This window comes from Streptomyces sp. 7N604 (assembly GCF_052245475.1).
Lineage (GTDB): Bacteria > Actinomycetota > Actinomycetes > Streptomycetales > Streptomycetaceae > Streptomyces.
Window position 1 is genome coordinate 1 of sequence record NZ_JBQQBX010000025.1, and the last position, 55,866, is coordinate 55,866.

50 protein-coding genes and 3 pseudogenes (1 of these 53 only partly in view) are annotated in these 55,866 nt (G+C 72.6%); 17 read left to right on the forward strand and 36 right to left on the reverse strand.

Features of this window, described 5'->3' with window-relative positions:
• Positions 1-461: 461 nt before the first annotated feature.
• Positions 462-588: pseudogene (locus ACTWP8_RS25855) on the forward strand (tryptophan--tRNA ligase); the annotation flags it as partial.
• Here the strand turns inward: ACTWP8_RS25855 and ACTWP8_RS25860 are convergent.
• Entirely contained in the window at positions 555-1,652 is a 1,098-nt protein-coding gene (locus ACTWP8_RS25860) for a GlxA family transcriptional regulator (protein ID WP_443324515.1), read from the reverse strand. The pseudogene ACTWP8_RS25855 and the gene ACTWP8_RS25860 overlap by 34 nt on opposite strands.
• Before the next feature lie 102 nt (positions 1,653-1,754).
• On the opposite strand from ACTWP8_RS25860, the gene ACTWP8_RS25865 reads away from it, so the two are divergent.
• Positions 1,755-2,414, forward strand: a complete 660-nt coding sequence (locus ACTWP8_RS25865) for a cysteine hydrolase family protein (protein WP_443324628.1) — start codon at positions 1,755-1,757, stop codon at positions 2,412-2,414.
• Positions 2,415-2,495: 81 nt separating this feature from the next.
• Here the strand turns inward: ACTWP8_RS25865 and proC are convergent, their stop codons facing one another.
• The 3 genes from proC to ACTWP8_RS25880 form a co-directional block, all read right to left on the reverse strand.
• Entirely contained in the window at positions 2,496-3,305 is an 810-nt protein-coding gene (gene proC, locus ACTWP8_RS25870; RefSeq protein ID WP_443324516.1) for a pyrroline-5-carboxylate reductase, read from the reverse strand.
• Positions 3,306-3,811: 506 nt separating this feature from the next.
• Positions 3,812-4,549, reverse strand: coding sequence for an ABC transporter permease (locus ACTWP8_RS25875; RefSeq protein WP_443324517.1), 738 nt, complete (start codon positions 4,547-4,549; stop codon positions 3,812-3,814).
• Positions 4,546-5,412: an ABC transporter ATP-binding protein gene (locus ACTWP8_RS25880; protein ID WP_443324629.1), complete on the reverse strand. Its 867-nt coding sequence runs from the start codon at positions 5,410-5,412 to the stop codon at positions 4,546-4,548. Before ACTWP8_RS25880 ends, ACTWP8_RS25875 begins: the two co-directional genes overlap by 4 nt.
• 174 nt (positions 5,413-5,586) lie before the next feature.
• Here ACTWP8_RS25880 and ACTWP8_RS25885 point away from each other — a divergent pair, with 174 nt between their 5' ends.
• Positions 5,587-7,041 (forward strand): M1 family metallopeptidase, encoded by a 1,455-nt coding sequence (locus tag ACTWP8_RS25885; RefSeq protein ID WP_443324518.1) that lies wholly within the window; start codon positions 5,587-5,589, stop codon positions 7,039-7,041.
• A 94-nt stretch (positions 7,042-7,135) separates the two neighbouring features.
• Here ACTWP8_RS25885 and ACTWP8_RS25890 read toward each other — a convergent pair whose 3' ends face one another.
• The 5 genes from ACTWP8_RS25890 to ACTWP8_RS25910 form a co-directional block, all read right to left on the reverse strand.
• A complete protein-coding gene (locus ACTWP8_RS25890; protein WP_443324519.1) occupies positions 7,136-8,266 on the reverse strand; it encodes an NAD(P)/FAD-dependent oxidoreductase in 1,131 nt (376 codons plus the stop codon).
• Positions 8,267-8,368: 102 nt separating this feature from the next.
• Positions 8,369-9,271, reverse strand: a complete 903-nt coding sequence (sigJ, locus tag ACTWP8_RS25895) for an RNA polymerase sigma factor SigJ (RefSeq protein WP_443324520.1) — start codon at positions 9,269-9,271, stop codon at positions 8,369-8,371.
• Positions 9,272-9,328: 57 nt separating this feature from the next.
• Entirely contained in the window at positions 9,329-10,162 is an 834-nt protein-coding gene (locus tag ACTWP8_RS25900) for a class I SAM-dependent methyltransferase (RefSeq protein WP_443324521.1), read from the reverse strand.
• Positions 10,163-10,434: 272 nt separating this feature from the next.
• Positions 10,435-10,971: a hypothetical protein gene (locus ACTWP8_RS25905; protein WP_443324522.1), complete on the reverse strand. Its 537-nt coding sequence runs from the start codon at positions 10,969-10,971 to the stop codon at positions 10,435-10,437.
• An 81-nt stretch (positions 10,972-11,052) separates the two neighbouring features.
• Positions 11,053-11,406, reverse strand: coding sequence for an SH3 domain-containing protein (locus ACTWP8_RS25910; RefSeq protein ID WP_443324523.1), 354 nt, complete (start codon positions 11,404-11,406; stop codon positions 11,053-11,055).
• A 129-nt stretch (positions 11,407-11,535) separates the two neighbouring features.
• On the opposite strand from ACTWP8_RS25910, the gene ACTWP8_RS25915 reads away from it, so the two are divergent.
• The 3 genes from ACTWP8_RS25915 (at position 11,536) to ACTWP8_RS25925 (ending at position 15,380) form a co-directional block, all read left to right on the forward strand.
• A complete protein-coding gene (locus ACTWP8_RS25915; protein ID WP_443324524.1) occupies positions 11,536-14,223 on the forward strand; it encodes a protein kinase domain-containing protein in 2,688 nt (895 codons plus the stop codon).
• Positions 14,224-14,361: 138 nt separating this feature from the next.
• Complete coding sequence (locus ACTWP8_RS25920) at positions 14,362-14,724, forward strand: DUF1304 domain-containing protein (RefSeq protein ID WP_443324525.1); 363 nt, start codon at positions 14,362-14,364, stop codon at positions 14,722-14,724.
• An 80-nt stretch (positions 14,725-14,804) separates the two neighbouring features.
• Entirely contained in the window at positions 14,805-15,380 is a 576-nt protein-coding gene (locus tag ACTWP8_RS25925) for a TetR/AcrR family transcriptional regulator (protein ID WP_443324526.1), read from the forward strand.
• Positions 15,381-15,554: 174 nt separating this feature from the next.
• Here the strand turns inward: ACTWP8_RS25925 and ilvD are convergent, their stop codons facing one another.
• From ilvD to ACTWP8_RS25945, 4 genes are all read right to left on the reverse strand, one after another.
• The gene (gene ilvD / locus ACTWP8_RS25930; RefSeq protein WP_443324527.1) at positions 15,555-17,396 is read right to left on the reverse strand and encodes a dihydroxy-acid dehydratase; all 1,842 of its coding nucleotides are present in this window, start codon (positions 17,394-17,396) and stop codon (positions 15,555-15,557) included.
• Between the two features lie 178 nt (positions 17,397-17,574).
• On the reverse strand, positions 17,575-18,186 hold the full coding sequence (locus tag ACTWP8_RS25935; RefSeq protein WP_443324528.1) for a TetR/AcrR family transcriptional regulator: 612 nt from the start codon (positions 18,184-18,186) through the stop codon (positions 17,575-17,577).
• Between the two features lie 122 nt (positions 18,187-18,308).
• Positions 18,309-19,133 (reverse strand): sugar phosphate isomerase/epimerase family protein, encoded by an 825-nt coding sequence (locus ACTWP8_RS25940; RefSeq protein ID WP_443324529.1) that lies wholly within the window; start codon positions 19,131-19,133, stop codon positions 18,309-18,311.
• Positions 19,134-19,203: 70 nt separating this feature from the next.
• On the reverse strand, positions 19,204-20,136 hold the full coding sequence (locus tag ACTWP8_RS25945; protein WP_443324530.1) for a Ppx/GppA phosphatase family protein: 933 nt from the start codon (positions 20,134-20,136) through the stop codon (positions 19,204-19,206).
• Between the two features lie 65 nt (positions 20,137-20,201).
• Between ACTWP8_RS25945 and ACTWP8_RS25950 the strand changes: the two genes are divergently transcribed.
• Positions 20,202-21,065, forward strand: a complete 864-nt coding sequence (locus ACTWP8_RS25950; RefSeq protein WP_443315745.1) for a hypothetical protein — start codon at positions 20,202-20,204, stop codon at positions 21,063-21,065.
• Between the two features lie 447 nt (positions 21,066-21,512).
• On the opposite strand, the gene ACTWP8_RS25955 is transcribed toward ACTWP8_RS25950, so the two are convergent.
• Positions 21,513-23,261 (reverse strand): BACON domain-containing protein, encoded by a 1,749-nt coding sequence (locus tag ACTWP8_RS25955; RefSeq protein WP_443324531.1) that lies wholly within the window; start codon positions 23,259-23,261, stop codon positions 21,513-21,515.
• Positions 23,262-23,540: 279 nt separating this feature from the next.
• Between ACTWP8_RS25955 and radA the strand changes: the two genes are divergently transcribed.
• Positions 23,541-24,956, forward strand: a complete 1,416-nt coding sequence (radA, locus tag ACTWP8_RS25960; RefSeq protein WP_443324532.1) for a DNA repair protein RadA — start codon at positions 23,541-23,543, stop codon at positions 24,954-24,956.
• A 141-nt stretch (positions 24,957-25,097) separates the two neighbouring features.
• Positions 25,098-26,156: a DNA integrity scanning diadenylate cyclase DisA gene (gene disA, locus ACTWP8_RS25965; protein WP_443315772.1), complete on the forward strand. Its 1,059-nt coding sequence runs from the start codon at positions 25,098-25,100 to the stop codon at positions 26,154-26,156.
• Between the two features lie 225 nt (positions 26,157-26,381).
• Here the strand turns inward: disA and ACTWP8_RS25970 are convergent, their stop codons facing one another.
• Positions 26,382-27,182 (reverse strand): hypothetical protein, encoded by an 801-nt coding sequence (locus ACTWP8_RS25970; RefSeq protein ID WP_443324533.1) that lies wholly within the window; start codon positions 27,180-27,182, stop codon positions 26,382-26,384.
• Between the two features lie 173 nt (positions 27,183-27,355).
• Here ACTWP8_RS25970 and ACTWP8_RS25975 point away from each other — a divergent pair, with 173 nt between their 5' ends.
• A complete protein-coding gene (locus ACTWP8_RS25975) occupies positions 27,356-27,946 on the forward strand; it encodes a phosphatase PAP2 family protein (protein ID WP_443324534.1) in 591 nt (196 codons plus the stop codon).
• A gap of 110 nt (positions 27,947-28,056) precedes the next feature.
• Here ACTWP8_RS25975 and ACTWP8_RS25980 read toward each other — a convergent pair whose 3' ends face one another.
• Positions 28,057-28,725, reverse strand: a complete 669-nt coding sequence (locus tag ACTWP8_RS25980) for a response regulator (protein WP_443324535.1) — start codon at positions 28,723-28,725, stop codon at positions 28,057-28,059.
• Complete coding sequence (locus ACTWP8_RS25985; RefSeq protein ID WP_443324536.1) at positions 28,722-30,590, reverse strand: sensor histidine kinase; 1,869 nt, start codon at positions 30,588-30,590, stop codon at positions 28,722-28,724. Before ACTWP8_RS25985 ends, ACTWP8_RS25980 begins: the two co-directional genes overlap by 4 nt.
• Positions 30,591-31,166: 576 nt before the next feature.
• Between ACTWP8_RS25985 and ACTWP8_RS25990 the strand changes: the two genes are divergently transcribed.
• From ACTWP8_RS25990 to cseC, 5 genes are all read left to right on the forward strand, one after another.
• Positions 31,167-32,093 (forward strand): A/G-specific adenine glycosylase, encoded by a 927-nt coding sequence (locus ACTWP8_RS25990; RefSeq protein WP_443324537.1) that lies wholly within the window; start codon positions 31,167-31,169, stop codon positions 32,091-32,093.
• Positions 32,094-32,409: 316 nt separating this feature from the next.
• Complete coding sequence (locus tag ACTWP8_RS25995; RefSeq protein ID WP_443324538.1) at positions 32,410-32,967, forward strand: SigE family RNA polymerase sigma factor; 558 nt, start codon at positions 32,410-32,412, stop codon at positions 32,965-32,967.
• Positions 32,955-33,656: a hypothetical protein gene (locus tag ACTWP8_RS26000; RefSeq protein WP_443324539.1), complete on the forward strand. Its 702-nt coding sequence runs from the start codon at positions 32,955-32,957 to the stop codon at positions 33,654-33,656. The genes ACTWP8_RS25995 and ACTWP8_RS26000 overlap by 13 nt, the downstream gene beginning before the upstream one ends.
• A 9-nt stretch (positions 33,657-33,665) precedes the next feature.
• Positions 33,666-34,376: a two-component system response regulator CseB gene (gene cseB / locus ACTWP8_RS26005; RefSeq protein ID WP_443324540.1), complete on the forward strand. Its 711-nt coding sequence runs from the start codon at positions 33,666-33,668 to the stop codon at positions 34,374-34,376.
• 18 nt (positions 34,377-34,394) lie between these two features.
• On the forward strand, positions 34,395-35,855 hold the full coding sequence (gene cseC, locus ACTWP8_RS26010) for a two-component system sensor histidine kinase CseC (RefSeq protein ID WP_443324541.1): 1,461 nt from the start codon (positions 34,395-34,397) through the stop codon (positions 35,853-35,855).
• A gap of 18 nt (positions 35,856-35,873) precedes the next feature.
• Here the strand turns inward: cseC and ACTWP8_RS26015 are convergent, their stop codons facing one another.
• The 4 genes from ACTWP8_RS26015 to ACTWP8_RS26030 all read right to left on the reverse strand — a co-directional run bounded on the left by ACTWP8_RS26015 (position 35,874) and on the right by ACTWP8_RS26030 (position 40,911).
• On the reverse strand, positions 35,874-36,317 hold the full coding sequence (locus ACTWP8_RS26015) for a VOC family protein (RefSeq protein ID WP_443324542.1): 444 nt from the start codon (positions 36,315-36,317) through the stop codon (positions 35,874-35,876).
• Between the two features lie 98 nt (positions 36,318-36,415).
• Positions 36,416-36,874 carry a helix-turn-helix transcriptional regulator gene (locus ACTWP8_RS26020; protein ID WP_443324630.1) on the reverse strand — a complete coding sequence of 153 codons (459 nt, stop codon included), beginning with the start codon at positions 36,872-36,874 and terminating at the stop codon, positions 36,416-36,418.
• Positions 36,875-37,058: 184 nt separating this feature from the next.
• The gene (locus ACTWP8_RS26025) at positions 37,059-37,814 is read right to left on the reverse strand and encodes a M23 family metallopeptidase (RefSeq protein ID WP_443324543.1); all 756 of its coding nucleotides are present in this window, start codon (positions 37,812-37,814) and stop codon (positions 37,059-37,061) included.
• 568 nt (positions 37,815-38,382) lie between these two features.
• Entirely contained in the window at positions 38,383-40,911 is a 2,529-nt protein-coding gene (locus ACTWP8_RS26030; protein WP_443324544.1) for an ATP-dependent Clp protease ATP-binding subunit, read from the reverse strand.
• 432 nt (positions 40,912-41,343) lie between these two features.
• Between ACTWP8_RS26030 and ACTWP8_RS26035 the strand changes: the two genes are divergently transcribed.
• Positions 41,344-41,964 carry an SCO3374 family protein gene (locus tag ACTWP8_RS26035; protein WP_443324545.1) on the forward strand — a complete coding sequence of 207 codons (621 nt, stop codon included), beginning with the start codon at positions 41,344-41,346 and terminating at the stop codon, positions 41,962-41,964.
• Here ACTWP8_RS26035 and ACTWP8_RS26040 read toward each other — a convergent pair.
• The 12 genes and pseudogenes from ACTWP8_RS26040 to ACTWP8_RS26095 form a co-directional block, all read right to left on the reverse strand.
• Entirely contained in the window at positions 41,895-42,230 is a 336-nt protein-coding gene (locus ACTWP8_RS26040; RefSeq protein WP_443315731.1) for a histone-like nucleoid-structuring protein Lsr2, read from the reverse strand. The genes ACTWP8_RS26035 and ACTWP8_RS26040 overlap by 70 nt on opposite strands.
• 240 nt (positions 42,231-42,470) lie before the next feature.
• Complete coding sequence (locus ACTWP8_RS26045) at positions 42,471-42,989, reverse strand: amino-acid N-acetyltransferase (protein ID WP_443324546.1); 519 nt, start codon at positions 42,987-42,989, stop codon at positions 42,471-42,473.
• 9 nt (positions 42,990-42,998) lie between these two features.
• Entirely contained in the window at positions 42,999-43,394 is a 396-nt protein-coding gene (locus tag ACTWP8_RS26050; RefSeq protein WP_443315769.1) for a BlaI/MecI/CopY family transcriptional regulator, read from the reverse strand.
• Between the two features lie 183 nt (positions 43,395-43,577).
• Positions 43,578-43,787 (reverse strand): hypothetical protein, encoded by a 210-nt coding sequence (locus tag ACTWP8_RS26055; RefSeq protein ID WP_443315729.1) that lies wholly within the window; start codon positions 43,785-43,787, stop codon positions 43,578-43,580.
• Between the two features lie 17 nt (positions 43,788-43,804).
• Positions 43,805-44,644, reverse strand: coding sequence for a hypothetical protein (locus tag ACTWP8_RS26060; RefSeq protein WP_443324547.1), 840 nt, complete (start codon positions 44,642-44,644; stop codon positions 43,805-43,807).
• 130 nt (positions 44,645-44,774) lie between these two features.
• Positions 44,775-46,373: a hypothetical protein gene (locus tag ACTWP8_RS26065; RefSeq protein WP_443324548.1), complete on the reverse strand. Its 1,599-nt coding sequence runs from the start codon at positions 46,371-46,373 to the stop codon at positions 44,775-44,777.
• Between the two features lie 72 nt (positions 46,374-46,445).
• Positions 46,446-47,243: a type III pantothenate kinase gene (locus tag ACTWP8_RS26070; RefSeq protein ID WP_443324549.1), complete on the reverse strand. Its 798-nt coding sequence runs from the start codon at positions 47,241-47,243 to the stop codon at positions 46,446-46,448.
• A complete protein-coding gene (gene nadC / locus ACTWP8_RS26075; protein ID WP_443324550.1) occupies positions 47,243-48,319 on the reverse strand; it encodes a carboxylating nicotinate-nucleotide diphosphorylase in 1,077 nt (358 codons plus the stop codon). The genes ACTWP8_RS26070 and nadC overlap by 1 nt, the downstream gene beginning before the upstream one ends.
• Positions 48,320-48,482: 163 nt before the next feature.
• Positions 48,483-50,264 (reverse strand): annotated as a pseudogene (locus tag ACTWP8_RS26080) (L-aspartate oxidase); the annotation flags it as partial.
• The gene (locus ACTWP8_RS26085; RefSeq protein ID WP_443324551.1) at positions 50,261-50,515 is read right to left on the reverse strand and encodes a hypothetical protein; all 255 of its coding nucleotides are present in this window, start codon (positions 50,513-50,515) and stop codon (positions 50,261-50,263) included. The pseudogene ACTWP8_RS26080 and the gene ACTWP8_RS26085, both read right to left, overlap by 4 nt.
• Entirely contained in the window at positions 50,512-51,495 is a 984-nt protein-coding gene (gene panC, locus ACTWP8_RS26090) for a pantoate--beta-alanine ligase (RefSeq protein WP_443324552.1), read from the reverse strand. Before panC ends, ACTWP8_RS26085 begins: the two co-directional genes overlap by 4 nt.
• Entirely contained in the window at positions 51,492-52,415 is a 924-nt protein-coding gene (locus tag ACTWP8_RS26095) for a Rossmann-like and DUF2520 domain-containing protein (protein WP_443324553.1), read from the reverse strand. The genes panC and ACTWP8_RS26095 overlap by 4 nt, the downstream gene beginning before the upstream one ends.
• Before the next feature lie 226 nt (positions 52,416-52,641).
• Here ACTWP8_RS26095 and ACTWP8_RS26100 point away from each other — a divergent pair.
• Positions 52,642-53,139 (forward strand): annotated as a pseudogene (locus ACTWP8_RS26100) (threonine aldolase); the annotation flags it as partial.
• Positions 53,140-53,277: 138 nt separating this feature from the next.
• On the opposite strand, the gene ACTWP8_RS26105 reads toward ACTWP8_RS26100, so the two are convergent.
• The 3 genes from ACTWP8_RS26105 to ACTWP8_RS26115 all read right to left on the reverse strand — a co-directional run.
• A complete protein-coding gene (locus tag ACTWP8_RS26105) occupies positions 53,278-54,000 on the reverse strand; it encodes a response regulator (protein ID WP_443324554.1) in 723 nt (240 codons plus the stop codon).
• A gap of 73 nt (positions 54,001-54,073) precedes the next feature.
• Entirely contained in the window at positions 54,074-54,775 is a 702-nt protein-coding gene (locus tag ACTWP8_RS26110; protein ID WP_443324555.1) for a DUF4232 domain-containing protein, read from the reverse strand.
• A 123-nt stretch (positions 54,776-54,898) separates the two neighbouring features.
• Positions 54,899-55,866, reverse strand: partial view of a sensor histidine kinase gene (locus tag ACTWP8_RS26115; protein WP_443324556.1) — the 3' portion only. It continues 232 nt past the right edge of the window; only the last 968 of its 1,200 coding nucleotides appear in the window; its start codon lies beyond the right edge, outside the window; it ends in the stop codon at positions 54,899-54,901.

Below are 55,866 nucleotides of genomic sequence, written 5' to 3' on the forward strand. Positions count from 1 at the left end.
GACCATCACGGCCCGGAGACGGGGTATCAACATATCTGGCGTTGACTTTTGGCACGCTGTTGAGTTCTCAAGGAACGGACGCTTCCTTCAAAACCGTTTCACCGGTTTCTCCGGGCGCTTCCCTTCGGTGTTTCCAACCGTACCAGATCCGTTTTCCGTTCCGTTCCCGGTTCGGATTCGAATTCCGGTCCCCGTTGGAGGGGGCTGCGCCTTCCGGCGCAGCCACCACGTTAGCGGATTCCCTCCGGTGCTCATAATCGAGCATTCGGCTCGGATTTCGGCATGCCGAAATCGTCCCCGAGGGGAGATCGTGCGTCAGTGGTTTGCCGCCGGTGCGGCGCGAGTAGTTGTCTGCGGGATCGTGGTGACTCCGTGACAACCCGAAGGACTGTACACGACTCTCCGCGGCGCTTCAAACGCATAGCCGGGGGCGCGTTGGAGCGAAAAGTCGGGTGCGTGACGAAGCATGCGCCGACCCAGGACTACGTGGACGGGGTGTTGAGGGCCGGGGCGGAGCGGGCGCGGGCGCTTGCGCGTCCTCGGGTGGACGCGGCCTACCGGGCGATCGGGCTGCTGCCCGCGGTGTGAGCTGTCGGCCCTGTCGCGGGCTCGGCGGCCTCGGCGTCCGCCGCAGTCGTTGCCGTCGTTGCCGTCGTTGCGACCGTCGCGGTCGTCGCGGTCGTTGCGGACGGCCTTGCGGAGAAAGCCGCGCGGTAGTCGCGCGGGCTCGTGCCGAGGCGGGTGGCGAAGTGCTGTCGCATCGTGACCTCGCTGCCGAAGCCCGCGCGGCGCGCGACCTCGGGCATCGGCAGATCGGTGCGTTCGAGGAGCTTCTGCGCCGCGGCCAGCCGCTGTACGAGGAGCCAGCGGAGCGGTGTGGTGCCGGTGGTGGACGCGAAGTGGCGGGCGAAGGAGCGCGGGGACATGCCCGCCCAGCCGGCGAGCAGAGCGACGGTCAGCGGCTCGTCGAGGTGGCGCAGGGCCCGCTCGCGTACGGCTGCCAGGGCGTCCGCGTCGCGATTCGCGGGCGGCGTCGGACGTTCGATGAACTGGGCCTGGCCACCCGTGCGGAAGGGGGCGGTGACCATGGACCGGGCGATGGTCGCCGCGACCTCAGCGCCATGGGCCATACGGACCAGGTGGAGGCAGAGGTCGATGCCAGCGGCGACTCCCGCGGAGGTCCAGATGCCGCCGTCTTCGGCGAAGAGGGCGTCCGGTTCGACGATGACGGCGGGGTGGCGTTCGCGGAGGAGGCCGGTGAGGTTCCAGTGGGTGATGGCGCGGCGGCCGTCGAGCAGGCCCGCCTCGGCGAGGGTGAAGGCGCCGCCGCACAGGGCGGCGACCGGAACGCCCGCGCCGTGGGCGCGGCGGAGCGCGGCCAGCACCGGTTCGGGGGTGCGGGCGGTGTGGTCCTCCAGGCCGGGGACGACGACGAGGTCCGCCGTACGGACCCAGCCCAGGCCGCGGTCGGGGCTGAGGGTGAGCCCGCCTGGCATGGCGACGGGTGCGCGGCCCTCCCCGCAGCGGCGCAGCTCGAAGGGCGGGACACCGCGGTCGGTGCGGTCGACGCCCCAGATCTCGGTGATCACGGCCACGTCGAACGCGCGGATGCCCGGGAAGGCGAGGAGGGCGATGCGCTGCATGGCTGCCATGGTGGCAGGGTGCCAGGGTTCGGCGGGGTTTGGCAGCTATCCATCGGTCCGGTGCTGTTCTGCCACTGGGCGGGAGTGGGCGAGCTCGGCAGGATCCTCGGCATGGAGAACAGCGAGACGGGGCACAGCAGAGTGCTCGACGTGACGGCGGCGCTGATCGTCGTGGATGTGCAGAAGGGCTTCGGCGACGCGGAGTTCTGGGGGGTGCGGAACAATCCGGCCGCCGAGGCGAACGTCGCCTCGCTGCTCGCGGCCTGGCAGGACAGCGGACGGCCGGTGGTGTTCGTACGGCATGACTCGGCGCAGCCGGACTCGCCGCTGTGGCCGGGGCAGCCGGGGAACGACTTCCAGGAGTTCGTGGCGGAGCGGCGGGGGAAGGGGAGCGGGCCGGAGCTGCTGGTGACGAAGTCGGTGAACTCGGCCTTCTACGGGGAGCCGGACCTCGACGCCTGGCTGAGGGGAACGGGCAGCCGCCAGATCGTCGTTGCGGGCATCCAGACGAATATGTGCGCGGAGACGACGGCGCGGATGGGCGGAAACCTGGGGTACGAGGTGCTGTTCGCGCTGGACGCGACGTACACCTTCGGCTTGGGCGGGCCGTACGGCTGGCGGCTGAGCGCGGATGAGCTGGCGCGGGCGACGGCGGTGTCGCTGCACGGTGGGGGCTTCGCGGAGGTGGTGGCGACGGAGGAGCTGGTGCGTGCGGCTCGGCCAACCAGGGGTGGGGGCGCGCCGCCGGCGGGGGGTGAGCGGCGGGGGTGAACGGGGGGCTTTGAACGGGGGCGGGTGAGGCTTACGGGGGCGGGGCGCGCGCCTACGGGGGCGGGCGCGCGCCCGGGTGCGTCAGCCCTTGCCGGTGGCCAGTTCGCGGCTGCGGTCGCGGGCCGCTTCGAGGGCGGCGAGGAGTGCGGCTCGTACGCCGTGGCGCTCGAGCTCACGGATGGCGTTGATCGTCGTACCCGCGGGGGAGGTCACGGCCTCGCGGAGCTTCACCGGGTGCTCGCCGCTGTCGCGGAGCATGACGGCGGCGCCGATGGCGGCCTGGACGATCAGGTCGTGGGCCTTGTCGCGGGGCAGGCCGAGGAGGATGCCGGCGTCGGTCATGGCCTCGACGAGGAAGTAGAAGTAGGCCGGGCCGGAGCCGGAGAGGGCGGTGGCCGCGTCCTGCTGGGCCTCCGGGACGCGCAGCGTCTTGCCGACGCCGCCGAAGATCTCCTCGGTGTGGGCGAGGTGCTCGGCGGTGGCGTGGCTGCCCGCGGAGATGACGGACATGGCCTCGTCGACGAGGGCGGGGGTGTTGGTCATGACGCGGACGACCGGGGTGCCGGCGGCGAGCCGCTGCTCGAAGTAGGCGGTGGGGATGCCGGCGGCGCCGCTGATGACCAGGCGGTCGGAGGGGACGTGGGGGGCGAGCTCGTCGAGCAGTGCGCCCATGTCCTGGGGCTTGACGGTGAGGATGAGGGTGTCGGCGATCTTGGCTGCTTCGGGGTTCGGGACGGCCTCGACGCCGTAGCGGGCGCGGAGCTCTTCGGCGCGTTCGGTGCGGCGGGCGGTGACGAGGAGGTCGGACGGGGACCAGCCGCCGCGGATCATGCCACTGAGCAGGGCTTCGCCGATCTTGCCGGTGCCGAGAACGGCGACCTTTTGCGTCATGGTGTCGCTCACCTCATCGGGGGTGCGGGGAGTGCGCGTGAGCGCACGTGGTGCGGGGGTGTGCGCGTGAGCGCGCGTCGTGCGGGGTCCATCCTGGCACCCGCGCGACCGCTGTGCCGGTGCCCCGCCTCCGGTGGGGCCGCGACCGCTGCGCCGGTGCCCCGCCTCCGGCGGGGCTTCTTCCCACCCACCCGCCCTTCAAAGGGGCTCCGCCCCTTGATCCCGGGCCCGGCTGGGCACGGCCTTGCCCTTCCGGGCACCCGGGTACCGCGGGCACCACGGGCACCGCCAGCATCCCCCTACGAGCACCGCCAGCACCGCGCCTTCGGCGCGGTCTTCCCACCCGCCCGCCCTTGAAAGGGCGGGGGAAGACCTGGAGCGAAGCGCCGCGCGGGGCTCGCGGTGCGGAGGTGACGCGCGCCTGGGGCACCGCGCTGACGCGTCGTGGCGTTGGGGCGTGGGGGCAGTGCCGCATCCGTGCGGCAGCGCGGTGGCGTGTGGCGGTGTTAGGGCGTGCGGCGACGGAGGGTGGCGGCGCCCAGGGTGAGGACCAGGAGGGCGCTCGCGGCGACGATGATGGCGTCGCGGATGAAGTCGTCGGAGACCGAGGTGTGCTGCAGCACCTCGTTCATGCCGTCGACCGCGTACGACATGGGCAGCACGTTCGAGATCGCCTCCAGCACCGGCTGCATCGTGTCGCGCGGCGCGAAGAGCCCGCACAGCAGGATCTGCGGGAAGATCACCGCCGGCATGAACTGCACCGCCTGGAACTCGGATGCCGCGAAGGCCGAGACGAAGAGCCCGAGTGCCGTGCCGAGCAGCGCGTCCAGTAGCGCGACGAGGAGCAGGAGCCACGGGGAGCCCGCGAAGTCGAGGTCCAGTGCCCAGAGCGCGAGGCCGGTGGCGAGGGCGGCCTGGGCGATGGCCAGCACGCCGAAGGCCAGGGCGTACCCGAGGATCAGGTCGGGCTTGCCCAGCGGCATCGAGAGCAGCCGTTCCAGCGTGCCGGAGGTGCGCTCGCGCAGCGTGGCGATCGAGGTGACCAGGAACATCGTCACCATCGGGAAGATGCCGAGCAGCGAGGCGCCAATGCTGTCGAAGGAGCTCGGGCTGGCGTCGAAGACGAAGTACAGCAGGACGAGCAGCAGGCACGGCACGAGCAGAAGCAGCGCGATCGTGCGTCGGTCGTGGCTGAGCTGGCGCAGCACGCGGCGGGCCGTGGCCAGAGTCCGGGTGGCGTTCATCGGGCCGCTCCCTCCTGCTTCGTAGCAGCTTTCTGATGCGCTGCGTCCCCCTGCTTCGCGGCGTCGACGAGGTGCAGGAAGGCGCCCTCGACGGTGTCGCTGGCCGTACGCTCGCGCAGCACCTCCGGTGTGTCGTCGGCGAGGATCCGGCCTGCCCGCATGAGCAGCAGCCGCTGGCAGCGCTCGGCCTCGTCCATGACGTGCGAGGAGACGAGGAGCGTGGTGCCGCGCTCTCCTGCGAGGCGGTGGAAGAGGTTCCACAGGTCACGGCGGAGTACGGGGTCGAGCCCGACCGTCGGCTCGTCGAGTACGAGCAGCTCCGGGGCGCCGAGCAGGGCCACCGCGAGGGAGACGCGGGAGCGCTGGCCCCCGGACAAGTTCCCGGCGAGGGCGTCGGCGTGGTCGGTGAGGTCGACCTCCCCGAGGGCGCGGTCGACCTGGGCGAGCCGGTCCGTGCGGCTGAGCCGGGGGTCGAGGATCGCGGCGTAGTAGTCGAGGTTCTGGCGGGCCGTCAGGTCGTCGTAGACGGACGGGTCCTGGGTGACGTAGCCGACGAGGGAGCGCAACGGGGGTGAACCGGCCGGGCGGCCGAGGACGTCGAGCGTGCCGGTGACCTTGGCCTGGGTTCCGACGAGTGCGCGCATGAGCGTCGACTTGCCGCAGCCGCTCGGCCCGAGGAGCCCGATGACCTGGCCATACGGGATGTCGAAGTCGAGGTTGTCGAGGACGGTGCGGCCACCGCGTACGACGCTGAGGCCGCGGGCCCGGACGGCGGACTCGGCACGTCCGGGGTCCCCCCGGAAGGCACGCCCGGCGGCACCCGTACCGGCGCGTCCGGCGACGCGCCCAGCGGATTTATTCATCATGCGTTGAATAATGCGCCCGCCGGGCCGGGCGAGTCAAGGGCGTTGCCCGGCGCGGAATGGCGGCACCCGGGAGTCCGTAGGCCCCGGACGTCCGTAGGCCCGGACGTCCGTAGGCCCGGACGTCCGTAAGCCGTAGGCCCCGGACGTCCGGAGGCCCGTAGGGTCTGCGCTGTGGCTCCTCCGCTCCCCCGCCCCCGTGCGCGCCCACGCCCCCGCGCCCGCGGCCTGCTGCCCGCCGCTCTCGCCGCCGTGCTGCTGTCGGCCCCAGGCGTGGCGTCGTGCACGGCCGGCGAAGAGGGTGGTGACGGCGGCAGGGCGGGGGCGCATGGGGCCGGGGATCCGCTGTTCCCACGGCTCGGGAACGGCGGGTACGACGTGGACCACTACGCGCTGCGGCTCGACTACGACGTGCACAGCCGCCGTCTCGACGCCACCGCCGTCGTCACCGCCCGAGCCACCCACGCGCTGCGCAGCTTCAGCCTCGACCTCGCAGGCCTGGCCGTCAGGAGCGTGTCCGTCGACGGGCGGAAGGCGGAGGCGCGGCGCGAAGGGAACGAGCTGATCCTCCGGCCGGACCGCACCGTCGGGAAGGGCGCCACGTTCCGTACGACCGTCGCGTACGGCGGCCGCCCCCGCACCCTCACCGACCCCGACGGCTCGACCGAGGGCTGGGTGCCGACGGACGACGGGGCGTACGTGGTCGGTGAGCCCGCAGGGGCCATGACCTGGTTCCCGGGCAACAACCACCCCGGCGACAAGGCCGCCTACGACGTCGAGATCACCGTCCCGCGGGGCTGGACCGCCCTCTCGAACGGCGAGCTGCGCGACGAGCGGACGCAGGACGGCCGCACCACCTTCAGCTGGCACAGCGCCGAGCCGCTGGCGAGTTATCTCGCCACCGCCACCATCGGGAAGTTCGAGGTGAGCCGGTCGGAGACGGCGAGCGGGCTGCCGCTGCTGGTCGCCGTGGACCCGCGCGAGACCGGGAAGAGCCGGAAGCCGCTGGCCGGGATCGGGGAGATCCTGGAGTGGGAAGCGGGTCTCTTCGGGCCGTACCCCTTCTCCTCCTCGGGCTCGATCGTCGACCACCGGCCGAAGGACGTCGACTACGCGCTGGAGGTCCAGACGAAGCCGTTGTTCCCGGGCGCGCCGGACCACTCGACGGTGCTGCACGAGCTGGCGCACCAGTGGTTCGGCAACTCCGTGACGCCGAGGACCTGGCGGGACATGTGGCTCAACGAGGGCTTCGCGTCGTACGCGGAGTGGCTGTGGGAGGAGCAGCACGGCGGGGACTCGGCGCAGACGACCTTCGACGACCTCTACGCGACGGACGAGGACGAGGAGTTGTGGGCCTTCCCGCCGGGCGACCCGGGCCGCGCCGAGAACCTCTCGGGCGACCCGGTCTACGACCGCGGCGCGATGGCGCTGCACCAGCTGCGGCGCGCGGTCGGGGACCGGGCCTTCTTCCGGATCCTCAAGGGGTGGCCCGCCGAGTACCGGCACCGCAATGCCGATACGGGCGACTTCATCGCCTACTGCGAGGAGCGGACGGGGCACGACCTGGACGAGCTGTTCGACACCTGGCTCTACAAGGACGGGCGGCCCAGCCGAGCGCCGCTCAATTAGCGCTCTCCTGCACGGCTTCGGGAGTCAGTCCGCGGCTTCGGGAGCCAGGCCAGGACACATCAGGGCAGGCCAGATCAGGCCCCGCCGCGTCAGGTCAGCCGATGCCGGGGACCAGGCGGAGGGCCGACGGGTGGCGGGCCGCCAGGTGGAGGAGGCGGATCGTCGAGCGGACCACCTGTTCCTTGACCCGGGCCGCCGGGCGGCCGGTGAGGGCCCGTTCGCGCGGCGAGTCGTCCGGCCGTACGAGCTGGATCAGCCCGTCTCTCCGGCCGAGGCTCACGCCCTGCGACACGAATCCGAAGCGCAGCGGCCGCGGCTCCTCGCCGCGCGCCTCCGCCGTGATCGCGGCGGCCGCGTGCGCGCCCGTGGGCATCGCGGTCGCACAGGCCATGCGCAGCGGACCGGCGGCGGGCGAGAAGGACGCGGCGGCGTCCCCGGCCGCGTAGACCTCGGGGTGCGAGACCGAGCGCAGCGCCGCGTCGACCAGCACCCGCCCGCTCCCGTCGACGGCCAGCCCGGCGCGGGCCGCCAGGTCGGTCGCGGCGGTCATGGAGGCGGCCCAGAGCACGGCGTCGGCGTCCACCTCGTCGGCGGAGCCGACCCGGTGACCCTCCTCGATCCGGACCCCGCGCGCGTGGAGGGCCCCGACGACATGGCCGCGGCCCTTCTCCGAGAGCCCGGCGCCCAGTTGGCCGGACGTCAGCAGCCGCACCTCCCAGTCCGCGCAGGACTCGGCGAGTTCGGCGGCCAGCTCGATGCCGGTCAGGCCGCCGCCGACGATCGTGAGCGAGCCGGGCCCGTCGAGCAGCCGCTTGCGCAGCGCCTCCGCGGACTCTGTGGTGTAGGCGCGGCTGCCGGTGCCGAGGACCCCGCCGCGGATGTCGGTGCGGCTGCCCAGCGCGTAGACGAGCCGGTCGTACGGAACGCTGCGGCCGTCGTCCGTACGGACGGAGCGGGCGGCGGTGTCGATGTCCGTGGCGCGCGCGGTGATGTGGGTGACACCGGTGCCGTCGAGAAATCCGGCGAGCGGGAGGGTCACATCGGGTCGCCCCGCGGCGAGTTCGTGCAGCCGTACGCGCTCGGTGAAGCGGTCGCTCGGGTCGATGAGCGTGACGTCGTGGTGGGCGGCCAGCCGGAGTGCGGCCATCAGGCCCGCGTAACCGGCGCCGAGGACCACGACCTGCTGCTGATGACGGGTGTGCCGGGTGTGCCTGCGCCTCGCCATGTCTCCTCCTCGGATGAGCGGTTGTCACCACGGGGACGACGCGGCGGCTCAGGGTGTGACGATGACCTCGGTCACAGCGACCTCGGCCCACAGCGACCTCCGTCACAGCGCGTCCAGGTCGAGGTGGCGGAGCTTGTCCGGGTTGAGGACCGCGTCGATCCCGGCGATCAGCCCGTTCTCGGCGACGGTGAAGGCGAAGACCGCCGCCTGCTCGCCCACCGGGTCGACGAAGACGAGTCCCGGCGCGCCGTTGACGTCCCGTACGAGCACGGCCATCCGGGCCGGGTCGAAGCCGCGCGCCAGGCGCTGTACGAAGCGGGCCACCTTCTCGTCGCCGACCACCGGCACGCGGGCCGCGGTGACCTTGCCACCGCCGTCGGAGCGCCAGACGACCCCGGGGTCGAGGATCTTCAACAGCCCGTCGAACTCCCCGCCCGCCACGGCCGCGAGGAACGCCTCGACCGCCCTCCGGTGCTCAGTGCGGTCCACCGCCCGGCGCGGGACCCCGGCCCGTACGTGCTTGCGGGCGCGCGAGGCCAGCTGCCGTACGGACTCGGGGGTGCGGCCGACGACTTCGGCGATCTCGGGGAACGGCACGGCGAAGACGTCGTGCAGGACGAAGGCCGTGCGCTCGGCGGGGGTGAGCCGCTCCAGGACCGTGAGCAGGGCCATGCTGACGGACTCGTCGAGCGTCACCCGGTCCTGCGGGTCGAGCGCGAGCGCCTCGGCGTCGTCGGCGGAGGCGGCAACGACGGGCTCGGGGAGCCAGGGCCCGACGTAGGTCTCGCGCCGGGAGCGGGCCGAGCCGAGCTGGTCGTAGCAGATGCGGCTGACGACGGTGGTGAGGTACGCGCGGGGGTCGGCGGCCTCGCCGTCGGGCAGCGCCTGCCAGCGCAGCCAGGCTTCCTGGACGGCGTCGTCTGCGTCGGCGACGGACCCGGTGATCCGGTAGGCGACGCCCCACAGGCGGCCTCGGTGCTCCTCGAACGCGCTCAGCTCCGCCATGGGCGCCGCCTGCCTCTCCTCGTATGTCCTCGTGGGGCCTGTCAGGGCCTATCAGGCCTACGAGAAGGACGAAGCAGCCGGGCGGAGTGTGACAGTGACGTCGACCGCGTACGCCTCCTCGACGATGCCGTCGGGGAAGAGGCGGAGCAGCTCCGCCCGCTCGTCCTGGAGGACGGGGCCGGCGTTCTCGGGGCCGATGACGATGAGGTGCGAGCGGCTGCCGAGCATCGCGAGGTGGGTGTCGAGGGAGACCTTGCGCGTCCAGTGCAGGCGGGTGCGGACCGGGCGGATGCCGGGGCCGAGGCCGAGACCTTCGATGATCGCGTCGGCGTGCGGGGCCACGTCCTTCGCGTGGTAGCCGGGCAGCCGGCGGGCGAGCCGGGCCTCCTGCTCGGCGGCCCACGGCACGTCCGGGTCGGGCACGTTCCACCACACGACGAGGGCCCCGCCGGGGCGGAGCACGCGCAGCGCCTCGGGCACGGAGCGGGCGGGGTCGGTCCAGTGCCAGGACTGGGCGTACGTGACGAGATCGGCGCTCTCGTCCGTGAGCGGCAGGTCGTTGCCGTCCCCGCGGATGAGCGGGACCTCGGGCAGGGCGGCGTGCAGCTGCGCGGCCATGGCGGCTCCGGGCTCGACGGCGGTCACACGGGCGCCGCGCCCACGCAGCAGCCGGGTGGCGATCCCGGTGCCCGCCCCGACGTCGACCACGTCGGCCCCGGCGAGGGGCCGCCCGGCCAACAGCTCGACGGTGTCGAAGAGACGCGGTGGGTAACCGGGGCGGGCGGCGGCGTACTGGACGGCGACGGCGTCGAAGGAGAGCGCGTGGAGGGGGTGGGTGTTCTGCGGACTCCCGGGCAGACTGCGGGCTGGTGGCTCCGGCGGGGAGGTCATGCGGACATCCTGCCGGGGCGGCGAGCCCGGTCAAGACCGCGTCCGGTGCGGTGCGTTGCCGACCGGCGCGCGGTCCGGACCGGCGCGTCGTGCGCCCGCGGTCCCCCGCCCGCCGTCCCCGCCCGCGCGGCCGCGCCCGCCGTCCCCGCCCGCGCGGCCGCGCCTGGCCGTCAGCGCAGCAGTGACCTGGCCGTTGGGGTGAGACGCAGCAGCTCGGGAGTGCGGCTGAACCACTTACGAGCGGGTCGGCGTACGGGTCGGCGTGCGAGCGGTCAGCGGCGCTTGCGCCTCTTCGTCGAAGGGCTGCTCGAAGGGCTGTTGGTGGCCGCCGCACGGGCGGCCGGGTTGCCTGCGCGCGTGGCGCGGCGGCGCTCGTAGAGGGTGCGCTCGCGCTCGTACTCGGCGCGGTGGAGCTTCTCGCCCGGGGCCTCGACCAGGCTGCGCAGGAACCAGGCGAGCAGCACGCCGATGAAGCCGACCATCCGGAGGCTCTGCATCGACCGCTCAACGGAGGCGTCCCCCGGTTCCGCCCGCCGCGTGAAGCCCTCCCACGTGCGGCGGAAGGCGAGCGCGCTGCACGCCGCGAACATCACGATCACCAGCACGCTGACGAAGCCGCTGACGGCGGCGATGGCCAGACCCTGGTAGCCGAAGCGCAGCAGAAACGCCCCCGCCGCGGCCGCGAGCAGCGAGCCCGCGGCGACTCCGGCGCGCCGCAGCCCGTAGTTCCCGTCGTGGTTCACCCATGTCGTGCCGAAGAACCGGAGCGGTTCCGGCCGGGGTCCTGCGGGCTGCTGCGCGTCACTCATGCCGACGATTATCGCCCGGACGCTGGGAAAGCCTCCGGGCCGGGGCACAGGCAGCGCCCCCCGCCCCGGGACGTAGGCAAATCAGGAGCAGCGCGGGGCGACGTAACCGTCGCTGCCCGTTTTCACGTAGGCGTCCGATACGTACTCCCCGCGGCCGATCTTGTCCCAGATCCGCGTCGTGCCGTACGGGCCGCTGACCGTCTCGCCAGGGCGCTGGCAGTGGATCGGCACGCGCGCGCCGTACGGCAGCACCCTCACCAGGCGGCTGCTGGTGCTGGGTCCGCTGCGGACGTTCAGGCGGTAGCCGGGCGCGACCGGGTACGTGACCTGGTCGGGCGCGGCGGTCACCTCGACGGCCGTCGTGGTGGGTCTCTCCGCCGTCTCCGCCGGCTCCCCGATCCCCACCGTCTTCGCCAGAACCTCTTCCGTGGCCATAACGGCCCCTCCCCCGTTTTTTGAAGTTTTGGACGACATGCGGAGGCTAGCAAGCCCTGCCTGTCCCGTACGCGTCATCGACTAGGCTCCTGAAAGTCGCAACTGCGGCCGAATACACGGGGGTGGGCGATGCCGCCGCTGCGCAGTGCCGGGAGGGGCCCGGAAGCGGAGGATCCGGAATACGCCGGGCAGTACCGGCTCGAGGCACGCCTGGGCTCCGGCGGCATGGGCGTCGTCCACCTCGCCCGCTCCGCGTCCGGGCTGCGGCTCGCGGTGAAGGTGATCCACGCGGACTTCGCCGCGGACGACGAGTTCCGCGCGCGCTTCCGGCAGGAGGTGGCCGCGGCCCGGCGGGTGAGCGGGGCCTTCACCGCGCCGGTCGTCGACGCGGACCCCGACGCCGTACGGCCCTGGATGGCCACCCTCTTCATCCCCGGCCCCACGCTCGCCGACCACGTGAAGCGGAACGGCCCGCTGGCGTCGCCGGAGGTGCGGCGGCTCGCGGCCGGGCTCGCGGAGGCGCTGCGCGACATCCACCGGGCCGGTGTCGTGCACCGCGATCTGAAGCCGGGCAACGTGCTGCTGGCCGAAGACGGCCCGAAAGTCATCGACTTCGGGATCTCCCGGCCGTCGGACAGCAATCTCCGGACGGAGACGGGGAAGCTGATCGGCACACCGCCCTTCATGGCGCCGGAGCAGTTCCAGCGGCCGCGCTCGGTGGGACCCGCGGCGGACATCTTCGCGCTGGGTTCTGTGCTGGTGCACGCGGCGACGGGACGGGGGCCCTTCGACTCGGAGAGCCCGTACATCGTGGCGTACCAAGTCGTCCACGACGAGGCGGACTTGGCGGACGTCGCCGAAGACCTGGTTCCGATGATCCGCGCCTGCCTGGCCAAGGACCCGGCGGACCGGCCGACGCCGGACGCGCTCATGGCCATGCTGCGGGCGATGGCGGAGGACGGTGACGCCGCGGGGGGCGGCCCGGGCGCGGCCGACACCGCGGTGGGCGGCACAGGCTCGGTCGGCGGCCGGGGGTCGGCTGCCACCGCGCGCGGGCACGCGCGCGTGCCCGCGCAGCGGCGATACTCGCCTCCCGGGGCCGATGGGGTCACCGCCGATGCCGTCGGCCATCCGGCCCCAATGAGCCCGGAGTGGCCCGAGGTTCATGAGCAGGGATCGCCCTTCGCTGCTGAGGCCGCGTGGGAGCCGGACAACAGCACCGCGGCTCATCAGTCCTTGCGGGCTACGCCGGACGAAGCCGCGCTGCCGGAGTTCGCCCGCGGCACGGGCGCCCACCGGGACGAGGCGGAAGAGCCGGAAGAGCCGGAAGGGTCCGCGCCTCGCACAACGGCCCGGTCCGGCGGCCGAGCCACCACAGCGACCCCGAAGAACGCCAGCGACCTTGCCCCGGCCGCAGGAGCCACGGACGGGCCGGCCGTGCACAAGCCGATCCTGTCCGACCCGGGCCAGGCCACCGCAATAGCTGCCCGGCGACGGCGGCGGGTTCGGTGGGTGGCCCTGGGGGCGGCTGCTGCCGTGCTGCTCGGAGCTGGTGTGGCCGTCGCCGTACGGCAGACGGACGGGGAGCGGCCCATGGCCGCCACGACGCGCAGCAACGCGGCCGCGCCCACCTCCCCGTCCCACCCGTGGCGGACCACCGTGGCCGTGGCGGGCGCTGCGCGGTCCGGTCTCACCGCGCCCGTCTGCTCGTACGCGCCGTACGCGGGCGGGTCGCTGTACTGCACCGCCCGCGGTGTGAAGGCCGCCCGGCTCGATCCCGCGACCGGCCGGGAGGTCTGGTCGCGGGACGCCGCCGCCAAGGCGTCCGCGGAGGAGTCCGCGGAGGAAGCCGCCGCGGAGGAAGCCGCCCCCGAGGCGCCGGTGTTCTGCGGCGGACTGCTCCACGTCATGTCCGTCTCGTCCGGCGGCGGCGCCCGCCTCGAGGCCCTGGACCCGGCGAGCGGCGCAACCCGCTGGAGCAAGGACGTCTCGGCGTACGAAGGCCGCGTCTATCACGCGGGCGACACGGTGCTGCTGGTCTCCGGTGACGGCACGGTCCGCGCGCTGCGCGGCGCGACGGGCGAGGAGCGCTGGCGGCGGCCGTACGCAGGGCGGGGCCTGCCGGTGTTCACCGCGTACAGGAAGGGCGGCGGCGGCAGCGACGGTGACGGAAACGGGAAGGTGCAGACCGCGTACGGCACGGCGACGTCGGACGACGGCTCGCACACCTTCGTGACCGCCATCGACCCGGCCACGGGCGACACCCGCTGGCAGCGCACGCTGACCGGCTACCTCACGCCGGTGGGGACCGCGGCCAACGGCAAGTCGCTCCTGCTCACCTCCTCCGACCTCCAGCAGCGCACCGACGCCGTCGTCCGCTACGACCCGGGCAGCCGCCGCGAGCGGCGCGTACCGCTGGCGGTGCCGCTGGACTCGGCGACGACGGGCGTGCACGGCGACACGGTCCATCTGCTCGCCCACGGCGGCACGTTGATGGCCGTCGACACCCTCCGCAGCGCCCCGGCCGCGGACCCCGAGCGAGCCGAGCTCTGGCGGATGGAGACCTCGGTCAGCAACGCCTCGCAGCTCGCGGCGACGGCCGACCGGCTCTACTTCACCGCCGCCGACGGCCGGTTGCTGGCCATCGACGCCCGCCGCGGCGTGCTCGCCGGGCAGACGCCGCCCCGCATGAACCCGGAGAACCGCGGTTACGCGGCCGCGGTGCCCGCGCCGGTCGTGGCGGGCGGAAGGGTCTTCGGCGCGGCGCCGGACGGCACGGTCTTCGCGGTAGACGGCAGCAGGCCCGGCCACTGGTGACGGCGGGCCGCGCCCCGGCCGCGTACCCAGGGTCAGTGTGGAGACCTGGCGACCTGAGCGTCCCCCGACTTCCTGTACAGTTGTCCAGGAAGTCAGAGGACGTCACGTCACGTCAGGTCATTCAAGGGGATCCGAACCATGCAAACGGTCGCGCAGGTCCTGGTCGGCGTCGTGGCCGCACTCCACGCGTACTTCCTGGTGCTGGAGATGTTCCTGTGGCAGCGCGCGCCGGGGCTGCGGCTCTCCGGGATGGACGCAGGGACGGCCAGGGCCACCGCGCCGCTGGCGGCCAACCAGGGGCTCTACAACGGGTTTCTGGCCGCGGGCCTCGTCTGGGGGCTCGCCGCCGGTGATCCGACCGGCTTCCGCGCGCAGGTCTTCTTCCTGGGCTGCGTGGTGATCGCGGGCATCTACGGAGCGGCCACCGCAAACCGCCGCATCCTGATCGCCCAGGCCCTGCCCGGCGCACTCGCGCTCGCCGCCGTCCTGCTCGCCGGCTGACGGCCGGCGCCCGCCGACCGCCCGTTGACCGCCCGTTGACCGCCCGTTGACCGCCTGATGACTGCCTGTTGACCGCCGCCATGTCCGCAGAGGATCCACGCACCGTCCGCACCAGGGCACGCCTACGAGAAGCCCTGCTGGCCGAATGCGCCACCCGCCCGCTGGAGAAGGTCAGCGTCTCCGCCCTGGCCCGCCGGGCGGGTATCGGCCGGGCCACCTTCTACCTGCACTACGACGACATGCAGGCCCTTGCGACGGACGCCTGCGCCGAGGTCGTACGCAACGCCGTGGACGCGCTCCACGCCTGGCAACGCGGCGCCACCGTCCCGGCGGCGGTCCCGGCGCGGCCGCCCCGGGCACTCACCGAGTTCTTCGCCACCGCGGCCGACCGCCGCGACCTCTACCGCACCCTGCTGCGGCCCGGCGGCAGCGGCCCGCTCGGCGAACTGCTCCATCAGGAGCTGCGCGAGCGGTCCTTGAGAGAACGGGAACGGACGGGCGCGCCCCATGCCGCCCTCGCCGCTTCCGCCGTGGCCACGGCCTTCACCGGCGTCCTCGCCGACTGGCTGCACGGCTTGATCGACGCGGACCCGCAGGCCATCGCCCGCCAGGTCTGGCAGCTCCTGCTCGCCATCCACCAGGCCTGGACCCGGTAGAGGGCAACGAAGTCGCAGTCGTACGGGACTTCCGGACGGGCCGGCGCGCTACGCCCCAGCAGCGCGCCACACACAGGACAGCGATCGGGTGGCGGCCCGCAGGCCCGCCACCCGATCGCTCACTCGCTCACTCGCTCACTGGCTCACTGGCTCACTGGCTCAATCGCCGGAGCATCAGCCCAGTTTGCTGACGTCCCGCACCGCGCCCTTGTCCGCGCTGGTCGCCATCGCCGCGTACGCCCGCAGCGCCTGCGAGACCTTGCGGTCGCGGTTCTTCGGCGCGTACACGCCGCCCAGCGCCTCGCGCCGCGCCGCCAGTTCCTCGTCGGAGACCTTCAGCTCGATCGCGCGGTTCGGGATGTCGATCCGGATCGTGTCGCCGTCCTCGACGAGCGCGATCGTGCCGCCGGACGCCGCCTCGGGCGAGGCGTGGCCCAGGGACAGGCCGGACGTGCCGCCCGAGAAGCGGCCATCGGTGATCAGGGCGCACTTCTTGCCCAGGCCGCGGCCCTTGAGGAAGGAGGTCGGGTAGAGCATCTCCTGCATGCCGGGGCCGCCCTTGGGGCCCTCGTAGCGGACGACGACCACGTCGCCCTCCTTGACCCGCTTGGAGAGGATCGCCTCGACGGCCTCCTCCTGTGACTCGACGACGACGGCCGGGCCCTCGAAGGTCCAGATCGACTCGTCCACGCCCGCCGTCTTCACCACGCAGCCGTCCTCGGCCAGGTTGCCGTAGAGGATGGCGAGGCCGCCCTCCTTGGAGTACGCGTGCTCGACGTCGCGGATGCAGCCGCCCGCGGCGTCGGTGTCGAGGGACTCCCAGCGCTCGGACTGGGAGAAGGCCTCGGCCGAGCGGCGGCATCCGGGCGCGGCGTGGAAGAGTTCGACGGCCTCGGCCGAGGGGGAGCCGCCGCGGATGTCCCACTGCTTCAGCCAGTCGGCGAGCGTGGGGCTGTGAACGGTGTGCACGTCCTCGCGGAGCAGGCCCGCGCGGTAGAGCTCGCCGAGGATGGCGGGGATGCCGCCGGCCCGGTGCACGTCCTCCATGTGGTAAGTGCCGTTGGGCGCGACCTTGGACAGGCAGGGCAGGCGCCGGGACAGGGCGTCGATGTCCTGCATGGTGAAGTCGAGCCCGGCCTCCTGGGCGGCCGCGAGCAGGTGCAGGATCGTGTTGGTGGAGCCGCCCATCGCGATATCGAGGGCCATGGCGTTCTCGAAGGCGGCGCGGGTGCCGACGGAGCGCGGCAGGACGGTCTCGTCGTCCTGCTCGTAGTAGCGCCGGGTGATCTCGACGACGGTGCGGCCCGCGGCCTCGTACAGCTCCTTGCGCGCGGTGTGCGTGGCGAGGACCGAGCCGTTGCCGGGGAGGGAGAGGCCGATCGCCTCGGTGAGGCAGTTCATCGAGTTGGCGGTGAACATGCCGGAGCAGGAGCCGCAGGTCGGGCAGGCGGCCTCTTCGATACGGGCCAGGTCCTCGTCGGAGACGGACTCGCTGACCGCGTCGGACATGGCGCTGATCAGGTCGAGGCCGGTGCGGACCGTGCCATTGACGAGGGTCGCCTTGCCGGCCTCCATCGGGCCGCCGGAGACGAAGACGGCCGGGATGTTGAGGCGCATGGCGGCCATCAGCATGCCCGGGGTGATCTTGTCGCAGTTGGAGATGCAGATCAGGGCGTCGGCGCAGTGCGCCTCGGTCATGTACTCGACGGAGTCCGCGATCAGATCGCGGGAGGGCAGCGAGTAGAGCATCCCGCCGTGGCCCATGGCGATGCCGTCGTCGACCGCGATGGTGTTGAACTCGCGCGGGATGCCGCCTGCGGCCTTGATCGCGTCGGAGACGATCCGGCCGACCGGCTGGAGGTGGGTGTGGCCCGGCACGAACTCGGTGAAGCTGTTGGCCACCGCGATGATCGGCTTGCCGAAGTCCTCGCGCTCTACGCCAGCGGCCCTGAGCAGGGCGCGAGCCCCCGCCATGTTGCGGCCATGGGTAACGGTGCGGGACCTCAGCTCGGGCATTGGGCTCCACTCCCTCGTGATGTGGATGGTTTTTCGAGCCTACGCCTCAGCTCCAAGATCTGGACAGTCTGTCCGAATTCCGGAATCGGCCGGGGCGCCCTTCGGGCGGGCTCCGTCGAGGCGGCTTCCGCCCTCTTTGAGCCTCTTCCCTTCAAGTCTCTCAGGCCTCTCAGGACTCTCAGGCCTCGGTCAGGTACCGCTGCAGCGTGGGCGCCACCATCGCGACGATGTCCTCCATGTCCGCCGTCGCGAGCGGCTCGACCTTGACCACGTACCGCAGCATCGCGATCCCGACCAACTGCGAGGCGGCGAGCTCGGCCCGGAACTTCGGGTCCGGCACCTTCAGCTCCCCCGCCACCCGCCCCAGCAGCCTGCGCAGCACGAAGCTCCGCAGCGCGCCCGCGGCCGCCTCGTGCGTCACCGCGGAGCGGATGACCGCCAGCAGCGGGGCCCGGGTCACCGGGTTCTCCCAGATGCCGAAGAAGTGGCGGGCCAGCCGCTCGCCGATCCCCTCGGGGCCCTGCGCCAGCACGTCGGGCACGCTCAGCGCGGGCTCGAAGGAGACCTCGATGGCCGCCGCGAAGACCTGCTCCTTCGTGCCGAAGTAGTGGTGGACGAGGGCCGGGTCGACCTCCGCGGCCTTGGCGATGCCCCGGATCGACGTCTTGTCGTAACCGCGGGCGGCGAACTCTGCGCGGGCGGCGGAGAGGATGCGGTCCCGCGCGACGGGTCCCGCCGCGGCGTCCGTACGGGCCGGGCGGCCGCGTCTGCGCGGAGGGTGGGTGGTCACGGCGTCACGGCCTTCCCTGTCACGGCCTTCCCCTCACGGCCTTCCCTGTCACGGCCTTCCCTGGCGTTCCCCATCACGACCGTCCCTGGCCTTCCCCGTCACGGCCTTCCCCGGCCCTCCCGTCACGGCCTTCCCGCGCCCGTCGGGGACGCGAGATGCAGCCGGGTGAAGGCCAGCGCCTCCGCCAGGTCGGCCTCGCGCTCGGCGGCCGACATCGCACGCCGGGTGTTGACCTCGACGACCACATGGCCGCGGAACCCGCCGACCGCCAGCCGCTCCAGCAGCTCGGCGCAGGGCTGGACGCCGCGCCCGGGCACCAGGTGCTCGTCCTTGCCCGAGCCGCTGCCGTCGGCGAGGTGGATGTGAGCGAGCCGGTCGCCCATCCGGTCGGCCATGGACAGCGCGTCGCAGCGGGCCGTCGCCGTGTGCGACAGGTCGATCGTGAAGTGCCGGTAGTCGTCCTTGGTGACGTCCCAGTCGGGCGCGTACGCGAGCATCTCGCGGTCCCGGTAACGCCACGGGTACATGTTCTCGACCGCGAACCGCACATCGGTCTCACCGGCCATCCGCCAGATTCCGCGTACGAAGTCCCTGGCGTAATTGCGCTGCCACCGAAAGGGCGGGTGTACGACGACCGCGGAGGCGCCCAGCTTCTCCGCGGCCGACTTCGCCCGCTGCAGCTTCGTCCACGGGTCGGTGGACCACACCCGCTGCGTGACCAGCAGACAGGGCGCGTGCACGGCCAGGATCGGCACCCCGTGGTAGTCGGAGAGGCGGCGCAGCGCGACGATGTCCTGGCTCACCGGGTCGGTCCACACCATGACCTCGACGCCGTCGTAGCCCAGGCGCCCGGCGACCTCGAAGGCCGCCGCCGTCGACTCCGGGTACACGGAGGCGGTGGACAACGCGACCTTCGCGTCCGGGATGCGCACCACTGGTTGAGCCACGGGAGACAGGGTACGGCGTGCCGCGCGGGGCAAAAGAGGGCCAAGCCCGCCATCTGCCCCCGGCCGCCGGTCAGGACGACGGCAGGTGGTCCAGGCGGCGGAGGATGACGCCCTCGCGCAGCGCCCAGGGGCAGATCTCCAGCTCCTCCACCCCGAACAGGTCCATCGCGGCCTCCGCGACCAGCGCTCCCGCGACCAGCTGCGGCGCCCGCCCCTCGGAGACTCCTGGCAGCTCAGCGCGCTTGTCGGCGGGCATCGTGGCCAGCTTCGGCACCCACTCCTCCAGCGCCTTGCGGGTCAGGGTCCGCTGCACGTACAGACCCTCGGCCGAACGGGCCGCGCCCGCGATCCTGGCCAGCTGCCGGAAGGTCTTCGAGGTGGCGACCACGTGGTCCGGCTCGCCGAGCCGTGTGAACTCGCCCACAATCCGCGCGATCTCCGTCCGCACATGGCGGCGCAGCGCCCGTACGTCCGCCGGGTCCGGCGGGTCGCCGGGCAGCCAGCCGGTGGTCAGCCGGCCCGCGCCGAGCGGCAGCGACACCGCCTTGTCCGGGTCCTCGTCGAGCCCGTACGCGATCTCCAGCGAGCCGCCGCCGATGTCCACGACGAGCAGCCGCCCCGCCGACCAGCCGAACCAGCGGCGGGCCGCGAGGAAGGTCAGCCGGGCTTCCTCCTCGCCCTCCAGCACGGTCAGGTCGACGCCGGTCTCCTCGGCGACCTGGGCCAGTACGGCGTCGGCGTTGGAGGCTTCGCGGACCGCGGAGGTCGCGAACGGGAGCACTTCCTCGACGCCCTTGTCCTCGGCCGCCTGGAGAGCGTCGTGAAGGGTGGCGATCAGCGTCGCGATCCCGTCCGGGCCGATCGCACCGTCCCCCTCGAGGAGTTCGGCGAGCCGCAGCTCCGCCTTGTGGGAGTGGGCGGGCAGCGGGCGCGCACCGGGGTGCGCATCCACGACCAGCAGATGAACCGTATTCGAACCCACGTCGAGGACACCGAGTCTCATACGGTGCACGCTACTGCGGCGGGTGAGCGCCCTTGTACGCGGCCGGACCCGCTTACCCTGGGGGCGTGGCAAAGACCAAAAAGGCCAAGCAGGGCAAAGCAGCCCAGAAGCGGCGTGTGCCTCAGCCTCCTCAGCCCCCTCAGCCCGTGCAGTCCCCGCTCTCCCCGGAATCCGAGCCGGACGAGGTGGGGCTCGACTACGCGCGGGCCTGGGTCGAGTTCCCCGACCCCGCGGACGAGGAACAGGTCTTCCGCTGCGACCTGACCTGGCTGACCTCCCGCTGGACGTGCATCTTCGGCAGCGGCTGCCAGGGCATCCAGGCGGGCCGCGCCGACGACGGCTGCTGCACGCTCGGCGCGCACTTCTCCGACGAGGACGACGAGCGGCGGGTCGCCGAGCACGCGGCGCGGCTCACGCCCGAGATCTGGCAGCACCACGGTGTGGGGACCAGGACGGGGTGGGTCGAGGTCGACGACGACGGCGAGCGGCAGACCCGGCGCTGGAAGGGCTCCTGCATCTTCCAGAACCGCCCCGGCTTCGAGGGCGGCGCGGGCTGCGCGCTGCACATCCTCGCGCTGCGGGAGGGGCGCGAGCCGCTGGAGACGAAGCCGGACGTGTGCTGGCAGCTGCCGATCCGGCGGACGTACGAGTGGGTGGACCGGCCGGACGACAGCCGGGCGCTCGTCATCTCGATCGGCGAGTACGACCGGCGGGGGTGGGGGCCGGGCGGGCACGACCTGCACTGGTGGTGCACGAGTGCGCGCTCCGCGCACGGGGGCGGGGAGCCGGTGTACGTCTCGTACCGGGCGGAGCTCACGGAGCTCATGGGCAAGGCGGCCTATCACCGCCTCGCGGATCTGTGCGAGGAGCGGATGGCGTCGCTGCTGCCGATGGCTCCGCATCCGGCGGATCCGGACCCGGCGCGGTAGACGGGGCCCGGCGCGGTAGATAGGGCCCGGCGGCTGGAGGGGCTGTGTGTTCTGGTGCCGGGGACGGGGTGGGGCGGCCCCCTCCCGGCGGCATGATTTACGGGCCGGCACGGGTCGTCGTACATCTGCGGCCCGGCTGCAGGCCGGCCCACAAATCACGCTTTAGTGCCTGGAGGGGGCCGCCCCACCCCGTCCCCTCCCACCGGTGGCCCGCCGCGGCTCAGCAGCGGGGCTTGGCGGCTGTGGACGCGAACGTCGTCGTCCCACCGCGTCCCGTCCCGCAGGTGGCTGCCGCAGCTCGGCAGATGCTTGACCGCTGCGTCCCGTCCCCTCCCGCCGGTGGCCCGCCGCGGGTCGGCGGCGCCGCCTGGCGGCTGTGGGTGCCGCAACCTTGGGCAGTATCCGCGCGGGTGGAAGACGAACCCCCCGGCCAGGGCCTGGGGCGTGTCAGTTCGTCGGGCTGGGGGAGTCGGAGCCGCTCGGCGGCAGGGAGCTCGTGGTACCCGACGGGGTTGGCGTCGGCTCCGGGTCCGTGGGGCTCGGGGTGGGTTCCGGGGTCGCGCCGCGGCCCTGGATCGTGACCACCGTCCGCGCCGGATCGATCGCGACCCGCGCCGTCCACGCCCCCTCCGGCTCCCGCGCCTCGTCCACCGACACCGTGATCGTCACCGACTCCCCCGGCCGCAGCTCCCCCGCCGTACGGCTCAGTTGCAGCCACGGCGCGTCCGCGTACGCCCTCCACCGCACCGGCGCTCCGCCCGACGCTCGCAGCGTGATGAGCGTCGTGTCGCCGCTCGGCTGCGCCTCGACGGTCAGCCGCCCCGGCGAGTGGGTCGGGGTCGGCCGGCCGGGCCAGGACGAGCCGCCGCCCGGCGGGGAGGAGGGGCCGGGCGGCGTCGTCCGGCCCGCGCCGTCGCGATCGCGGTGACGGCCGCGGTCACCGTCGTGCCGGCGCCGGTCGCCGTCCCCGTCTCCGTAGACGACCTCGACCGACACGTCAGGGGAGTGGCTGCTGCCCGGCGTGAAGCGCGGGTGGGGCCCGGTCTGCGCGTTGCCCGCCTTCTCGTACGGGTGCCCGGCGAGGCCGTCGGGGGTCTCGGCCCCTGCGGCGGTCACCGGGCTGCTGGCCTGCGCCTCGCCGAGCAGCGGCGCCCCCCGGTATGCCCCCCAGAGTGCGAGCAACGGCGCGGCCACCACGGTCGCGACCACGGTGGTCGTCATGGCCCGGCTGCGCATCCGCCGACGGCGCGCCACCCGGTCCTTGGGGTCGACCGGGAACCCGCTGCGGTCGTAGCGCGGCCCGCTCCGCGCAGCGGCGCCGCGCGCCCGGCCACGCGCGCGTAGGGCACGGGTCATCGCCGCGTAGAGGGCGGGCCGCGGTGCCTCGAGCACCGGCAGCGTGCCGGGCAGTGCCGTACTGCCGGGCCACGGCCCGCCCGCCGTGGCGCGCTCGGCGGTCCTGCGGCACTCGGGACAGTCGTCGACGTGCCGTACGAGCTCGCGGCGCAGCGCGGTGCCCAGCAGCACCTGGCTGTCACCGGTGAGCCGGGCGACGACCGGACAGCTGCCGCGCTCGACGACGACGAGCGCGGCACGGGTCCGTTCCACCTCGCAGGCGGCGGTGGAGAGCAGCGCGCAGGCCGCGTCGTGCTCCATGCCGAGGACGGCGGCGACCTCGTCGGCCACCAGCCGGTGCCGGACCGCGAGTTCGAGGGCTTCGCGCTGCTCGGGTGTGATGCCCGCGGCCTCCGGCCAGGCGAGCGCGCCGAGTTCGCGGCGGCGCTGGACGGCCGCGGCCTCGGAGAGGCCGGGCTCCGCGGGCCGCGCGGCGGGCTGGGCGTCGTGGGCGCGGTGATTCTCGGCCAGCTGCTGGAGGCAGGCCCAGCGGGCCAGGGCGTAGAGCCAGGACCGGCGCTGTGCCTCGTCGGCGGGGCGGCGGCCGTACTGCCGCTCGGCGATGGCGAGGACCTCGCCGAGCACCGAGGTGGCGGCGTCGTGCTCGCAGAGGACGGACAAGCAGTACGTGAACAGGCCGTCCAGATACGGCTCGTAGCGCGCGCCCCGCCGCTCCTGTTCTGTGCGCGGGGAGGCGGACCGGGACGCGGACTTGGCGGCGCTCCGGGCGGAGCCCTGCGCACTGCGGTGCGCCCGGTGTGCGCCGGTGGTGTGCGTTGGATGCTCCTGCCTGCTGCTCATCTGGCCGAAGGTAGGCGGATGATGCCGTGCCTCTCGCCCTACTTGCGCAGGTTTAACCCTTACGGGTGACCATCACCCTCAAAAGAGGACACGCGTTCCTCTTCTCAGCGGAGCGTTCTGCTATGGAGCCGTCGCGCGCGTGCGCGGCGTACTCCGGCGCGTGACAGCGCAAGCCGACACCGCCCGCCCCTCCCGGGGACCGCGCCCGCCCCCGGGTCGCTCCCCCCGAGGGCCCGGCCCGCCCCGGCGCTGTCAGAGCCCACCGCTACGGTGACCCGCATGGCTGCTGCCCGTACGTCCCGCTCGTCCGCCAAAGACCGTCCCTCCTACCGCTGCACGGAGTGCGGCTGGACCACGGCCAAGTGGCTCGGCCGCTGCCCCGAGTGCCACGCGTGGGGCACCGTCGAGGAGTTCGGCGCGCCCGCGGTCCGTACGACGGCGCCGGGCCGGGTCACCTCGGCGGCGCTGCCCATCGGCCAGGTGGACGGGCGGCGGGCAACCGCCCGTTCGACGGGCGTCGCCGAGCTGGACCGGGTGCTCGGCGGGGGCGTCGTACCGGGCGCCGTCGTGCTGCTCGCCGGGGAGCCGGGCGTCGGCAAGTCCACGCTCCTGCTCGACGTCGCGGCGAAGGCGTCGTCCGACCAGGAGCGGACCCTCTACGTCACGGGTGAGGAGTCGGCGGGCCAGGTCAGGCTGCGCGCCGACCGCATCGGCGCGCTCTCCGAGCACCTCTATCTGGCCGCCGAGACCGACCTGTCCGCGGTCCTCGGCCACCTCGACACGGTCAAGCCGTCGCTGCTGGTCCTGGACTCCGTGCAGACCGTCGCCTCGCCCGAGATCGACGGCGCACCGGGCGGCATGGCCCAGGTCCGCGAGGTCGCCGGAGCCCTCATCCGCGCGTCCAAGGAGCGCGGGATGTCCACGCTCCTCGTCGGCCATGTCACGAAGGACGGCGCCATCGCAGGCCCCCGCCTGCTGGAGCACCTCGTGGACGTCGTCCTGCACTTCGAGGGCGACCGGCACGCCCGCCTCCGCCTCGTCCGCGGCGTGAAGAACCGCTATGGCGCGACGGACGAGGTCGGCTGCTTCGAGCTGCACGACGAAGGCATCACGGGACTGGCCGACCCCTCAGGGCTGTTCCTCACCCGCCGCGACGAGCCCGTCCCCGGCACCTGCCTGACCGTCACCCTGGAGGGCCGCCGTCCGCTCGTGGCCGAGGTCCAGGCGCTGACCGTCGACTCGCAGATCCCCTCCCCGCGCCGTACGACCTCGGGCCTGGAGACCTCCCGGGTGTCGATGATGCTGGCGGTGCTGGAGCAGCGCGGGAAGATCTCGCAGCTCGGCAAGCGGGACATCTACAGCGCCACGGTCGGCGGCGTGAAGTTGTCCGAGCCCGCCGCCGACCTGGCCGTGGCCCTCGCCCTGGCCAGCGCCGCGAGCGACACCCCGCTGCCGAAGAACCTGGTCGCCATAGGCGAGGTGGGCCTGGCGGGCGAGGTGCGCCGGGTCACGGGCGTGCAGCGGCGCCTTGCGGAGGCGGCCCGGCTCGGCTTCACGCACGCGCTCGTGCCCGTGGACCCCGGCAAGGTGCCGTCCGGCATGAAGGTCACCGAGGTCGCCGACATAGGAGACGCGCTGCGGGTACTGCCCCGGCGTGCGGGCCGTGAAGCGTCGCAATCCGGACGCCCCACATAAGGAGTCCGGCCGCCGGTAGACTTTGCCCTGGTCTCGCCCGTACGTACGCACCCGGGCCCCCACATCAGCGACCGGAGGAGTGCAGTGGCAGCCAGCGATCGGACGGCAGGTCCCGGCAAGTCCGGGAGCTCCGATGGCCTGATGCGTGCCTCGCTGAGCGCGGTCGCGCCGGGTACGGCCCTCCGTGACGGCCTCGAGAGGGTGCTGCGGGGCAACACCGGCGGTCTCATCGTCCTCGGCATGGACAAGACGGTCGAAACGATGTGTACCGGCGGATTCGTGCTCGACGTCGAGTTCACCGCGACCCGGCTGCGCGAGCTGTGCAAGCTCGACGGCGCGCTGATCCTCGACAAGGACATCACCAAGATCGTACGGGCGGGCGTGCAGCTTGTGCCCGACGCGGCGATCCCCACCGAGGAGACCGGCACCCGGCACCGCACCGCCCAGCGTGTCTCCATCCAGGCGGGCTTCCCCGTCGTCTCCGTCAGCCAGTCCATGCGGCTGATCGCTCTCTACGTGGACGGGCAGCGGCGCGTCCTGGAGGACTCCGCGGCGATCCTCTCCCGCGCCAACCAGGCCCTTGCGACCCTGGAGCGCTACAAGCTGCGGCTCGACGAGGTCGCGGGCACCCTCTCCGCCCTGGAGATCGAGGACCTGGTGACCGTCCGCGACGTGTCCGCCGTGGCCCAGCGCCTGGAGATGGTCCGCCGCATCGCCACCGAGATCGCCGAGTACGTGGTCGAGCTGGGCACCGACGGACGGCTGCTCTCGCTGCAGCTGGACGAGCTGATCGCGGGTGTCGAGCCGGAGCGCGAGCTGGTGGCCCGGGACTACGTTCCGGAGCCCACCGCCAAGCGGTCGCGTACGGTCCCGGACGCGCTCGCGGAACTCGACTCGCTCAGCCACGCCGAGCTGCTCGAACTGCCCACCGTGGCGCGCGCGCTGGGCTACAGCGGCTCGCCCGAGGCCCTCGACTCGGCGGTCTCCCCGCGGGGTTACCGGCTGCTCGCCAAGGTTCCGCGGCTGCCGAACACCGTCATCGAGCGGCTGGTCGACTACTTCGGCGGCCTGCAGAAGCTGCTCGCGGCGAGCGTGGACGACCTGCAGACGGTCGAGGGCGTGGGCGAGGCCCGGGCCCGGTCCGTACGCGAGGGCCTGTCGCGGCTGGCGGAGTCCTCGATCCTCGAGCGGTACGTGTAGCTCGCCGCTGAAGCCGCTCCGCGCCGACGGCGCGCGCCCTCTTCGCGGTCACCCACCGGCAGTTCACCGGTCCTCAGCGATACGAGCAGCTCGTCGGCCTGCCACTCGCACCGGCGGTACGCAGCCCACCTCGCGGTCACCCACCGGCAGATCTCCTGCCGTAGCGCCTGCCGCACCGTCGCGCGCGGGCTGCCCGCACCCGGCGGCGGCACCACGCCGCTCGGCTCAGTCCTTCCGCAGTGAGAACGACACCCGCGCCGTCGACAGGCCCGTGGCCTGCACCTCGACCAGATACGTGCCCGGCTTCGCCGAACCCGCGGACGGCGTCGCGCACTTCGGCTCACTCGGCTTCCGGTCCCACACCACACTGCGGCTCGTCTCGCCGCCCGCCGGAACCTGGAGCAGGACCCTGCCGTCGTCCGCCGGGCAGTCGTCCGAGGCCCAGAACGGGTCGTCGTCGTCCGCGAAGGTGATGGTCATGACGGCAGACTTCGCCCCGAAGTCCACCTTGCAGGCCTTGCCGGAGGAGTTCTTCGCGACGATCTCGAACTTCGGCTTCTCGCTGGGGCCGTAGGAGTTCTTGACGCTGCGCACGCTCAACTGCACCGATCCGGCCCTGCAGTCGGGCAGGCTCGCACCGGCCGGGATGCCCGCCCCACCCCCGCTTCCCGAGCCGCCTCCCGCGCCGGACGCGCCGTCGCCTCCGGCGCTGTCGCCGCCGCCCGCGCCGTCGTCACCGGCGCCGCCGGTGCCGCTTCCGCCGCCGTCCCCGCCCTCCGACTCGTCGCGGCCGCCCGGCCGTTGGCTGATGGCGGGACCCGAAGAGGACGGCCCGGGCGTGATGGACTCGGCGGGCCCCGTTCCGTCCGCGCCGTTGCCGCGGCCGCCGTCACCGCCGGAGCCGGTGGAGTTGAGCGCCCAGACGCCCAGCAGGGCTAGCAGCGCAACCACGGACAGCACAACTGCCCTCCGACGCCAGTAGATGGAGGAGGGAAGCGGCCCGACCGGATTGCGCAGAGATCCCACGCGCAAACTGTACGAGAGAACGACCGCGGTTCAGGCCAGTACCCGCCGCCATCCTGGGCATCTTTTGACGATCATCATCACGCGGCGTGCGGCGGGCACTCACTTTCGTCGGGCCCGCGTCCTGACGATCGCTCACTGTGACCGGACGGGCCTGATTCATACAGTCCGTGACCATGGACGACACAGAGCTCTATCGCGACATCACCGACTTCGCCCAGGACACGCCCAGTTGGTTCCACTCCTTGACCGAATTCGGCACGGAGGCGGGGCTGTTGCTCCTGGCGGCTGTCTCCGTCGCCGTGTGGTGGCGGTCCCGTCGCGGGCACGCGCGCGAGGTGGCGCTCGCACTCCTCGGCCCACTCGCCTCTGCCGTCGCGTACGTCTGCAGCGAGCTCGCGAAGGCCGCCTTCGCGGAGGAGCGCCCGTGCCGGGCCGTCGCGGGGGCGGCCCGCCCGCTGGCCGCGTGCCCGCCGCCCGGCGACTGGTCCTTCCCGAGCAACCACGCCACCATCGCCGCGGCGCTCGCGGTCGGTGCGGTCATCGCGTACCGCCGCGCCTGGCTTCTCGTCGTCCCGGCGGCCGTCCTCACGGCCTGCTCCCGGGTGGTCCTGGGCGTGCACTATCCCCACGACGTGGCGGCGGGCTTCGCGCTGGGCGCGCTGGTCGTGACGGTGACGGCGCGGCTGCTCGTACGGCCCGCGACCGGGGCGGTGGTGCGGCTGCGCACGGGCCCGTTGCGGCCGCTCTTCGCCCGCGATGCGTAAGGCGCATGTCCCAGCGGATCATGGCCGCGGTGGCGGAAGATCCGCCGGACAGACCCCGAGGCAAGGCCACTTCAGCTCTACGGGTGGTGGGGCCTGCGGGTTGTGGGGGCCTACGGGCCTTGGGGCCCGGCCTCGACGAGGCCCGCCTCGTGGGCGACGATCGCCGCCTGGACGCGGTTCCTGACCTCCAACCGGTCGAGGATGGCGCTCACATAGGCCTTGACCGTGCCCTCCACCAGATGCAGCCGCCGGGCGATCTCCGCGTTGGACAGGCCGGCCCCGACCAGGCCGAGAACCTCCCTCTCCCGCGCGGTCAGCGCCTCCGTACGGGTGCGGGCGGACGCGCCGCGCGCCAGCCGCTCCCCGCCCAGCTCGTCGATGACGTGCCGGGCGATGCGCGGCGACAGGAACGCGCCGCCGTCCGCCACCGCCCGTACCCCCGCGATGAGTTCGTACGGATCGCCGGACTTCAGCAGGAATCCGGTCGCACCGCCGCCCAGTGCCCGCGCTACGTACGCGTCCTCGGAGAAGGTCGTCAGGATGGCGACGGCCGTCTCCGGCACGGCCCTTCTGCTCTCCTCGCAGGCGGCGAGCCCGTCGAGCTTCGGCATCCGGATGTCCAGGAGGGCGACGTCGGGGCGGTGGGCGCGGACGAGCTCGACCGCCTCGCGCCCGTCCCCGGCCTCGGCGACGACCTCGATGTCCGGCGCGGCGGCGAGGATGGCGCGTACACCCGCGCGGATCATCGCCTCGTCGTCGGCCAGCAGCACGCGAATCAACGCACCGTCTCCTCTCCGGTCGGCTCGGGCACCAGGGTCTTGGCCACGAGGCGGCCGTCCCGGAAGCAGAGCCGGTAGTCGTCCACGCTGTGGAAGAGCCGGTCGCTGGACCGGTAGTAGTGGCAGTCGGCGCCGGGGGGCGCCGCGGGGGCGCGCTCGGTCGGCGTGTCGGTGACCTCGCGGTCGGGCAGCAGCCGCGCCACGTCCGCGTAGCTGTCGCCGACCGCCAGCCGGTCGTAGGCGGCGGGCGGCAGGACCGAGTGCGTCATGACATACGCGTACCAGCCGAACACTCCGCCCACGAGGACCACCGCAGCGCCCCCCGCGGCAGCAAAGCCGACCAGCACCCTGCGCCGCGCACCCCGCCGCACCAGCACGAACTGCCGTGCTCCGGCGGTCATTCCGGGACGGCTGGGGGAGGGGTTTGCGGCGGGAAGGGAGCGGGCTCGGCCCGCCGGGGTGGGACGGGCTCCGCCGCCGGGTCCGAGGGCGGTCCCGCATGCGGGCTCTGACGTGGTCCGTGGTTCGGGCCCGGGCGGGGGCCCCGCCGCGGGCCCCGACGCGGGCGCTTCCCCGTCTGTTCCCGCAGTTCCCGGAGGACATGGGACGCGCGCCACGAGGCGGAAGCCGCGCTCGTACGGCCCCGCCGAGAGCTCACCGCCCACGAGCCGCACGCGCTCGGCGAGCGCGGCGAGGCCGGTTCCGCTGGAGGCGGGCCCGGCCAGACGCCGGGCGCTCACGGGGAGTCGGGGGCCGGACTCCCCGGGGTCCACACCGTCGGAACCGCTGCGCGCGAGCCGGTCACCGGAGCCCCGGGTGCCGGGTGTGCTGCCCGGTGTACCGGCCGGGTCCGGACGACCGGCACTGCCACCGTCCGCGGACGCATTGCGTACGGTCAACAGGACGCCGGCCCGCGACCGTTCGAGCTCCACGGTCACGGAGGCGCCGGGAGCGTGTTTGGCCGCGTTCGTCAGCGACTCCTGAACCACGCGGTGCACCGTCTGCTCCCCCATACCCGTCAGTTCGCCGTCCCCGGCGACCGACAGCCGTACGTCGAGGCCCGAGTCCCTCGCCCGCTCGACGAGGGCCTCGACGGCCTCCGCCGGGGGCACGAGCGGGGCCTCCCGCCGGCCTTCCCCTTCGCGGAGGACGCCGATGATCTCGTGCAGTCGGTCGGTCGCGTCGGCCGCGGCCTCGCGCAGCTCGCCCGCCGCGGCCCGGTGCTCGGCGGCCAGCCCGGGCGCCACCTGCAACGCGCCCGCGCGCAAGGCGATCAGGCTCAGCTCGTGGCCGAGCGAGTCGTGCATGTCCTGTGCGATACGGGCCCGCTCCCGCAGCCGCGTACGGTCCGCGACGATCTCCTGCTCGCGCTCCAGCTGCTCGGCGCGGCTCCACCCGGCGGCGACGAGTGCACGGTCCTGGCGCCGGTAACGGCCCGTCAGCCAGGGGAAGACCGCGCCGAAGAGCAGCGTCGCGAACATCACGAGCCAGACGACGACGGGGTCGGGCGGCGCCTCCACGACGATCAGGGCGGTGGCCGTCAGGCCCACGGCGGCGAAGGCGGACAGCGCGGGGCGCGCCGCGTCGGCCCGGCGGCCGAGGAGATAGGCGACGGCCGAGAGCGCGGGACCGTAGCTGACCGTGAACAGGCCGGGCGTGGCGGCGAGTCCGAGGGCCGCGACGACGAGCAGGGCGAGGGCGGGCCGCGTACGGGCGAGGGCTACGGCCACCGCGAGCAGGAGGACGCCGACGATGGTCTGCCACCACGGGAGGGGCTGGTTCCGCCCGAGCGAGTCGCCGAACGCGACGGGCACGGCGAGGGCTACCCACAACACGGCGTCGGCCAGAACTTCCCGATGTCTCACCCGCCCGACGCTACAAGCGCCAGTCCCCCCATACCCCTGCCGAAAGTCATGCCTCCGGCCGGGTGTTCGCGGCGTGCGGATGGGACGATCGCGACCGGGCAGACGCTCCCACCCCGAGCCGACAACCCCACCCGTCCCCCACCACCGGGCGGGGCCGACGCACAAACCCCCGCCGAAGGCCGCGGAGACGCCCCCGGGAGCCCGACACACACTGCCACCACCGCAGCAGCGACCTCGCACAAACAGCCGACACCACAACCCCCAAACCACTGCACGTGCCCCACCCCCAGCAACGTGCAGGTGGACACACAAACCCCGGCCTGAATCCGGGCAGCCAGCGACCCCGCAGCCCGCCCCACACGCCACCAGAGCAGCGGCCCGCACAATCAGCCCACGCCGCAAGCGCCGAACCGCTGCATGTGCCCCAGCCCTGGGCACCCCCAGCAACGGGTGGGTGGGCACAACCAACCCCGGCCGAAGGCCGGGCAGACAGCCGCCCCCCGGGCCGACACCAATCCGCCCCATCGCGGCAGCGGCCCCCGCGGCGAGCGGACTCGTGCCAGGATCGGTTCTGCCATGACTACGACGACCACAACCCGCACACCGGACGAGGCCCTGCCCGAGTCCGCCCCCGCCGCGCTCCACACCCCGGTCATCGACTGGTTCCGGACGCACGCCCGCGACCTCCCCTGGCGCCGCCCCGAGGCCGGCGCCTGGGGCGTGATGGTCAGCGAGTTCATGCTTCAGCAGACGCCGGTCAGCCGCGTCCTGCCCGTCTACGAGCAGTGGCTCGCGCGCTGGCCGCGGCCCGCCGATCTCGCCGCCGAGGCGCCGGGCGAGGCGGTCCGCGCCTGGGGCCGCCTGGGCTACCCCCGCCGCGCGCTGCGCCTGCACGCCGCCGCGGCCGCGATAACGGAGCGGCACGGCGGCGAGGTTCCGCGCGACCACGCGAAGCTCCTCGCGCTCCCCGGCATCGGCGAGTACACCGCGGCGGCCGTCGCCTCCTTCGCGTACGGCCGGCGCCACGCCGTACTGGACACCAACGTCCGCCGGGTCCTCGCCCGCGCGGTCACCGGCACCCAGTACCCGCCGACCGCGACCACCGCGGCCGAGCGCCGCCTCGCCCGCGCCCTCCTCCCGGAGGACGAGCCGACGGCCGCCGTCTGGGCCGCGGCCACGATGGAGCTCGGCGCGCTGGTGTGCACCGCGCGCACGCCCGGCTGCGGGCGCTGCCCGATCGCCACGCAGTGCGCCTGGCGGCTCGCGGGCTCGCCCGCGCACGACGGGCCACCGCGCCGCGGCCAGACGTACGCGGGTACGGACCGCCAGGTGCGCGGCAGGCTGCTGGCCGTGCTGCGCGAGGCGGTCGAGCCGGTGCCGCAGGCGGTTCTGGACGCGGTGTGGGACGAGCCGGTGCAGCGCGCCCGCGCGCTGGACGGCCTGGTGGCCGACGGCCTCGTCGAGCCGCTCGACGGCGGTGTGTACCGGCTCCCGCTGACCTGACGACGCCCACACGACACACCACACCGATCGATGTGCCAGCCTTCCGCGCCACCGCACCAACAAGCGTCACAGCAGCCGCCATTCGTCACACACTCCGCGTGACCCTACGCCCCATACATCCCGATTCGCCCCACCAAACCAGCCCACCACCCGACCGCTGTTACACAACCGACGGATAGCCGTGCGCCGCCCGAGCATCGGAGCGGACCGCTCCGTTACAGCTCCTCCGTAGCTTCATGTCCGTGCCGGGGACACCGGCGACCAACGGGGTCCCCGGCGACCCACGGGGCGGAAGAGCGGAACGGAGGCGGTCGAGATGGCGAGCAGCGAGGTCGGCGAGGTCCTGGAGTTCGAGGAGTACGTGAGGACCCGGCAGGAGGCACTGCTGCGTAGCGCCCGGCGGCTGGTCCCGGACCCGGTCGAGGCCCAGGATCTGCTCCAGACCGCTCTCGCCAGGACCTACGGCCGCTGGGACGGCATCGCCGACAAGTCCCTCGCGGACGCCTACCTCCGGCGGGTCATGATCAACACCCGCACCGAGTGGTGGCGGGCCAGGAAGCTGGACGAGGTACCCACCGAGCAACTGCCCGAAGCCGCCGTCGACGACGGCACGGAGCAGCGCGCCGACCGCGCCCTGCTGATCGACATACTCGGTGTTCTCGCCCCCAAGCAGCGCAGCGTCGTCATCCTGCGACACTGGGAGCAGATGAGCACGGAGGAGACGGCGGCGGCCCTGGGCATGTCCACCGGCACCGTGAAGAGCACGCTGCACCGGGCGCTCGCCCGGCTGCGCCAGGAGCTGGAGAGGCGTGAGCTGGGCGCCCGGGAGCTGGAACGTGACGAGGAACGGGGGCCTCAGCAGTGCGCGGCCTGACGCGGGCTGATTTCCGGGGGGCAGGTTCACCCCTCACCAAGACCGGCCGGGCGCTCACGAGGCGCCCGGCCCTCACAAGAGCCGGTACGGCGGCCGCGGGCGCGGCCGCCGCCGGCCTGTTTCTCTCCGGGTGCGCCGCAGGCGCCGAGGGCGTGCGGATCGAGGGTCCCGCCCGGACGGGCACGGCGGCCGGAACAGCCACCTCCGCCCCCTCCTCCCCGACCGCGCCCACCAAGGTCGACGCGGTCGCCCTCCTGAAGAAGGACCGGAACGTCAGCGCCGCGATCCGCAGGGACCTCGAGCCGTGCGTGGGCGACGAGTACCCGGTCGACGTCTCGTACGGCAACCTCACCGGCAGCACCGCGCCCGACGTCGTCATCAATGTCCTGACCTGCGGCGACGCCATCGGCATCGGGACGTATGTCTACCGGGAGGAGGCGGCCGCCAAGAGATACGAGAATGTGTTCGTGAACGAGCAGCCGCCCGTCTACGCCGAGATATCCAGAGGCGACCTGGAGGTCACCCGGCAGGTCTACGGGCCCGGGGACCCGGTGAGCTTCCCGTCCGGCGAGGACGTCATCACGTACCGCTGGGCCGACGGCAGGTTCACCGAGCACGAGCGGACGCACAGCGACTACAGCAAGACTGTGGAGGGCGCCGACCCGTCGCCGGCACCGGAGGGGGGCTGAGAGAGGCAGATGGCCGACACCCATGTGCTCTTCGTCGAGGACGACGATGTCATCCGCGAGGCGACCCAACTGGCCCTGGAGCGGGACGGATTCGCCGTCACGGCCGTGCCGGACGGGCTGACCGGGCTCGAGAGGTTCCGCACCGACCCGCCGGACATCGCCCTGCTGGACGTCATGGTGCCCGGCATGGACGGCGTGAGCCTGTGCCGCAGGATCCGTGACGAGTCGACCGTGCCCGTGATCATGCTGTCGGCGCGCGCCGACTCGATCGACGTCGTGCTGGGCCTGGAGGCCGGCGCGGACGACTACGTGACCAAGCCCTTCGACGGAGCCGTGCTGATGGCCCGGATCCGGGCCGTGCTGCGCCGCTTCGGGAACGCAGGCGGGGCGTACGGGGCGCACCCCGGCGACGGGGGCGACGCGCGCGGCGACGGCGAGCCGCTGCGCTTCGGCGACCTCGAGGTCGACACGGAGGGGATGGAGGTCCGCAAGGGCGGCGAACCGGTCGCGCTGACCCCGACGGAGATGCGGCTGCTGCTGGAGTTCTCGGCCGCGCCCGGCACCGTACTGTCCAGGGACCGGCTGCTGGAGCGGGTGTGGGACTACGGCTGGGGCGGCGACACCCGGGTCGTGGACGTCCATGTGCAGCGGCTGCGCGCGAAGATCGGCCAGGACCGGCTCGAGACGGTCCGCGGCTTCGGCTACAAGCTCAAGAGCTGAGCGGATCCGGGGCCTTCGTTGAGAAAACTCGTGCTGCGCACCGGCATCCGGTGGAAGCTCAGCATCGCCATCGCCGCCGTGAGCACGTTCGTCGCGATCGTGCTCAGCCTGGTGGTGCACAACGCCGCCCGCGTCTCGATGCTCGACAGCAGCCGGGACGTCCAGGACGAGCGGATCAAGTACGCGCAGCGGATCTTCGAGTCCACCGGGCGGCCGCCCTTCGACTCCAAGATCGACGACCGGGGCCTGCCGCCGTCGCTCAAGGCCGTGGTGCTGAGCGGGCAGCGTGCCACCTACCTCGATGACGACGGCGACGGCGCGCCCGAGGTCTGGGCCGCCGTCCCGCTCTCGAACGGCAAGGTGCTCTCGCTGCACTCCCGCTTCGAGGACCGGTACGCCGTCCTCACCGACCTCGACCGGACGCTGGTCATGGGCTCGGCCTCGGTCGTCTTCGGGGGCTGCGCACTGGGTGTGCTCATCGGCGTGCAGCTGTCGCGCCGGCTGCGGAAGGCGGCCACCGCGGCCGGCAAGATCACCGAGGGCGACACGGGCGTCCGCATCCGGGACGCGATCGGCGGCCGGGTCCGGGACGAGACGGACGACCTGGCGCGGGCCGTGGACGCCATGGCGGACGCGCTGCAGCGGCGGCTCGAGGCGGAGCGGCGGGTGACGGCCGACATCGCCCACGAGCTCCGCACCCCGGTGACCGGGCTGCTCACGGCTGCCGAGCTGCTGCCGCCCGGCCGCCCGACCGAACTCGTACGGGACCGGGCACAGGCCATGCGCACGCTCGTCGAGGACGTGCTGGAGGTGGCCCGGCTCGACAGCGCGGCCGAGCGGGCGGAGCTGCAGGAGATCGCGCTCGGCGAGTTCGTCGCCCGCCGGGTGAAGGTCCTGGCGCCGGACGCCGCCGTGCGGGTCGTACGGGACGCGCACGCGCACACCGACCCGCGGCGGCTCGAGCGGATACTCGGCAACCTGCTCGCGAACGCCGCCCGGCACGGCAGGCCGCCGGTGGAGGTCACGGTCGACGGCCGCGTGCTGCGCGTCCGCGACCACGGGCCCGGCTTCCCGGCCGAGCTGCTGGCCGACGGGCCGAGCAGGTTCCGCACGGGCAGCGACGACCGGGCCGGGATCGGCCACGGCCTGGGGCTGACCATCGCCGCGGGGCAGGCGCGGGTGCTGGGGGCGCGGCTGACCTTCCACAACGGAACGGCGGAGGGCGAAGGGGACACCGGAGCCGAGGAGCCCGGTTCCTGTACGGATACGGGTGCGGCAGGCACGGGCCAGGCGGAGGCGGGACCGGCGGGTGCGGGCGAGGCGGGCTCAGGCGCGGGCACGGCGGGCTCGTGCGCGGGCACGGACCAGGCGGGCACGGGCGCCATCGCCGTGCTGTGGCTGCCGGAGTCCGCACCGACCGACACCGGCAGCATCCCGATCATCACCGAGCCTCACCCGACCGAAGCGGCCGGGGCCTGAGCGGGTCCCGACCGGGTCCTAACAGGCCCAGTCCTGGTCGAGGTCGAGCTGCTCGCGGCGCTGGGTGAACGAGAACCAGTTGCCCGAGTCGTCACGGAAGATCGCCTCCGTGCCGTACGGGCGCTCCTGCGGTCCCTGAAGGAACTCCACGCCGCGCGCCTTCAGCGCCTCGTAGTCGGCGTGGATGTCGTCGGTCGCGAGCACGCCCGCGCCCAGAACGCCCTTGGAGATCAACGTCTTCATGGCCTCGGCGGACTCCGGGTCGAGTCCGGGCGGTCCCGGCACCATCAGCGTGATCTCGACGTCCGGCTGGTCCTTGGCGCCGACCGTGAGCCAGCGCATACCGCCCTCGCCCATGGTCATGTCGGTGCGGACCTCGAAGCCCAGCTTCTCGGTGTAGAACTCCTTGGCCCGGTCCTGGTCGAGGACCCAGACCGTGGTGATGGCGATTCCCTTGATCATGGCGCGCTCCACGTGCTGTCGAGGTGTCCGTCGGGGCTGTCCCGCCGTGCTGCGGGGCTTTCCCGCCGTGCGTCCCGCCAACGTAGGCAGTACGGGCCTCAGGGCGCTTCTCCAGAATTGCGGTCCTGCCCGCCACGCTTTCCGGGGCCCCCGCCGCCCGTCGGGCCTCCGCCGCTCCCTGAGCCCCTGCCGGCCCCGGGGTCCTCGAGCCCTTTGAAGCCGCCCGACCACAGCAGTGCGTAGCACCCCGGTATGAGCGCCGCCCCGCGCCCCACATGCTTGGCGCGGTACTCGCTCGGGGTCAGCCCGGTCTGCTTCTTGAAGCTCGCCGAGAACGTGCCGAGGCTGGTGAAGCCGACCAGCGTGCAGATCTCCGTGACCGACAGGTCGGCGGTGCGCAGCAGCTCCTCGGCGCGCTCTGTCCGGCGACGGCTGAGGTACTGCCCCGGCGTCTGCCCGTACACCGCCTTGAAGGCGCGGACGAAGTGATAGCGCGAGTACCCCGCGTGCGCGGCGACCGCGTCCAGGTCGAGCGGCTCGGCCCAGTCGCGGTCCATGGCGTCCTTGGCACGGCGCAGCTGCCGCAGATGGGCGAGGTGCGCCGTGCCCGGAGGCGTACTGCCTGAAGGCGTGGTCACGTAGCGATGCTGGCACCCCCCACTGACACGAGGCCCCTCCGGTGCACACACCGGAGGGGCCTCACGTCAGCGCATCACCCGTGAGCGCCGGGCGCCATTCGCGTCAGAGCGCGACGCCCTTGTCCCGCATGAACTTCATGGGCTCGATCGCGTGGCCGTAGACCGGGGCGGTACGGGTCTCGAAGTGCAGGTGGGGACCGGTCGAGTTGCCGGTGCTGCCGGACTTGCCTATCTCCTGGCCGGTCGTCACGGCCTGGCCGACGTGAACATTGAGCTTCGAGAGGTGCGCGTACTGGGTGTACGTACGGTCGGCGTGCTTGATCACGACGTTGTTGCCGTACGCCCCGCCCCAGCCGGCGTCGACCACGGTGCCGGTGTGGACGGCCTTGACGGAGGTGCCCGTCGGCACGACCAGGTCCTGGCCGGAGTGCTTGTTGGACCACATGTTGCCGCCGAGGCCGAACGTCGAGCCCTTGACGTACTTGTCGACCGGCTTCACCCAGGAGGCCGGGGTGACGACCGGCTTGAGCGCGGCGCGCTTCTTGCGGTCGGCGGCGGCCTTGTCGGCGGCGCGCTTCGCCGCGGCGGCCTTCGCGGCTGCGGCCTTCTTCGCGACGGCGGCCTTGGTGTCGGCGGCCTTCTTCTGACCCTCGGCCTGGGCCTTCACGACGTGGGAGAGGGAAGTGGCGGTGTTCAGGGCGAACACCTCGCCGCCCTGAGGAGCCGAGCCACCCGCCGCGGCGAGCGCAACCCCGGTCCCCAGCACGACCGAAGCTCCCATACCCACGGCCAGGACTCCGGCGCGGCGGCGAAGGACGTTCTTGCTCGGGGTGCTGGTCTTCTGGGCGTGCTTCGTCATACGGGCTTTCCTCCAAGAAGTGAATGGATCCCGGGGTGCGTCCGGGATCGCTCATCCTTGGTAACCCGCGATTTCCGAGGGGCCAAGCGGCCTTTCTACTAGCTGATACCGTAGGAAGTCGGGCTATTCGCCAGCCCTGACCGAGCCCCCACAACGGGTGGAAAACCCTCGAAAACGTTCACTCCGGAAAGGCATCACCTTGTTCCCACAAGCTGAGGGGCCTGATCCCTGGGAAAGGGTGAACGGCGGGGGGCATAGGCGGCCACCTCGGAGCTATGAGGTGCATATCGGGCATTCCGGGACAGCTATCCCCTATTGCACCTAGTAAGTGAAGTGGGCCACGTGCGGCAAGTCACTGACGCATAAGATCAAAAGGGATTTTGCGGTGTCCTTCGGATGTCCCTTTCGGGACTTGGATCAGACGGCAGCCGCGGCCGCATTCGCCCGCGCCGGCATCCCTGAGCCGCGCGGCAGCCAACCGCAGACAGCGAAAAGCCTGGCCCGGAACCGCATTACGGTTCCGGGCCAGGCCGGGTTCAGAGGAGCGATCCGTCGACGACGAGGCCGATCAGACGTCCTTGGTCAGGTTCGGACCCGAACCGCCGCCCGCCGCGGACTCGATCGGGGGGACGTCGGGCAGCGCCGACTTCTCCTCGCCGCGGAAGGAGAAGGTCTTCTCCTCGCCCTCGCCCTCGGTGTCGACGACCACGATGTGACCGGGGCGCAGCTCACCGAAGAGGATCTTCTCCGAGAGCATGTCCTCGATCTCCCGCTGGATCGTCCGGCGCAGCGGCCGGGCGCCCAGGATCGGGTCGTAACCCTTCTTCGCGAGCAGCTTCTTGGCCTCGCCGCTGAGCTCGATGCCCATGTCGCGGTCCTTCAGCCGCTCGTCCACCTTGGCCAGCATCAGGTCGACGATCTGGATGATGTCGTCCTGCGACAGCTGGTGGAAGACCACGGTGTCGTCGACACGGTTCAGGAACTCGGGCCGGAAGTGCTGCTTCAGCTCTTCGTTGACCTTGGCCTTCATCCGCTCGTAGCCGGTCCGGACGTCGCCCCCGGCGGCGAAGCCGAGGTTGAAGCCCTTGGAGATGTCCCGGGTGCCGAGGTTGGTGGTCATGATGATGACCGTGTTCTTGAAGTCCACGACCCGGCCCTGGGAGTCGGTCAGGCGACCGTCCTCCAGGATCTGCAGCAGCGAGTTGAAGATATCCGGGTGGGCCTTCTCGACCTCGTCGAAGAGGACCACGGAGAACGGCTTGCGGCGCACCTTCTCGGTGAGCTGGCCGCCTTCCTCGTAGCCGACGTATCCGGGCGGGGAGCCGAAGAGCCGCGAGACGGTGTGCTTCTCGCTGAACTCGGACATGTCGAGCTGGATCAGCGCGTCCTCGTCGCCGAAGAGGAACTCCGCCAGCGTCTTGGACAGCTCGGTCTTACCGACGCCGGACGGGCCGGCGAAGATGAACGAGCCACCCGGGCGCTTCGGGTCCTTCAGGCCCGCACGCGTACGGCGGATCGCCTGCGACAGGGCCTTGATGGCGTCCTTCTGGCCGATGACGCGCTTGTGGAGCTCGTCCTCCATGCGCAGCAGCCTCGAGGACTCCTCCTCGGTGAGCTTGAAGACCGGGATGCCGGTGGCCGTGGCCAGGACCTCGGCGATCAGCTCCTCGTCGACCTCGGCGACGACGTCCATGTCGCCGGCCTTCCACTCCTTCTCCCGCTTGGTCTTCGCCGCCAGCAGCTGCTTCTCCTTGTCGCGGAGAGAGGCCGCCTTCTCGAAGTCCTGGGAGTCGATGGCCGACTCCTTGTCCCGGCGCACGCCCGCGATCTTCTCGTCGAACTCGCGCAGGTCCGGCGGAGCGGTCATCCGGCGGATACGCATCCGGGAGCCGGCCTCGTCGATCAGGTCGATCGCCTTGTCCGGCAGGAAGCGGTCGGAGATGTAGCGGTCGGCCAGGGTGGCGGCCGCCACGAGAGCAGAGTCCGTGATCGAGACGCGGTGGTGCGCCTCGTAGCGGTCCCGGAGGCCCTTGAGGATCTCGATGGTGTGCGGCAGCGACGGCTCCGCCACCTGGATGGGCTGGAAGCGGCGCTCCAGGGCCGCGTCCTTCTCCAGGTGCTTGCGGTACTCGTCGAGCGTCGTCGCACCGATGGTCTGCAGCTCACCGCGCGCCAGCATGGGCTTGAGGATGCTGGCGGCGTCGATCGCGCCCTCGGCGGCACCCGCACCCACCAGGGTGTGGAGCTCGTCGATGAACAGGATGATGTCGCCGCGGGTGCGGATCTCCTTGAGCACCTTCTTCAGGCGCTCCTCGAAGTCACCGCGGTAGCGGGAGCCGGCGACCAGGGCACCCAGGTCGAGGGTGTAGAGGTGCTTGTCCTTGAGGGTCTCGGGCACCTCGCCCTTGACGATCGCCTGGGCCAGGCCCTCGACGACCGCGGTCTTGCCGACGCCGGGCTCGCCGATGAGCACCGGGTTGTTCTTCGTACGGCGCGACAGCACCTGCATGACCCGCTCGATCTCCTTCTCGCGCCCGATGACCGGGTCGAGCTTGGATTCGCGGGCGGCCTGCGTGAGGTTGCGGCCGAACTGGTCCAGGACGAGGGAGGTCGAGGGCGTGCCCTCGGCCGGGCCGCCTGCGGTGGCGGCCTCCTTGCCCTGGTAGCCGGAGAGCAGCTGGATGACCTGCTGCCGCACCCGGTTCAGATCGGCGCCCAGCTTCACGAGGACCTGGGCGGCGACGCCCTCGCCCTCGCGGATCAGGCCGAGCAGGATGTGCTCCGTACCGATGTAGTTGTGGCCGAGCTGAAGGGCCTCGCGGAGCGACAGCTCCAGGACCTTCTTGGCACGGGGGGTGAAGGGGATGTGGCCGGAAGGGGCCTGCTGGCCCTGGCCGATGATCTCCTCCACCTGCTGGCGGACCGCCTCGAGCGAAATCCCGAGGCTCTCCAGGGCCTTAGCGGCGACACCCTCACCCTCGTGGATCAGGCCCAGGAGGATGTGCTCGGTGCCGATGTAGTTGTGGTTGAGCATCCGGGCTTCTTCCTGAGCCAGGACGACAACCCGCCGCGCACGGTCGGTGAACCTCTCGAACATCGTTAATCGCTCCTCAGAGCGGTCAGAAAGATCGGGGACGATCCCCTCCCTGTCCTTCCGCATGCTAGTCCCGCTATGGGGGACAGCTCATTCCAACTGCCGACACCCGTCCTTGGCCTCCTGCCCCGAACAGCCGACAACAGCTCCAACCCGATGGTGCGAGACGATGTTCCCGCAGGCCAGGCGTATACCCTCGATACCACTACGCCGATGGCGAACGCCATCCCGGCCAACGCGCGCGCGTCGCCCCTCCCACTAGGAATTTCTTACCCGCTCGCACGGACACTCCATGCGGCGCGAGCCGCTGCCATCCGCTATGGGCGAACAACCTTGCGCCCTGGGAACCCTCCCGCGCGCCCCCGCCCTTACCACAGTGCGTACCCGCTCGCCAACTGTGCGTAACTCCCAGGGGGATTGGCAGTTGCTTCGGACATGGCAACCGACGACACCCGCGGCGTACGGCAGTGGTACGAGCGCGAGCTGGGCTGGGCCACGGCGTGCGGGCGGCCGGACGGGCCGACCGTGGAATTGCTCACCGGGCTGCGCTTCGACGTCCTGGAGCTGCCGGCCGAGGCCGGGTCGGCAGTGCTGCGGCGCGTGCCGCGAACCGGCCCTGTGGCGCTGGACGGCCTCAGAATGAGGTTCCTGGTGGCTGCGGGCAGCGCGGAGCAGCTGCCGGAGCTGCTCGACTGGCTGGAGTGGAGCGGAGTCGCCCTCGATCTGGTCGCACTCGGACCGGGCGACCGGATGCCCGCGCCCCGGCCTGCGGGCTCGCGGGCGGCCGCGGGCTCCGGGCCGCAGCCGGTGTGGCTGCGGCCTCCCGAGCCGGGGTGCGAGGTCGAGCCGACGCTGCCCGCGGCAGCCCTCGGGGGTGCCCCGGGGGGTCACGGGGGCGACAGCGAATGCGCCCCCGATCTCGTGCGGCTCGTGGGCGCGGCGGCTACGGAGTGCCACCGGGCCCGGCTACTGAGCGCCTCGCGCGCTCAGGCGTTCGCCTTCTCGTACGCCTCGCGGATCTCCGCGGGGACGCGGCCGCGGTCGTTGACGCTGTAACCGTTCTCCTTCGCCCAGGCGCGGATCTTCGCGGTGTCCTGGGTGCCGCCGGACGCCGCGGCACGGGCCTTGCGGCCGGCCCCGGAACGGCCACCGGTGCGGCGGCCGCCCTTCGTGTAGGGCTCGAGCAGACCACGCAGCTTGTCCGCGTTGGCGGCGGTGAGGTCGATCTCGTAGGTCTTGCCGTCCAGCGCGAACGTCACGGTCTCGTCGGCCTCGCCACCGTCGAGGTCGTCGACAAGAAGGACCTGAACCTTCTGTGCCACCGGATTCCCTTTCATCGAAAAAGCAGTACGACGGAAAGGAAACCGCCTTTCTCGGAAAAACACAAACCCCTGGGTGAGGTTCAGCAGCCCGTCAGTACGGTAAACATGCGCGATTCGGACATAGGGATCGCCATAGGCCCTCATAGCAGCGGCATAGGCATCTGCGCGGGGGCGTGCTTCACTCGTTGCAGATCCGGTTGCAGATCCGGTTGCAGATCCGGTTGCAGAAGCATCGGGGGATCACAGGTGCAGAAGCATCCGGCTGTTGCCGAGGGTGTTCGGCTTCACCCGTTCGAGGCCCAGGAACTCGGCCACACCCTCGTCATAGGAACGCAGCAGCTCGCTGTAGACATCGCCGTCGACCGGCGTCTCCCCGATCTCCACGAAGCCGTGCTTGGCGAAGAAGTCGAGTTCGAAGGTGAGACAGAAAATGCGCCGCACGCCGAGCCAGCGTGCCGTCTGCAACAACTTCGTGAGGATCTGGTGCCCCACCCCGGTGCCCTTCAACCGCGGGTCAACGGCCAGCGTGCGGACCTCGGCGAGGTCTTCCCACATCACGTGGAGTGCCCCGCACCCGACGACCTGTCCGTCCTCGTCGCGCTCCGCGACCCAGAACTCCTGGATGTCCTCGTAAAGGGTCACCGTCGCTTTGTCGAGCAGGATGCCGTCGCGCACGTACGCGTCGATGAGACGGCGCACGACTGGCACATCGCTCGTCCGGGCCCGGCGTACAGTGACCTCTTTTGATACTGGGGACATGGGCGGACGCTATCGCCCCGCCTCTCCCGGGCTCTCATCGGGATCGCCGAGTTGTACGACGCGCATGGCGTCCCGGAGGGCTTCCCGCTGTTCCTGGGACATCATGCCGAAGAAGGCGACGAGCGCGGCCGCGAGGTTGTCACTGGTCTGCCATGCCTCGTGCATGAGTGCGGCGGAGTACGCGGCGCGGGTGGAGACCGCCTCATATCGATAGGCGCGGCCTTCGGCTTCCCTGCGCACCCAGCCCTTCTGATGCAGGTTGTCCATTACGGTCATGACCGTGGTGTACGCGATGGAGCGTTCCTGCTGAAGGTCTTCCAGGACTTCTCGAACGGTGACCGGCCGGTTCCACTCCCAGACGCGCGTCATCACGGCGTCCTCGAGGTCACCCAATCGTCGAACCACATTGGAATAATAGTGGGAGATGTCCTGAATGCCGGTCCGCATCGGATCATTTCCCGCAACGAAAAAGGGCGTACGGCCGGGACACGTGTTCCCGGTCGTACGCCCTGCGGTCTTCCTGCCGTACTAGGCCCTGTGGTCTTTCTGCCGTACGGGCTGTCGTACGCGCTGCTGATATTCGGCTGGTCAGGCCCGTGATTCGCCGGTCGTCGGCGGCTGCGGGGACCGGTCCTGTGCCTGCCTGCCGACGGCCTCGGCGCGGGACAGCGCCGCGTCGACCGCGGCGTCCTCCTTGGCCTTATTGGCGCCGCCCTGGCTCTTCACGATGGTCCTGACCAAAGCGATGAAGGCGACGGCCATCACCACGGGGGGCAGCAGCGCGGAGACGTAATCCATGCGTCAAGGGTAGCCAGTCAGACCGCGACCAATTGCTCGGGGCGGGATGGCTCCCCCGGGGGCGGGGTACGGCGCCGGCGCGGCGGGAAGACCTCGGCCGGGGTGGGCACGTGACGGCCCGGCTGCTCGGATGGGGACGGCGGGCTGCGGTCCGGCTCCGGCTCGGGCTTGGCCGCGGGCTTCTGCTCGGGCTTGGCCGCGGGCTTCTGCTCGGGCTTCGGTTCGGGCTTGGACTCGGGCCCGGGCTTGGCCTTCGGCTTGGGGGCGGGCTTGGGCGCGGGTTTGGCGGGCTCGTCGGCGGCGCGGCCGCCGGGCAGGGCGACCAGTCGGCCGGCCGGGGGCGCGGTGGCCTCCGTGGATGCGGCGGGGGCCGTGGACGCCCGGGGCGCTGCGGTAGGGGCCGGGGGCTGGGTGCGGCACGCGAGGCGGTTGCGCAGGGCCTGCTCGGCCAGCGCTTCGCAGCGGCGAAGCAGCACACGCCGGCGCTCGGCCTCGGGCTTGGCCTTGGCGGCGGGGGCCGCGCAGAGCGAGCGGAGCGCGGCGAGGTCGTCGGCGCCGGGGGTGTAACCGGCGGAGAGCGCGTCCACGAGGCGCTCCAGATAGCCGTGGGCGGCGCCGGGGAGAGCGGCTCGGTACCGGGCGAGGTCGGCGAGGAGGAAGGCGCGCAGCCTGCCGCCTTCGCGGACCGCCTCCTCCACGGCTTCGGTGAGACGGCACAGCTCCTGGACTTCCTCCTCCCGGTGTGCTGCGGGAGGTGCGGGAGATGGCCGCAGGGCGATGGCGAGGGCGCGGCGCAGGACGCGCAGCTCATCGGCGCTGAACGCCATGGCGCCGCGGGAACCGTATGGCGTGGGCATGAACCGACTTTAAGTGCTAAGCGGACAATTTTTGCTGAGCCGGACCTGCCGGGGGTGTCGGCCCACCGGGGCCGACACCCCACCGGCCCGCGTCCGCGGTCGGGCGCTACGGGCCGTGGCCCGGGGCTGGTTATCCGCGGTCGCGGCGGCGGGAGGCGAAGACGACCGCCGCGGTGCCTGCGGCCAGGACCGTTGCCGAAGCGGCCGCGATCAGGGCGATACCGCCTGCCCCCGTGCTCGCCATGGAACCACCTGGCGTGCCGGAGGAGCCTGTGGGCGACGAACCGTCGGTCGCGGCGGGAGAAGCGGCGTCGCCGGGCCCGCCCCCGCTGCCGCTGCCCGCGCCGCTCCCGCCGGTGATCTTGAGCGGGATCGCGGCCGTGTCGTTCTCCGGCTCCGGGTCCCGCGCCGGGTAGTCGTCGCGGTCGAGGACCGTGATCTTCCCCGCCGCGCCCTCGACCTTCTTGTCGATGCGGACGTTGAAGACGAGGGTGTCCTTCTCGCCGCGGGCGAAGCGCTCGTCTATACCGCACACGTACGACCTGGCGCCCGCCTTCGCCGGCGAGCAGGCCCAGTCGTCCTCCTCGCCCGGGAAGGGGATCGAGGTGATCGTGGTGCCCTCTGGCGGCGTGACCTCGTACGTGCCGCTGCCGTGGCCGCTGTAGCCGGTCAGGTCCATCGAGCCGGGGCCCGCGTTCTGCGCGCCCAGGGTGATGGGGACGGTGTCGCCGACCCTGCCCTCGATCGTGCCGGTGACGGCCCGGAAGTCGGCGCGCTGGGTCGTGACGAGTTCGGTGTGGCCGCCGAAGTCCTCGAAGCCGATGTCGTCGACGAGGTTCAGGGTGAGGGGTGCGCCGCTGCCCTGCTGGTCGTAGTCCTCCGGCTCGTCGTACTCCCACGGGTCGCCGCTGCCGAGGGCCCAGGTGTCGTAGCCGATGTTCCCGTACATCAGCTCGTCCGAGACCGTGAACCGGAAGGGCGCGCTGACCTCGTACGCCGCTCCCGGCTCGAGCGGGGTGTCGAAGGTGCAGTACGCGGAGGTGTCGGACCCGCTCTTGTAGTGGCAGTTGCTGTGCTCGCGGGCGACCTTGATGCCGTCGGCCCCGTAGAGCTTGAGGCCGGCGCCCTGGTCGGCCGGCAGCTGACCGTGGTTGGCGACGCCCGGGGTGAGCTCGACGGTGGAGCCCGGGGCCACGTCCTTCAGCGGCTGGTGCCTGCGCTCGGCGAGCTTGGGGCCGTCGATGAAGACCTTCGTCTTCGCTTCGGCGGCAGGGGCGTTGGAGGCTGTGGCGGTGTAGGCGATCATGCCCGCGTATCCCGGCTTCACGCCGTCCGCGCCCTTGATGGAGAAGGGCTGCACGCTCGTCCTGCCGTCGATCGAGGCGTACTCGCAGGTGAAGACCAGGTCCTTCTCGGGGTCCGCGCAGCTGCCGTTCGTCGCCTTCAGGACGGCCTTGTCCTTGAGCGAGGACGCGTCGATGGTCAGCTTCACGTCCTCGGCGACCGGGTCCTCGCCTTCCGGTGCTTCGAGGTTCAGGTGCAGGAGGAACAGGTCGCCGTCTTCGGGGCCCTCGTCCGCCGCGTAGGCGTAGTAGCGTGCGGGGACTTGGATCAGCAGCGTGGGATCGGCCGCCTGGGCCTGCCCGGCTCCGAGGCCGGTCGCCGCCGCGAGGACGGCCGCGGCCGCCGCGGCCCTCGCCAGAGTCCCTTTGCGCCTCATACGTCCCACGCCCATCCCCATAGGAGCCCTAAGTCCTTTCAGTGCCAGGACTCGTGGGGTGGACGGAAGGTTGTGCGGGAGTTAACTCCGCGAGACGTTGCGGTCGTAGACCAGGCGGAGGCCGATCAGGGTCAGCCACGGCTCGTGCTCGTCGATGACCGAGGACTCGCCGAGCACCATCGGGGCCAGGCCGCCGGTCGCGATGACGGTGACGTCGTCCGGGTCGTCGGCGAGCTCGCGCGCCATGCGCTCGACGACCCCGTCGACCTGGCCCGCGAAGCCGTAGAGGATGCCGGACTGCATCGCCTCGACGGTGTTCTTGCCGATCACGCTGCGCGGGCGGGCCAGTTCGATCTTGCGCAGCTGCGCGCCGCGCACACCCAGCGCGTCCACGGAGATCTCGATACCGGGGGCGATCACGCCGCCCACGTACTCGCCGCGCGCCGACACGGCGTCGAAGGTCGTGGCCGTACCGAAGTCGACGACGATGCACGGGCCGCCGTAGAGCTCGACGGCCGCCAGGGCGTTGATGATCCGGTCGGCGCCGACCTCCTTCGGGTTGTCCATGAGGATCGGGACGCCCGTCTTGACGCCCGGTTCGACCAGGACGGCGGGCACGTCGCCGTAGTAGCGGCGGGTGACCTCGCGCAGCTCGTGCAGGACGGAGGGGACGGTGGAGCAGATGGAGATGCCGTCGATGCCGTCCCCGAGCTCCTCTCCGAGCAGCGGGTGCATGCCCATCAGGCCCTGGAGCAGCACGGCGAGTTCGTCGGCCGTGCGGCGGGCGTCGGTGGAGATCCGCCAGTGCTCGACGATGTCCCCGCCGTCGAACAGGCCGAGGACGGTGTGGGTGTTGCCGACGTCGATGGTGAGCAGCATCAGCTCTGCTCCTCCCCGGGGCTCTCGCGGAGGTCGAGGCCGATGTCGAGGATCGGGGAGGAGTGGGTGAGCGCGCCGACGGCCAGGTAGTCGACGCCCGTCTCCGCGTACGTACGGGCGTTGTCCAGGCTGAGGCGGCCGGAGGACTCCAGCCGGGCCCGGCCCGCGACGAGGACGACGGCCTCGCGGGTCTGCCCGGGCGTGAAGTTGTCCAGCAGGATCAGGTCCGCGCCCTCGGCGAGCACCGGCTCGATCTGGTCGAGCCGGTCCACCTCGACCTCGATCGGCACGTCCGGGAACTCGGTCCGTACGGCCTTGAAGGCGGCCGCGACACCGCCCGCGGCGACGACGTGGTTGTCCTTGATGAGCGCGGCGTCGGACAGCGACATGCGGTGGTTGACCCCGCCGCCGCAGCGCACCGCGTACTTCTCCAGGGAGCGCAGCCCCGGTGTCGTCTTGCGGGTGTCGCGGACCGCGGCGCCCGTGCCCTCCAGGGCGTCGGTCCACGCGCGCGTGGCGGTGGCGATGCCGGACAGACGGCACATGAGGTTCAGGGCGCTGCGCTCGGCGGTGAGGAGGTCGCGGGTGCGGGTGCGGACGGACAGCAGCTTCTGGCCCGGCCCGACGCGGTCGCCGTCCTCGACGTGCCGCTCGACCTCGAAGTCGTCGGTGCAGACGACGGAGAGGATGGCCTCGGCGATGCGCAGGCCCGCGACGACGCCGGACTCGCGGGCGGTGAAGTCGCCGGTGGCGACGGCGCTTTCGGGGATGGTCGCGACGGTCGTCACGTCCACGCCGTGGTCGAGGTCCTCCTCGATGGCCATGTGGGCGATGTCCTCGACCTGGACCGGGTCGAGGCCCGCGGCCGCGAGCAGCTCGGCGAGGTCCGGGTCGAGACCGCACTCCATCGGGTCGAGCTCGTACGCCTCGTCGTCGCCGCCTCCGCAGCCGCACGCGTCGCCGCACCCTCCTGCTTCGGCGCCGGCCCCCTCGCCGGGGAGGCCGCTCCCCGCGGCGGGGCCTCCGATCTGGAGCAGCGGAAGGTCCACAGGCTGTGGACGGTCAGGCGTGTTCACGTGAGTCCCCTTCGGGATGGGTTTTTCGGTCGGCGTCTTCCTGGAAGGGCGCGGCGGGGCCGGCGGCGGCGTGCGCGCCTGCGGCTCCGGAACTGCGGCCGGGCGCGGCGCTGTTCGCCGGGCTCACCGGGCTCACCGGGCTCACCGGGCTCACCGGGCTCACCGGGCTCACCGGCGGGAAGTCTGCCGTGTCCGTGACGCTGATCACCAGCTCGGCCCCGGGCCGGAGCCGCGCCACAAGGTGCCGCCGCCAGTGCTCGTCGTCCCGCGAGGGGCGGTCCTCACGCCAGTGGCAGCCGCGGGTCTCCTCGCGCTCGCGCGCCATCGCGACCAGCACGCGCGAGACCAGGAGGAGGTTCGTGGCCTCCCACGTCTCGACGCACGGCTCGGCGGTCTTCCCGTCCCGGGCCAGGGCGGCGACGGCCTCGGTGTGCAGAGCCTCCAGCGCGAGCGCCGCGGCCGCGAGGCTCTCCGCGCTGCGCAGCACGCCGGCACCCTTGGTCATGGTGCGCTGGATGACGAAGCGGGACTCGGGGGCCAGCAGGGGTGTCGCCGCCCCTGAGCCGCCCGGCCGCGGGCCGGCGGCGTCTTCCCGGCTCGTGGCGGGCGCCGGCCCAGGCGTGGGCGGTGCGGCCCTGTCCGCTCCCGCGCCGGCGACGATGTCGGCGGCGATGCGCTCGGCGAAGACCAGCCCCTCGAGGAGGGAGTTGGAGGCGAGCCGGTTCGCGCCGTGGACGCCGGTGCAGGCGACCTCGCCGCACGCGTACAGGCCCGGGACGGTCGTACGGCCCGACAGGTCGGTCCGTACGCCACCGGACGCGTAGTGCGCGGCGGGCGCCACCGGGATCGGCTCGGTCACCGGGTCGATGCCGTGCGCGCGGCAGGCCGCGAGGATCGTGGGGAAGCGGGAACTCCACATCTCCGCGCCGAAGTGGCGGGCGTCGAGGTACATGTGCTCGGCGTCCTGCTCCTGCATGCGCCGCATGATCCCCTTGGCGACGATGTCGCGCGGTGCGAGCTCGGCCAGCTCATGCTGCCCCTGCATGAAGCGGACCCCGTCGGCGTCCACGAGGTACGCGCCCTCGCCGCGTACGGCCTCGGAGACGAGCGGCTGCTGGCCCTCCGCGTCCCGGCCCAGGTAGAGGACCGTGGGGTGGAACTGGACGAACTCGAGGTCGCTCACCTCGGCGCCTGCGCGGAGCGCGAGCGCGACGCCGTCGCCGGTGGAGACGGCGGGGTTGGTCGTCGCGGAGAAGACCTGGCCCATGCCGCCGGTGGCGAGGACGACGGCGGGGGCGTGCACGGCGCCGACGCCGTCGCGCTGCCCCTCCCCCATGACGTGCAGGGTGACGCCCGCGGTGCGGCCTTCGGCGTCGGTGAGCAGGTCGAGGACCAGGGCGTTCTCGACGGTCTCGATGCCCTGGCCGCGTACGGCCGCGACGAGCGCGCGGGAGATCTCCGCGCCGGTCGCGTCGCCGCCCGCGTGCGCGATCCGGCGCCGGTGGTGGCCGCCCTCGCGGGTCAGCTCGATCTCGCCGGTCGCGGTGGAGGTGTCGAATTGGGCGCCGGTGGCGATGAGCCGGCGTACGGCGTCCGGGCCCTCGGTGACGAGCGTGCGCACGGCCTGCTCGTCGCACAGCCCGGCGCCGGCGACGAGCGTGTCGTCGAGGTGCTGCTCGGGAGTGTCACCCTCGCCGAGCGCGGCGGCTATACCGCCCTGCGCCCAGCGGGTTGACCCGTCGTCGAGCTGCGCCTTGGTGACGACGACGGTCTTCCGGCCTGCGGCGGCGCAGCGCAGCGCGGCGGTCAGCCCGGCGACACCGGACCCGACGACGACCACGTCCGCCTCGACGGCCCAGCCGGGGGCGGGGGCGCGCAGGGTGTTCGACTCCGGCGTGGGGGCGGTTCGGCGGGCGCCGTCTGTTATGGGAGCGGCGTCGGTCATCGCGGGCTCCTGTGGCCGGGACGGGTCACGGATGCGTGATGCGGATACGGGGTTCGGGCGGCCCGTATCGCCACGGGGCGGGTCCCGGATCCGCGGGCGAGCGGCACGCGCGCGAGAACGAGCGCGAGGCCGAGGGCGAGCGGCGCCCAGGCCCAGGAGTACGCGCCGCTCACGGCGAACAGCAGGGCGCTCGCCCCGGCGGCCACCGCCAGGGCTCCGTGCTGGAGGACGTGCTGCCTCACCGGGGTCATCGCGGGGCTCCGAACTCCAGGCGGATGTTGTCGATCAGGCGCGTCGTGCCGACCCTGGCGGCGACGGCGAGGACGGCTTCGCCGCGGAAGTCGGGGGGGACGTCGGTGAAGTCGGCGGGGTCCACGAGCGCCAAGTAATCGAGGCTGAGCGGTGGTTCGAGCCCGGCGGCGGCGTCGAGGACCTGCCGCGCGGCGGCCCGTACGGCCTCGGGGCCGGCGGCCTCGGCGGGCGCCGCGGCCTCGGAGGCAGCCGCCCCCTGCCCCTCCGCCGCAGGCGCGTCGGGTCCGCTCGGCGCGCCCCCGCTTCTCTCCACTGCAGCGGACCCGGCCACGCGGCGGCCCGCTTCACGGCCCGCGAAGAGCGCGCGGGAGAGCGCGAGGGCGGTTCGGCGCTCGTCCGCCGAGAGGTAGCGGTTGCGGCTGGACAGCGCCAGGCCGTCGTCCTCGCGGACGGTCGGGACGCCGACGATCTCGGCGGGGAAGTTGAGGTCCCGCGCCATGCGCGTGATCAGTGCGAGCTGCTGGGCGTCCTTCTGGCCGTAGAAGGCCACGTCGGGGGCCGTGAGGTGGAGCAGCTTGGCCACGACCGTGAGCACGCCGTCGAAGTGGCCCGGGCGGTACGCCCCTTCGAGCCGCTCACCCATCGGTCCCGCGCTGATCCGGACCTCCGGCTCGCCGCCCGGGTATACCTCGTCGACCGACGGGGCGAAGACGGCGTCCGCCCCCGCCTTCTCCGCGATCACAAGGTCCGCGTCCAGGGTGCGCGGGTAGCGGTCGAGATCCTCGCCCGCACCGAACTGCAGCGGGTTGACGAAGACGGTGACCACGACCTGGCCGTCAGGGCCCACCCGGTCGCGGGCCGTACGGATCAGCGCCGCGTGCCCCTCGTGCAGGGCGCCCATCGTCATCACCACGGCGCGCTCCCCCGCGCGCGTGAGCGCCCGCAGCCCGTCCGCGGTGTGCACCACCTGGACCGTCATGCGTTCCCTCCGTCCGCGAGGACACCCAGCAGGTCCTCCGCAAGCTCCGGCCTCAGCATCCCGTGTGCGAGCGCGCGGTCCGCCGTCGCGCGGGCCATGGCCAGGTAACCGGCGACGGCCTGCGGCGCGTGTGCGCGCAGCTCGGCGACGTGGGCCGCGACCGTGCCCGCGTCGCCTCGGGCGACCGGCCCGGTGAGCGCCGCGTCGCCGGAGCGCAAGGCGTTGTCCAGCGCGGCGCCCAGCAGCGGGCCGAGCATCCGGTCCGGGGACTCGACCCCGGCGGAGCGCAGCAGCTCCATGGACTGCGCGACCAGCGTGACGAGGTGGTTGGCGCCGAGCGCGAGCGCCGCGTGGTAAAGCGGGCGGGCCGACTCCTCGATCCACTCCGGCTCCCCGCCCATCTCGATGACCAGCGCCTCCGCCGCCAGCCGCAGCTCCTCGGGCGCGGTGACACCGAACGAGCAGCCCGCGAGGCGCTGCACGTCGACGGCCGTGCCGGTGAAGGTCATGACGGGGTGCAGGGCGAGCGGCAGGCCCCCCGCGCGCGTGGCCGGTTCGAGGACGCCGGTTCCGTACCGGCCCGAGGTGTGCACCAGCAGCTGACCTGGGCGTACGGCGCCGGTCTCGGCGAGGCCCTCCACCAGGCCGGGGAGGGCGTCGTCGGGCACGGTGAGCAGGACCAGCTCGGCGTCCTTCAGCACTTCGGCGGGCTGCACGACCGGCACGTCGGGGAGCAGGTCCGCGGCCCGCCGCACGGAGGCGTCGGAGATGCCGGAGACGGCGACCGGGCGGTGCCCGGCGAGCTGCAGCGCCGCCGCGAGGGCCGGGCCGACGCGGCCGGCGCCGACGACGCCGACGGTGAGCCGGGCCGGGCGGTCCGCGGGGCGGTCCTTGGGCTCTGGGTGATGTGGTGCGTTCACGCGGGACGGCCTTCCGTTCCAGTCCGCCAGGGGTACCGGACGTATCCCCGCCATGCTACGCGAGTGTTTCGGGGGGTATACGGGCCGTCCACGGGCTGTGGACGAACAGACGCTGTGGACAACCGCACTGAGTCGGCCCCGCCGCCCCGCGTCCCCGGCAATCAGCCCCCGCGCGAAAACCCCGCGACCGCCTGCCGGGGGCGTAGGACATCATCGGCGTCATGACGGAGACGGACGCCGGGGGCCGCGGACCCTGATCGACGAGTCGAAGGCCTGGCGGCACCGGTACGGCGGGCAGGTCTTCCAGCAGTAGCCCGCCGCACTCGCGGCCCTGGCCGGCCTCGACCGGGAACTGCCGCGCCTGCCGGAGTACGTGGCGCACGCGAAGGTCGTCGCGAAGGCGCTGCGGGAGGCACTGGCGGCGGCCGGTCGCCCCTGGCACCGGATCCACCCGGAGGTGCCGCACACCCACCAGTTCCAGGTGTGGCTGCCGTATCCGGCGGAGCTGCTCACCGAGGCGGGGGTGCGGCAGGCTGAGGAGACCCGGACGACGCTGTTCCGGGCCTGGCGGGACGCGGGCGCGCCGGGCCTCGCGATGACCGAGGTGACGGTGGCGGCGCCGGGGCTGGAGTGGACGGAAGCGGAAGTGGCCGCGGCGGTGGGGGACTTCCTCGACCGGCTGGGCCGACTGGACGGGCTGAACGGGCTGGACGGGCAGGGCTGACTGGACGGGCTCGGCCGGTCGGAAGGGCTGGGCCGGTCGGACGGGCCGGACCCGTAGGAGGAGGAGCTCGATCCGGCTGCCACGCGCGCGTAGCGGAGTCGGATCCCCGCGGCTGAGCCGGGTCCGCGTTGCGGAACGCTACTGCGCTCCGCCCCCGCCGCTCCCCGCCCGCACGAGCCCCGTCTCGTACGCCAGCACCACCGCCTGGACCCGGTCCCGCAGGTCCAGCTTGGTGAGGATGCGGCCCACATGCGTCTTGACCGTGGCCTCGGAGAGGAAGAGCCTCGCCGCGATCTCGCCGTTCGACAGGCCCTGCGCGACCAGCAGCAGTACCTCGCGCTCGCGGTCCGTCAGCCGCTTCAGCTCGGCGTGCGAGGAGTCGGCGGCGCTGCTCGGCAGCATCGGCGCGAAGCGGTCGAGCAGCCGCCGGGTGGTGCTCGGCGCGACGACCGCGTCGCCGCTGTGCACCGCCCGGATCGCCGCCAGCAGCTCGCCAGGCGGCACATCCTTGAGCATGAAGCCGCTCGCGCCCGCCTTCAGCGCCGAGAAAGCGTACTCGTCGAGGTCGAAGGTCGTCAGTATCAGCACCCGGGGAGCCCCGTCTCCCTCACAGATGCGGCGGGTCGCCTCAACCCCGTCCATCCGCGGCATCCGGACATCCATGAGGACCACGTCGACTTCCGTCGCGCGCACCGCATCCAGGGCCTCCACGCCGTCCCCCGCCTCGGCGACGACCTCCATGTCGGGCTGCGCCTGCAGCACCATGCGGAACCCGGTGCGGAGCAGCACCTGGTCGTCGACGAGCATGACTCGTACACATCTCACCTGCTGCTGCTCTGCGTTGGGCTCAGGCTCAGTCATGCAGCCAGCGTACGCAGCGGAAAGCCCCGCCCGGGTCCCACGGTCCGGGCGGGGCTGGTAGCAGGCCGGCGTGCTACTCGTCCGTTCCGCCGTCGAAGGGAACCGCATCCGCTGCGGAGGTGTGCCAGTTGGTGACGATCGGCGCGTCGACGGTCATGGTGCCGACCGGCAGGGAGACCGGGTTCGGGTCGTCGTTGCCGACGGCCACGATGATGCTGTCCAGTTCCTTGCCACCGTTTCCCTTGGTGGTCTTCGGGTTCACCCCGGCATAGGCGGTGGTTCCCTCGCTCAGCGTGATCTGCTCGCCTACGGCCTGCTCAGCGTTGCCCGCCTGGGTGCCGTCGGATCCGAAGGCCACCGTGGGAAGCCCGGCGGGCAGTTCGCAGGTGATGCCCGGCTTGGCCTTCGCGATGATCAGGATGTAGCCGCCGGCCTGCGACTCCTCCCTGGTGCTCCAGGAAATGTCGTTGGCACCGCAGGTCTGCCCGACCTGCTCCCTCTCGCCGTTGCCGGTGTCGTAGCCGGAGCCGGCGCCGTCCTCGGTTCCCTTGCCCTTCGTGGTGGAGGCGTTGGCGGGGCTCCGGCTCTTGTCCGTGGCGGACGAGCCGGACTCGGTGTCCTTGCCGGACACGACCGGGGCGGATGACGGGGACGACGAGTCACCGGACCCCGCACTCTCGGCGCCGAACGGCTGACAGGCGGTGGCCAGCAGGGCGGCGCTCACCAGCAGACCGGCACCGGCGAACGTACGGACTCGGGAGCGGATGGCACGCATGTGGAAAACCTTTTTCGTCTTCAGTGGAGAGGTGACCCCGGCGAGGCTTTCGCTCGGTGTGCCACTGAGCTTGCCGACAGCGGCTGCCGTTCCCTTAACGCACCGCTAACGAAGCGCTGGCCCTCAGCCGGCCGCCTTCAGGGGCAGCACCGCGCTGATCCGGAAGCCGCCCCCCGGCCGCGGCCCGGCGTCGAGGCGGCCGCCGACCATCCCGACCCGCTCCCGCATTCCGATCAGCCCCTGCCCGAGGCCGTCCGCCCCGCCGTCCTCGTACAGCTCGTGCTGCGCGCCGCGCCCGTCGTCCTCGACGAGCAGGTCAAGCTCGGCGTCGCCGTACATGAGGCGGACGGTTGCGCCGACGTCCGGGCCGCCGTGCTTGCGGGTGTTGGTGAGCGCCTCCTGCACGATGCGGTACGCGGTCAGCTCCACGCCGCTGGGCAGCGGGCGCGGTCTGCCCTCGACCCGGAAGTCCACGGGCAGGCCGGCGCCGCGCACCTGCTCGATGAGGTCGTCGAGCTGGCCGACGTCGGGCTGCGGCACGTAGTCGCCGGACTCGCCCGGCTCCCCGGTGCGCAGCACGCCGAGCAGCCGGCGCATCTCGGCGAGCGCCTGACGCCCTGTGCCGGAGATCGTCTCCAGCGCCTGCCTGGCCTGATCGGGCGCGGTGTCCAGGACGTACGCGGCGCCGTCCGCCTGCACCACCATCACGGACACGTTGTGCGCGACGACATCGTGCAGCTCGCGCGCGATCCGCGCCCGCTCGGCGGCCACGGCCACCTTGGCCTGCGCCTCGCGCTCCTTCTCCAGGCGGGCGGCCCGCTCCTCGAGCTGCGCGTAGTACGCGCGGCGGGTGCGGAGCGAGTCGCCGAGGACCCAGGCGAGGGCGAAGGGGACGGTCATGAAGACGGTGGCGACGACGTTCTCGAAGCCGCTCGAGTAGTCGCTCGACCACCGGGTGTTGGCGATGGTGGGCGCGGCCAGGCCGCCGACCAGGGCGAACCGGGAGGCCCAGCGGGCGCCGTTGGCGGCGTTGGTGTAGATGATCACCAGCATCGCGAAGTCGGCCGGGTTGACCTGAACGTCCGTGACGA

Excerpts from the sequence above, each read along its gene's own strand:
- ACTWP8_RS25860 (WP_443324515.1), bottom strand. The coding sequence starts at position 1,652 with ATGGCAGCCATGCAGCGCATCGCCCTCCTCGCCTTCCCGGGCATCCGC.
- ACTWP8_RS25865 (WP_443324628.1), top strand. The coding sequence starts at position 1,755 with ATGGAGAACAGCGAGACGGGGCACAGCAGAGTGCTCGACGTGACGGCG.
- proC (WP_443324516.1), bottom strand. The coding sequence starts at position 3,305 with ATGACGCAAAAGGTCGCCGTTCTCGGCACCGGCAAGATCGGCGAAGCC.
- ACTWP8_RS25875 (WP_443324517.1), bottom strand. The coding sequence starts at position 4,549 with ATGAACGCCACCCGGACTCTGGCCACGGCCCGCCGCGTGCTGCGCCAG.
- ACTWP8_RS25880 (WP_443324629.1), bottom strand. The coding sequence starts at position 5,412 with ATGAATAAATCCGCTGGGCGCGTCGCCGGACGCGCCGGTACGGGTGCC.
- ACTWP8_RS25890 (WP_443324519.1), bottom strand. The coding sequence starts at position 8,266 with ATGGCGAGGCGCAGGCACACCCGGCACACCCGTCATCAGCAGCAGGTC.
- sigJ (WP_443324520.1), bottom strand. The coding sequence starts at position 9,271 with ATGGCGGAGCTGAGCGCGTTCGAGGAGCACCGAGGCCGCCTGTGGGGC.
- ACTWP8_RS25900 (WP_443324521.1), bottom strand. The coding sequence starts at position 10,162 with ATGACCTCCCCGCCGGAGCCACCAGCCCGCAGTCTGCCCGGGAGTCCG.
- ACTWP8_RS25905 (WP_443324522.1), bottom strand. The coding sequence starts at position 10,971 with ATGAGTGACGCGCAGCAGCCCGCAGGACCCCGGCCGGAACCGCTCCGG.
- ACTWP8_RS25910 (WP_443324523.1), bottom strand. The coding sequence starts at position 11,406 with ATGGCCACGGAAGAGGTTCTGGCGAAGACGGTGGGGATCGGGGAGCCG.
- ACTWP8_RS25915 (WP_443324524.1), top strand. The coding sequence starts at position 11,536 with ATGCCGCCGCTGCGCAGTGCCGGGAGGGGCCCGGAAGCGGAGGATCCG.
- ACTWP8_RS25920 (WP_443324525.1), top strand. The coding sequence starts at position 14,362 with ATGCAAACGGTCGCGCAGGTCCTGGTCGGCGTCGTGGCCGCACTCCAC.
- ACTWP8_RS25925 (WP_443324526.1), top strand. The coding sequence starts at position 14,805 with ATGTCCGCAGAGGATCCACGCACCGTCCGCACCAGGGCACGCCTACGA.
- ilvD (WP_443324527.1), bottom strand. The coding sequence starts at position 17,396 with ATGCCCGAGCTGAGGTCCCGCACCGTTACCCATGGCCGCAACATGGCG.
- ACTWP8_RS25945 (WP_443324530.1), bottom strand. The coding sequence starts at position 20,136 with ATGAGACTCGGTGTCCTCGACGTGGGTTCGAATACGGTTCATCTGCTG.
- ACTWP8_RS25955 (WP_443324531.1), bottom strand. The coding sequence starts at position 23,261 with ATGAGCAGCAGGCAGGAGCATCCAACGCACACCACCGGCGCACACCGG.
- radA (WP_443324532.1), top strand. The coding sequence starts at position 23,541 with ATGGCTGCTGCCCGTACGTCCCGCTCGTCCGCCAAAGACCGTCCCTCC.
- disA (WP_443315772.1), top strand. The coding sequence starts at position 25,098 with ATGCGTGCCTCGCTGAGCGCGGTCGCGCCGGGTACGGCCCTCCGTGAC.
- ACTWP8_RS25975 (WP_443324534.1), top strand. The coding sequence starts at position 27,356 with ATGGACGACACAGAGCTCTATCGCGACATCACCGACTTCGCCCAGGAC.
- ACTWP8_RS25990 (WP_443324537.1), top strand. The coding sequence starts at position 31,167 with ATGACTACGACGACCACAACCCGCACACCGGACGAGGCCCTGCCCGAG.
- ACTWP8_RS25995 (WP_443324538.1), top strand. The coding sequence starts at position 32,410 with ATGGCGAGCAGCGAGGTCGGCGAGGTCCTGGAGTTCGAGGAGTACGTG.
- cseB (WP_443324540.1), top strand. The coding sequence starts at position 33,666 with ATGGCCGACACCCATGTGCTCTTCGTCGAGGACGACGATGTCATCCGC.
- ACTWP8_RS26015 (WP_443324542.1), bottom strand. The coding sequence starts at position 36,317 with ATGATCAAGGGAATCGCCATCACCACGGTCTGGGTCCTCGACCAGGAC.
- ACTWP8_RS26020 (WP_443324630.1), bottom strand. The coding sequence starts at position 36,874 with ATGGACCGCGACTGGGCCGAGCCGCTCGACCTGGACGCGGTCGCCGCG.
- ACTWP8_RS26025 (WP_443324543.1), bottom strand. The coding sequence starts at position 37,814 with ATGACGAAGCACGCCCAGAAGACCAGCACCCCGAGCAAGAACGTCCTT.
- ACTWP8_RS26030 (WP_443324544.1), bottom strand. The coding sequence starts at position 40,911 with ATGTTCGAGAGGTTCACCGACCGTGCGCGGCGGGTTGTCGTCCTGGCT.
- ACTWP8_RS26035 (WP_443324545.1), top strand. The coding sequence starts at position 41,344 with ATGGCAACCGACGACACCCGCGGCGTACGGCAGTGGTACGAGCGCGAG.
- ACTWP8_RS26045 (WP_443324546.1), bottom strand. The coding sequence starts at position 42,989 with ATGTCCCCAGTATCAAAAGAGGTCACTGTACGCCGGGCCCGGACGAGC.
- ACTWP8_RS26055 (WP_443315729.1), bottom strand. The coding sequence starts at position 43,787 with ATGGATTACGTCTCCGCGCTGCTGCCCCCCGTGGTGATGGCCGTCGCC.
- ACTWP8_RS26060 (WP_443324547.1), bottom strand. The coding sequence starts at position 44,644 with ATGCCCACGCCATACGGTTCCCGCGGCGCCATGGCGTTCAGCGCCGAT.
- ACTWP8_RS26070 (WP_443324549.1), bottom strand. The coding sequence starts at position 47,243 with ATGCTGCTCACCATCGACGTCGGCAACACCCACACCGTCCTCGGCCTG.
- ACTWP8_RS26085 (WP_443324551.1), bottom strand. The coding sequence starts at position 50,515 with ATGACCCCGGTGAGGCAGCACGTCCTCCAGCACGGAGCCCTGGCGGTG.
- panC (WP_443324552.1), bottom strand. The coding sequence starts at position 51,495 with ATGACGGTCCAGGTGGTGCACACCGCGGACGGGCTGCGGGCGCTCACG.
- ACTWP8_RS26105 (WP_443324554.1), bottom strand. The coding sequence starts at position 54,000 with ATGACTGAGCCTGAGCCCAACGCAGAGCAGCAGCAGGTGAGATGTGTA.
- ACTWP8_RS26110 (WP_443324555.1), bottom strand. The coding sequence starts at position 54,775 with ATGCGTGCCATCCGCTCCCGAGTCCGTACGTTCGCCGGTGCCGGTCTG.